We start from the raw sequence: 47,803 nt of genomic DNA, 5'->3' as shown, positions 1-47,803 counted from the left end.
ACTCCAACCCCGACATCGACGCTTCGGAAAAGTCACTCCCCGGACCCGCCACCGACCACCCTACGACCCCGGGCTTGACCTAGAGGGGTGCCAGAAGAGGGCGTCCATGGTCAGGGACCGCCGGAGTCCCCGGGAGCGATCGCACTCATAGGATGCCCGCATGTCCGTTGCCGGAGTGGTGCGCGAATGGAACGCCGAAGAGGGCTGGGGCGTGATCGACTCGGTCGAGACGCCTGGTGGGTGCTGGGCGCACTTCAGCCACGTCCAGGTCGTCGGCTACAAGGAGTTGCACGCGGGGCAGGCAGTGGAACTGACCTGGGAGACAGGGCCGCAGGACGGCTACTCGTTTCGTGCGGTGACCGTCACCCCACGATGACGTTTGTCGCCCGAGCACCCGCGCCTGGCGGCAGGTAAGTGCGCGGGGACTTCGGAGGATGCCGAGGCGTTCACGTCGGGATTTCGGAAGCCGTTCCGTATAGCAGATCCAGGGATCAGGGCAGGTGTCCACGCACCGCGATCCATACGGCGAGCTGATCCTTCTCAGGCCCGGACGGGAGGAGCTCGATCAGTCGGCTCAGATGCGCCGTCAGGTTCTTGTGCCTGCGTAGCAGGCCGATCTGCTCGACCGGCAATTCGCGCCAATTGATCGACATCGTCAGCGCGTCGGAGGGTTCGAGCGTCAACGCCGCAAGGGTGTCAGCGGCGATCTCCGTCGGCTTCACGGCTGGGTCAGCGTCGGGCCCGAGGTGCTCGGCAACCCAGGTGCGCAGGTGCAAGTCCTGGCTGATCTTTCGGGTTTGGCCCCACGCATCGTCGCTGCGCTGCCGGTCATTGGCCAGTAAGGCCAGCGCGGCCCATCGCCGACGATGATTCCTGGGTAGGTCAGACCGGTACGCCTGAGACTGGGCGACTTCCCGCACCGTCTCCAACACCGCCCCGCGGTGAACGGCAACGTAGACCTCGAGCTCTTCCACGGACCACCGGCTGAGCTCATGCGCCTGCTCGCCGGCCTCTGCGCCCTCGACCACGATGCTCCATCTCGCATGCTCAGTGCCGATGCGACGGTAGCGGCCCAGGCAAACTGGAAAGTAATCGGTCCTGATCGCCTGATCTCATCGCTGGCCCACCAGCCGAACGCGGCAGGAGTGCGCGGCGTTCCGCGCGACGGAATCACGCAGCTTGAAGTGGCTCAGCAAAAACTTGAAATGGCGGTCGCGCGCTCTACCGTCGATGTGGCGGTGGAGAGTAGACGCTGAAGCTGCCTTCTCCGCGCACCTGAGGCGTTGGGGGTCACGGTATGAATGTGCGGTGCTTCGGGCCGGGCACGTTGGCGTGGTGGATGAACGGTTTACACCCTGCCTACTGGCAGCAGGTGGTGGTGCAGCGGGTGTCACCCGACGGCCAGCAACTCGACATTTCGATGATCGACCGCCCGGACAAGGTGGTGATCGGGCGGGGCATATAACAGTGGACAGGCGGTGACCGGCCGCAGTACGGGCCGACATACCCATGCCCGGCGCAGCTCGTCATCTCAGGGTGGTTTGTGGCGTATCCGCTCAAGCGCCGACGTCGTCGCGTGATCCCCTGCGGGCCATGGCGAACGCTGAGCGGGTCGAGATCGCCGTCCCGGAGTACGTAATTCGGTTCAACACCGCCGCCTACCGCGAAGGCACCGACCTGCCGCTGGCCGACCTCGAAGACGTCCATCACCGAGACCGGTGAAGTCTGTGCTCGCCGGCCACTGTCCAGTCAAGATCAGCCAGGCGAGCCCGAGTGGACCGAGCGCCTTCCCGGTGAGGCCTACTGCGGCGACGAGCCAGCCGCGTTCAGGCACACGGGCGACCTCGAAGTACAGCAGCCCGTAGAGGCCGAGGACCATGCCGAGCGTCGCGAAGATCTGCGGGGTGTTCGACGGCGGAAGGCCGGTCAGCCGGAAGAACCGCTGCGGGTCGGCGACGGCGTACAGACCCCGGACGATGTTGTAGACGCCGGCTGCGGCGAATGTGATGCGGTGAAGCGGGCGGCGTCTCACGGGACGCGGCTCGCCGCGTGGCCCGGCCGCCACGGCCACCGCGCGAGCGGCCTCGGGAAGCCGGCGACGGCGTAGGCGTCCCGGATCGCGGAGACCAGCGTACCGACGGCGAGCGCCGTCAGCCCGATCCGCAGCCACAGAGGAACAGGCGGCGGGTACGCGATGAGCCCGGACGGCAGGTGCCACCAGTCGATCAGCACCGGAAGGAGGTTCGCCAGGATCGCGCCGTAGACGATCGCCATGATGGTGTGCGTCGTCCGCTCGCCGGGCAGGAGGCCGCCGAACGGCTTGCGGACCTGGTCCTCGACGATGAAGTCGGCGATCGTGATGCAGACCTCAATGACCAGCAGCAGCGCGAACGCTGCCGCCCAGGCTCCCCGCCAGGAGATCCATGGTAGGGTGCCGAACACGGCGACGTAGATGAAGCTGCGCCCGGCGTGCAGGACCAGTTCCGGGCGAAGGCCGGGCAGCTGCGCGGGGAGCTGCCCTCGGATCTCGTGGAAGTAGATCGTGTCGAAGGCGCCGAGCAGCCCGAGTGCCGCCAGCAGCCACAGGACCTCAGCCATCGCCGGCTTCCTCCTCGTGGACGTGTCCGCGGTAGGCCAGGAGCAGGCCGACCGACGGCACCCAGATCCGCGCGTCGACCTCGAACGTAGATCGGTCAGTGGGGCCGACGGTGGCCACGGCCGACGTGTGGGGTGCCAGGGCACGGGGCAGCGGGATCCGGACTGGGCCGATCCGCAGCGTGCCGCCGATCGGTGTGAATTCGAGGTGATCGAGCCGGACCGTCAGCCGCATCCGGATCTCGACTGGTCCCACTATTTCGGTCACGACGTCACCGGACCGCCGCTGTGTGCTGTCGAGGCGCCGACCACCGATGTCGCGAGCCCACAGCTCCCCACCGGTCGGCGAGCGCTCAATCCGGACGCGTAGCGGTACCTCGGTTCCGGTGGCGGGGAGTCGCAGTGCCGCCGCGAGCACACGCGCGGGCCAGCGTGCGCCACGGTGGACGTCGAGCGTCCCCGTGGCGGTGACCGGCCGATCTCCCAGATGGAAGCGCATGATCCACACGTCATGCCCGCTCATGGCCACTGACCCTACGGCCCGGCTCCGAAGGCACACCCGCACTGGCGAACGATCCGGCACCGATTGCAGCCCAACAGCGACCGGGCGTCGGCCTGGGAGCTGTGCGGATCGCCCAATTGGAACGGGAGATCCCGTCCTGACGAGCCGCTGGCGCCCTACGTGTTCTCCGGGTCGGCAGAAAGCGCCTGGCCGGGTCCGACGCTGATACTGAGCCGCTTCCGCTGAGTCGCGGATCAGGAGGCGTCCGGAATCGACCGGGATGCTGACGCCGGTGAAGTTGGACGCGAGGTCGGAGTTGAGCTAGAGCGCGGTGTTGGCGATGGCCTCCGGCGGGAGCCAGGTGCTGGCGCGCTGGATTCCGTTGCGTAGCCGTCGGCGATGAACTCTTCCTCGGTCCGAGCTTCCCGCCGGCGTCGACGACCACCGTGGTGCGTCGACCCCGCTGATACCGGCCGGGGAAGGCCCTTCATGGCGGGGTCACTTTCCGAAGCGCGGGCGGCTCGTCCGCGCCGAGCTACAGCTGATGACGGTGGCAGAGGGCGGGCGGCGGCTGCCGATTCCCCAGGCCGGAGTGCTGCGGCCACTCTGGGACATCGGTCTGCGAACATCCGCCGGCCACCCCGACCTGCGGGTGGCGCGAATCTGGGTGGAGAACGCCCGGGGACTGCTGCCCGGCGGTCGCGGACGGATCCGCTTGGCACCGCTGAGTCCGAGTGAGTGGCACGCTCTGCGTCCCGGTCAGCGACTCGCGATGCACGAAGGCACTCCACCAGTGGGAGTCGCCACGATCATCCAGATCTCCGCCTTCACCGAGTAACCGGCCGGAGCGGCTGGACACCCCGACCTCGCGGCATGAGCGCATTTGTGCCGGAACCCCGAGAGATCTGACCGGCCTGAATTAGCATCGCTGCCATGAGGAGCCGGAAGGTCCGGGCAGGGATAGTGCTGGCCTTGGTCGGTATTCTGACGGCCTGCGGAAACTCGGACCCAGGTCTGACGACAGCGACGACGTGCCGGCCTACATCAAGGAACTGAAATCCGTCCGGGACAAGGTATCTCGGGCAGCTTTCAGCGTCGACTTTCGTGGTGGAGTGGCGTGACTTCGACAAGGGCTACTGGTCGGGAACGCTGAACTCGAATGGCCAAGAATGGCAGTCGTCGAGCGAACTGAAGCTCCATGACGTGGTATATGCGCACCTGAAGTTCCTGCAGTCCGGTGGCGTGCGATACCACACGCAGAAGGGTCAGATCAATCTCACACAGTGGCATAGCTTTACCGGCAGTTACCTCGGCAACTACTTCTGGAAGCCGCCACCGGGGGACACTGTCGCCAAGCCCCTGAAACTACCCGAAGTCGATCCGCTGCAATACCTGGGCGTCGAGCAAGCGACCAATATCGCGCGCACCGACCTACCGGGCGGCGGTCACCGCTACATGCTGCGCAACGGCCAGTGGGTTCCCGAGGAGCCGCTCGGCCCGCGCCGAGAGACGGGATCTCTCGCCGGCCCGCTCACGGTAGATGTCGACGGCAGCGGGCGGCCGATCAAGTTGGACTTCCAGCCAATGGACAGCGAGTGGACCACGTACCGGGTGATCATGACAGTCCGCGACTTCGGTCGCGCTCTCACGATCACGCCCCCACCGGCCGATGAGGTCGTGCGGGGTGCGCCGTAGGCGCGAGATCGTCGATGTGAACGCATGATCAACTTGGATTTCGATGCAAGCGGGCCGCTTGATCGGTCTGGAGGTGCTGGACGCACGAGCGAAATTCGCGCCGGAGCTGGGTCGTAGGACGTGGCCTCGCGCGCGTTGGCTACTCGCCGCGGGCGGCGCGTTTCACCGCGTCGAGCGCGTCGGCCCGGAACCGGCGGGAGGACTCGGTGTGGGCGGCCAGCGCCTGCAGCTCGGTGCCCGCCCGGATCGCGGCGCGGGCGCCCCAGACGTCGAACGCGCGGTGCACCGAGCGTTTGTTGAGCTGGGTGAGGTCGCTGGGAATCCCGGCGATGCGGATCGCGACCGCCAGAACGGCTTCCTCGAGGTCCGCGGCCGGATACGCCCGGTTCGCGAACCCGATCCGCGCCGCCTCGACGCCGTCCACCGCGTCGCCGGTGAGCATCAGCTCCATCGCGCGCCGCAGCCCGAGCAGCACCGTGTGGTACTGCCAGTCCGGCGGGCTCGCGACCCGCACCACCGGGTAGCTGATCCGGGCGTCCTCGGCGACGTACACGAGGTCGCAGGCCGACGCCAGCTCGGTCGCGCCCGCGATCGCGTACCCGTGGATCTGTGCGATCACCGGCTTGGCGAGGTCCCAGACTCCGAACCAGTTGTCGTTGGCCTGGCGCGCCCACTGCCCGTCGCCCGGTGCGGCGTCGGCACCGTCCAGCAGCGACGTCGACAGGTCGTAACCGGACGAGAAGCACGGGCCGGCGCCGCGGACGATCGTCACCCGGACGTCCGGGTCCGCGTCGTGCGCGCGCAGCGCGCCGAGCAGCGCGGTCAGCAGTGCGGGGGAGAGCGCGTTGCGCTTCTCCGGCCGGTTGAGCGTCACCCGCCGGACGCCGTCGGCCGGCGCGTCCACGAGGAGAACATCGTTCATATCAGCTCCGCCATCAGCTCGAGTTCCGAAACGCCTCCGACGTCGACGATCACGCCGGTGACGCCGTCCGGCACGAACCCGGCGTTCCACCGCCGCCGGATCCGCGCCACCGACCCGAGCAGCGCGGACTGTTCCAGGTACTCCACCGGCACCGCCGCCTCGGCCTCGGCGCGGCGGCCGGCCCGCCACAGCTCGCCGATCCGGTCGGCGGCGTCGGCGAACCCGCGCCGGGCCATCGCGTCCCGGTGGTAGTTGTGGGACGCGCTGCCCATCCCGCCGACGTACATCGCGGTCAGCGGCCGCATCGCGTCGAGCGTGCCGCCGACGTCGTCGGTGATCCGCACGGTCGCGCCGGTGAAGACGTCGAAGCCCGGGCGGCGCATCGACGCCGGGACGCCGGACGGGCCGAGCCCCATCGGTAGCCAGCCGTCCGCCACCTCCGCGGCGAGTGCGGTGTTGCGCGGTCCGCCGGTGGCCAGCCAGAGCGGGATCGGCGCCGCCGGGTGGAGGATCGACCGCAGCGGCTTGCCCTGGCCGAGCGCTCCCGGTCCGGTGTAGGGGAGCTGGATCTCCGCGCCGTCGTGGCGCACCGGCTCGGCGCGGTCGAGCACCGCGCGGACGATCGTCACGTAGTCGCGCAGCCGGGCGTGCGGCCGCCCCCACGGCTGGCCGTACCAGCCCTCGACGATCTGCGGGCCGGACAGTCCGATGCCGAGGATCAGCCGCCCGCCGCCGGCCAGCGCGTCGATCGTCATCGCCTGCATGGCCAGCGTCGCCGGCGGCCGGGCGGCCAGCTGCACGACGGCCGTGCCGAGCGTGATCCGGCGGGTGTGCGCGGCCAGGTACGCCAGCGGGGTCAGCGCGTCCGCGCCGTACGCCTCGGCGGTCCACACCGAGTGGTAACCGAGCGCTTCGGCGCGGCGCACCAGGTCGAGCGGGACGTCCAACCGGGCGGCCCGGTACAGGTTGAGGCGCAGGCCCAGCTTCACGGCAGGATCCCCTCTCCGGGACCGGTGGCTCCGTACCGAGCGTCCGCCAGCTCGAGACCCGCGAGCAGTGCGTTCCGCAGGTCCCGCGGGTCGATGACGTCGTCGTACGCGAGGCTCGCCGCGCCGTTGAGCGATGCGGCGGCCTGCTCCCTGGCGAGCCGCGCCCGCTCGTCCGGATCGTCGATCGCGCTCGCGTCGGACGCCGCGGGCAGCGCCCCGAGCGTGATCGACGGGAACGCGAGCGTGACCGTCTGGCCGTCGAACGGGTTCATCGCCATCACCGACGAGCCGAAGCCGAACGCCTTGCGCAGCGTGACGTGCAACTTCGGGACGCGAAGCCGGTGCTGGACGGCGTAGAGGCGGGCGGCGTGTCGGAGGATCCCGCTGCGCTCGGCGCCGCTGCCCGCCAGCACACCGGGGTTGTCGGCGAGGAACACGCACGGCAGTCCGAACGCGCCGGCCACCTGCAGGAAGTGCGCGGCCTTGTCGGCGGCGTCGCTGTCGATCGTGCCCGCCCGCACGCTCGGGTCGTTCGCGACGATCGCCACGCTGCGCCCGCCGAGGAACGCCAGCGCGGTGACGATCGACGCACCGAACCCGGCCTGCACGACGAACAGGTCCCCGTCGTCGACGACCTCCTCCAGCACCGGTGTGATCGGGTACGGACGGCGCGGGTCCGGCGGGATCAGGCCGAGCACGTCGACGCGACGACGGCCGGTGTCGGCGCCGCGCCGCTCCGGCGGCGGTTCCCACGCGTTCGCGGGGAAGTGCGCCAGGTAGCGGCGGGCGCGCGCGATCGCGTCCCCATCGTCGTGGACGACGTCGTGCACGACGCCGCCGGTCGCCACCGCCACCGGAGGCCCACCGAGATCCTCCTTGGTGATCACCTCGCCGGTCGCCGACCGGACCAGCGGGGGCCCGGCGGCGAAGATCGACGCACTCTCGGTCATCACCACGTAGTCCGAGAGCGGCGCGAACAGCGCACCGTGCCCGGCCGACGCGCCGAGCACGAGGCAGACCAGCGGCACCCGCCCGGACAGGTCGACCATCCCGCCGAGGTCGCCGGGGCGCCGCCCGGGACGCCCGGCCTCGCTGACCCGGTGACCGGCCCCTTCCAGCAGCACCACCAGCGGCACGCGCTCCTGGGCGGCCAGCTGGCAGAGCCGGTACCGCTTGTCCGACGAGCTCGCGCCGATCGAGCCGCCGAGCACCGTAACGTCCTCGGCACCGGCCAGCACCGGGCGCCCGTCGACCCGGCCCCACCCGGCCACGAATCCGTCGGCGTTGACCGGCGGATCCTCGGCCGCGCCCATCAGCTGCCCCAGCTCGGTGAACGTGCCGGGGTCGAACAGTGCGGCGAGCCGGCCTCGGGCGTCCAGGCGGCCGCGTTCGGCCTGCCGGGCCAGCCGGGCCGGACCGCCCATGCCGGTCGCTGCGGCCTTCCGGCGCTCGATCTCCTCCAGCGCCGGGCCCCAGCCGTGCAACTCGTCCATCTAGTCGGCGATCTGCTTCTCGAGCTCCCGCTTCAACAGTTTTCCGGTCGCGCTGTAGGGCAACGCGTCGACGAACCGGACGTGCGCGGGCACCTTGTACGGCGCCAGCGTCTCGCCGGCCCAGGCCTGGATGTCGGCGACCGTGAGGTTCGGGGCCACGACGACGGCCATCACTTCCTGGCCGAGTTCGTCGTGCGGAACGCCGATGACCGCCGCGTCGAGCACGTCGGGGTGTTCGGAGAGGCGATTCTCGATCTCGATCGGGTAGATGTTCTCACCGCCCCGGATGATCATGTCCCGCAGCCGGCTCTCCAATTGGAGCATGCCGTCCACGACACGCCCGTAGTCGCCGGTGCGGTACCAGCCGTCGGCGTCGAGGACCGCGGCGGTGGCGTCCGGGTCGTTCCAGTAGCCGAGGAAGACGCTGGGGGTGCGGACGCGGATTTCTCCGATGCCGTCGTCTCCGACGTCGCCGAGCATGACCTCCGACGTCGGGGTCGCCAGGCCGATCGACTGCGGGTTGTCGACCATCCGCGCGCCCGCGATCGTGGTGCCCTGCCCGCAGGTCTCGCTCATCCCGAACCCCTGGGCCGGGCGGGCGCCCGGGATGACGCTCCCGAGCAGGACCGCGAGCTCGGTGGAGATCGGTGCCCCACCCATGCCGATCGTCCGTAACTGGCTGACGTCGTACCGCTGCGGGTCGGCGGCGACCATCCGCAGTAGCCGCAGCAGCTGGGTCGGAACGCCGGACCACTGGGTGACGCCGTAGCGGGTGGTCAGCTCGAGATGGACGTCCGGGTCCCAGCGGCCGCGCGGCGGGAACACCATCGCCATCCCGTTGAACGGCCCACCGGCCAGCAGCGGGGCGAGCCCGGAGATGTGGAAGAACGGGCTGACGACCAGCGCGACCGGCGGGCCGGGCGGCGGGTCGGTCTGTCCGGACAGGATCGCCTCGGTGTATCCGCGCAGTTGGCTGTCCTGGGCGAAGTTGACCAGCCCGCGGTGGGTGATCACCGCGCCCTTCGGCCGGCCGGTGGTGCCGCTGGTGAACAGGATCGAGACCGCGTCGTCCTCGGCCAGGTCCGGCGCGATCGGCGCGCCGGGCTTGTCCGCGTCGTGCGCGGCGAACAGCGCGGCGAACGTCACGGTAGGCACAGCCGGTAATTCCGTGTCACCGAGCCGCTCCAGCTGGCGGTCCTCACCGATCAGCAGTTTCGGTTCGGCCAGTTGGAGGCCGTGGCGCATCTCCGGCCCGGTCCACCAGCCGTTGAGGCTGACGCTGATCGCGCCCAGCCAGGCCACCGCCCAGAGCGTCACCGCGTATTCGAGGCTGTTGGGCCCGACCACCGCCACCCGGTCGCCGTGCCCGATGCCGTGCCGGTCGCGGAGCACCGCGGCGACCGCGGGGATCTCGCCGACGGTCTCCTTGTACGTGAGCCGGCGATCCGGAAAGACCAGGTAGGGCCGGTCGCCGTGCTGTTCGGCGGCAGCGAGCAGCAGGCCGGGCAGGTGCGGTGGGCGGCGTGCGAAGACGGTCAGCTCGACACCCCGGACGGATTCCCGGGTGAGTTCGAACGGGCTTCCCGGGCCGCAGAGGGCGGTGCGCATCTCGGACGGGAGGCGGTCGAGGTCGTTGGTCAGCATCGGTAGCCCTCCGGGGGAGCGTGGACGGCCTGAGGATTCTTTATTTTGTATAAAACGAGCGTCAGGAGTGTGCGGACTCCAAATACTCCGCGCGGAGCGCGCTCTTCTGCAGCTTGCCGGTCGGCAGCCGGGGCAGCGTCGCGCGGAAATCGACGCTGCGCGGCACCTTGAACCCGGCCAGGTGCTGCCGGACGTACGCGCGCAACTCCTCGGCCAGCTCGGCCGTCCCGTCGACGCCGGGCGCGGGCTCGACGACCGCGTGCACGAACTCGCCCATCTCCGGGTCGGGTAGCCCGATCACCGCGACGTCGCTGATCTTCGGGTGCAGCGCCAGGCACGACTCGATCTCGGCCGGGTAGATGTTCACGCCGCCGGAGATGATCGTGAAATTCTTCCGGTCGGTCAGGTACAGGTAGCCGTCCTCGTCGAGGTACCCGACGTCGCCGGTCGTCGTCCAGTTCGGGTAGGCGGGGTGCCTGCTCTCGGCGGTCTTCTCCGCCGCGCGGTGGTACTCGAACGGCGGGCCGTCCTGTCCGAAGTAGATCAGCCCCGGCTCGCCGGGCGGCAGTTCCCGGCCCTGCTCGTCGCAGATGTGCGGCTCCCCGAGGAGCGCCTTCCCGACCGACCCCGGGTGCGCCAGCCAGTCTTCCGGCCCGATGTAGGTCAGGCCCGCGCCCTCGGTGGCCGCGTAGTACTCGTGGACGATCGGCCCGAGCCAATCGAGCGTCTGCCGCTTGACGTCCGGCGGGCAGGGCGCCGCGGCGTGGATCACGTACCGGAGGCTGGACAGGTCGTAGGACCGCCGGACCTCCTCCGGCAGCTTGAGCAGCCGCACCAGCATCGTCGGCACCACCTGGACGTGTGTGACCCGGTAGCGCTCAATCACCCGCAGCAGCTCCTCGGCGTCGAACCGGGGCAGCTGCACGAGCGTGCCGCCCAGCTCGTGGACGCCGGCCGACCACTGCAGCCCGGCCGCGTGGTAGAGCGGCGCCGGGCACAGATACACGGTGTCGGGGCCCATGCCGAGCAGGAAGCCACCGAGCCGGGAGACGCCGGCCGCCTCCGGATCGGACACCTGCACGTCCCGCAACGCCCGGCGGATGCCCTTCGGTCGCCCGGTGGTGCCGGAGGAGTACAGCATCACCTGGCCGAGCGGCTGGTCGTGGGGCGGCGTGGCGTCGGAGGCGGCCAGCGCGTCGTCGTAGTTCGCGAAGCCCGGTGCCGTGCCGTCGATCATCAGCCGCACCGTGCAGCCCGGCACGGTCGCGACCGCCTCGGCCGCGGTCTGCGCCTGCTGCGCGGTCGTGACGAGCGCCCGCGCGCCGGAGTCGGCGATCAGGTACGCCGCCTCGGCCGGCGCGAGGTGCCAGTTCGCCGCGGTGAAGTACAGGCCGGACCGCATCGCGGCCCAGTAGACCTCGAAGAAGCGGAGATGGTTCTCGGCGAGCAGCGCGACTCCGTCGCCGCGCCGCAGACCGGCGGCGCGGAGGTGGGCAGCGAGCCGGATCGACCGGCGCTCCAGTTCCGCGTACGTGAGCGTCTGCCCGTCGGCCAGCACGACGGCCGGGTGATCCGGGCGAGTGGTCGCGTAGCTGCCTGGATAGACCATCGGACCTCCATGGGCCGGTGGATCGGCGCGAGCGCCTCGACAATATTGAAATCGAAGTCTATTTTCAAGGCATGTCGATCGGGGTGACCGAAGAGCAGCAGGAACTCAGCGCCGCGGTGCGCGGTTTCGCGGCCCGTCACGCGCCGGTGTCCGGTACTCGCGAGCTGTTCGCGGCGCTCGCCGCGGGGGAGCGGCCGGCGCACTGGGCCGCGCTGGTGGCGCAGGGCCTGCACGCCGTCCACCTGCCGGAGGAGAACGGTGGCCAGGGCGGCGGCCTCGCCGAGCTGGCCGTGGTGCTGGAAGAGACCGGCCGGGGACTGCTGCCGGGGCCGTTCGGCCCGACCGTGCTCACGTCCGCGGTGGTGTCCCGCGCCCCGGACGGCGCGGTCCGCACCGCGCTGCTGGACGCACTGGCCGGTGGGGTGACCGCCGCGCTGGTGCCGCCCGGCCTGACCGCCGAGGCCTCCGACGGCGGCTGGACGCTCAGCGGCCGCAGCGGCCCGGTGCTCGGACTGCTCGCCGCCGACGTGCTCGTCGTCGGTGCGGTGGCCGGTGACCGGACGGTGTGGCTGCGGATGGACCCGGCCGCCGACGGCGTGCGGCGCATCGTCGAGGAAGGCGTGGACCTCACTCGGGACGTCGGGCGGCTGGATCTGGACCGCACCGTGGTCCCGGCCGACGCCGAGCTGGTGGGCGTGGACGCCGACGCGGTGCGGTACCTGGTGACCGCGCTCAGCGCCGCCGAGGCGGCAGGCACGATGGCCTGGTGCGTCGCGGCGACCGTCGAGTACGCGCTGGTGCGGGAGCAGTTCGGGCGCCCGATCGGGTCGTTCCAGGCCGTCAAGCACAAGGCCGCGCGGCTGTTCGTCGCGTCCGAGCTCGCCGCGGCCGCGGCCTGGGACGCGGTCCGCAGCCTCGACCAGGCCGCCGACCAGCAGCGGCTCGCGGTCGGTGGCGCGGCCGTCGTGGCGCTCGGCCGGGCGGTGGACGCCGCGTGCGAAGCCGTGACGCTGTTCGGCGGTATCGGCTTCACCTGGGAGCACGACGTCCACCTGTACTGGCGCCGGGCGATGAGCCTGGCCGCGGTGACCGGGCCGACCGGCGTCTGGCAGGCGGAGCTCGGCGAGGCCGCGCTGACGTCCCGCCGGAGCAGCAGCGTCGCGGTGACCGGCGTGGACCCGGAGTTCCGCGCCCGCGTCGGAGCGGTCATCGACGCCGCGCTGGCCCACCCGGAGGACACCCACCGCGTGGGCGTCCACCACACCGGACCCCGCCGCACTCACCTCGCCGACGCGGGCCTGATCGCACCACACTGGCCCGCGCCCTACGGCTTGAACGCCACCCCGGTCCAGCAGCTGGTCATCGCCGAGGAGTTCGCCCGCCGCGACGTCACCCCGCCCTCGATCGTGATCGGCGACTGGGCGATGCCGACGATCCTCGCCCACGGCACCCCGGAGCAGGCCGAGCGGTTCGCCGCGCCGACGCTGCGCGGCGAGATCGTCTGGTGCCAGCTGTTCAGCGAACCCGGCGCCGGTTCGGACCTGGCCGGGCTGTCGACGAAGGCGGTGAAGGTCGACGGCGGCTGGCGGCTGGACGGGCAGAAGGTGTGGAACTCCGGCGCGCACCAGGCCGACTGGGGCATCTGCCTCGCCCGCACCGACCCCGACGTGCCCAAGCACAAGGGCATCAGCTACTTCCTCGTCGACATGCGCTCGCCGGGCGTCGACGTGCGGCCGCTGCGCCAGGCCACCGGCGCGTCGGAGTTCAACGAGGTGTTCCTCAACGGCGTCTTCGTGCCGGACGACTGCCTGGTCGGCGCACCCGGCGAGGGCTGGCGGCTGACGATCACGACGCTCGGCAACGAGCGGACGGCGATCAGCGCGACGATGGGCAGCGTCGACGAGGATCCGATCCGGGAGATCATCACGAAGAACCTCTACGGCGGCGCCAGGGCCGACGCGGTCCGGGCCCTCGGCCAGGTGCACGCCTACGGCAGTGCGGTCGCGGCGCTCAACCTCCGGGAGACGCTGCGGCGGCTCGCCGGGCAGCAGCCGGGCGCCGGCGCGAGCGTGGCCAAGGTGGCCTCCGCGCAACTGCACCGCGACGCCGCCGACGCCACGTTCGCACTGGTCGGCCCGGAGGCGGCGGTACGGGGTGGACCGGTGGACGTCGCCCGGCGCGAGCTGGGCACTCCGGCGCAGCTGATCGGTGGTGGCACGGTCGAAATCCAGCTGAACGTCATCGCTGAACGTGTCCTGCGCCTGCCACGTGGTTGATACCGGGCTGTCCAGTACGGTGCATCCGTAGAGTCGAGCAGAGGGCGAACGATGGCCGAGCAGACGCAGGGGACGACGAGCGGTCTCTCGGTGCAGGGGCTGCCCGCCTGGCAGCTCGCGCGCCGGGAGCGGATCGTCGAAGCCGGCCTGCACCTGCTGGAGAGCCAGGAGTACGACCGCATCCAGATCCGCGACGTCGCCCAGGAGGCAGGCGTCGCGCTCGGCACGCTCTACCGGTACTTCTCGTCCAAGGAGCACCTCTACGCGGCGGTGCTGCTGGAGTGGTCGGCGCTGGGCCGCACCGGCGAGCGCCGGGCGAAGCGGGGCAGCGCCGAACGTCACCTGCGGTCGCGGATCCGCGGGGTGATCACCGCGTTCGAGCGGCAGCCGCAGTTCTACAAGGTGCAGGTACTGCTGCAGAGCAGCACCGACCCGAACGCGAAGGCGCTGCTGAGCGAGTTCGCCGAGGCGGCACAGGTCAGCCTGGTCGAGGACTTCGCGGTCCTCGGCCCGGGGCGGGCCGAGGACGCCGCGACGATGATGTGGGCGATCATCCACTCGATGCTCACCCAGGCGATCCACCACGGCGTCGGGATGAGCGAGGTCTACCGGATCGCCGACGGTTTCATCGATCTGCTCGCCGACGACCTGCGCTAGGCGGCCTAGCACCCGGCGCCTTCGATGACCGGTTCGACGACGCGCTTCAGGTACGCCCGGAGGCGCGTTTCGTTCGACGTCCGTTTGGTGTCGTACATCAGTAGTGACAGCAACCACCGGACCAGCGTCTCGGTGATCTCGTCGAGATGCGGTTCCAGCCGCGGGTCGTAGTCGACGATCGGTTCGAGGATCGATCGGGTGAGCGCCAGTGACTCCTCGGTGAGCTTCTGGTCGACCGCCCACGGGTCGGTGCGGGCGTGGCTGATCGGGTAGAACGCCGGCTCCTTGCGGAACTCCCGGCGGGCGACGACCAGCGCCTCCACCGCGAACTCACCGGCGGTCCGGGCGCGGCGTCGCGCGGACGCCACGACCCGGCCCGCCACCGCGGCCCCGGACTTCTCCATCGCCGCGGAAACCAACGCGTCCCGGCTCGGGAAGTACGCGTAGACGGTCGGCCGGGAAACCCCGGCGCACGCCGCGACCGCGCTGATCGACGTCCGCTCCAGCCCGTACTGGCGAATGCACGTCAGCGTGGCGTCGACGATCGTGTCGCGCGCGGACATCCCCTCGGTCGCGCGCCCCGACCAGGGCGCGCGACGCGCTCCCTCAGAGCGATACACCGTGCGGCGTGGTCGGGCTGAACGCCACCGGCAGACCCTCGTACCCGCTGACGAACGTCGCCGGCCGCAGCGCGGGTTCGGTCTCCTCGGCCAGCCGCAGGTCCGGCAGCCGGTCGAGCAGCGCGGTGAAGATCGACTCCAGCTCCAGCCGGGCCAGCGAGGCACCCAGGCAGAAGTGCGACCCCACCCCGAACGCCAGGTGGTTGTTCGGGCTGCGGGTGAGGTCGAACCGGAACGGGTCGTCGAACACGTCCTCGTCGCGGTTCGCGGACGGGTAGAGCAGCAGGAGCTTCTGCCCTTTTTTCATCTGCTTGCCCCGGAACTCGAGATCACGAGTCACCGTGCGCGCCATGTTCCGGATCGGACTGACCCAGCGGAGCATCTCCTCGATCGCCGACGGCAGCAGGCTCCGGTCGGCCCGCAGGCGCTCCCACAGCGAGCGGTCGTGCAGCAGCTGGTACAGCCCGCCGGTGATCACGTGCCGCGTCGTCTCGTCGCCGCCGATCAGCAGCAGCAGCGAGTCGAAGTAGAGCGTCTGGTCGTCCAGCCGCTCGCCGTCGACCTCGGCGTTGACCAGCACGCCGATCAGGTCGTCGCCGCCGTTGGCCCGCCGGTCGGCGAGGACGCCGTTGAAGTAGTCCCCGTACTCGGCGGCCGCGGTCATCATCTTCTCGATCAGCACCGGGTCGTCGGCCTGTCCCTGCCCGCGCATCAGGTCGTCCGACCAGCGCAGCAGGTTGTCGTACTGGTCGGCCCGCACGCCCAGCTGGTCGCCGATGACGATCAGCGGCAGCCACGCCGCGATGTCCCAGACGAAGTCGCAGGAGCCGCGCTCGCAGACCCGGTCGATCAGCGCATGCGTGATCTGGTCGATCCGGGCCTTCTGGTCGGCGACCCGCCGCGGCGTGAAGCCCTTGCTGATCAGCTTCCGCCGCCGCAGGTGCACGGGGTCGTCCTGGTCGATCATCATCGGCGTCGCGTCCTGGTCGGGGCGGATGCCGCCGGCGCTGGAGAACAGCTCCGGGTGGACCGACACCTCCTTGACGTCGGCGTACCGGGTGATGCCCCAGACCTCGCCGTGCGGGTCCCAGTACACCGGGTCGTTCGCCCGCAGCCAGGTGAGCGCGGGGTGGGGGTCGGCGCCCCAGAAGGCGCCGACCGTCAGGCGGGGTTGGTCAACCGTGGTCAAGGTCGATCACCCCGCGGATGTTCCGCCCGGCGTGCATGTCCGCGTAGCCCTCGTTGATCTGGTCGAGGGTGTAGCGGCGGGTGATCATCTCGTCGAGCAGCAGCTGACCGGACTGGTAGAGCCGGAGCAGCGTCGGGATCTCCTTGCGGCCGTTCGAGGCGCCGAAGAGCGTCCCGCGGAGCTCCTTCTGCCAGATCGTCAGCTCGAACAGCGACATCGTGACCGTGGTGTCCTCCATCGGGGACACCGCCGTGATCACGACCCGGCCGCCCTTGGAGACCAGCGCCATCAGGCCCGCGACGTCGTCGCCCCTGGCGATCCCGACGGTGTAGATCGCGGCGTCGGCCATCATGCCGTCGGGGGTGATCTCCCGGAGCAGCTCGGTGGCCTCCGCGACGCTGGCGGCGGTGTGCGTGGCCCCGAAGATCTTGGCCTGCTCCCGCTTGAACTCGACCGGGTCGACCGCGATGATCTGCTCCGCGCCCGCGATGCGCGCGCCCTGCACCGCGGCGGCGCCGACACCGCCGATGCCGACCACGACGACGGTCTCGCCGGGCTGCACCTTCGCAGTGTTCACCGCCGAGCCGTACCCGGTCGTCACCCCGCAGCCGACCAGCGCCGCGACGTCCAGCGGAACGTCGTCGGGGATCTTCACCAGCGAGTGCTGGTTCATCACCGCGTACTGGCTGAACGTCGAGAGGAACACCATCGTGTAGACGTCCTGGCCGCGGGCGTGCAGCCGGGTGGTGCCGTCCAGGCCGACGCCGAGCATCAGCGTCCCGCCGACGTCGCAGAGGTTCGACCGGCCCTGCGCGCACCAGCGGCACTGCCCGCACGCGGGGATGAACATCGGCACCACGTGGTCGCCCGGCTTCAGCGACGTGACGCCCTCACCGACCTCCTCGACGATGCCCGCGCCCTCGTGGCCGCCGACGACCGGGAGCCCGGCGGGCATGTCCCCGGTGACCACGTGGTCGTCGGAGTGGCACATGCCGGTGTGGATCAGCTTGACGAGCACCTCGCCCGCCTTCGGCGGGTCGAGGTCGACCTCTTCCACGCTCCACGGCTGCTTGCGGTCCCACAGCACGGCAGCTCTGGTCTTCATCGACGCACGCTCCTCAGGACGCGGGGGTGTACCCGTAGGGAAGGTTCACGGACTGGTACTCGACGTACGCCGCGAGTCCCTCGGGGCCGAGTTCGCGGCCCAGGCCGGACTCCTTGAAGCCACCGAACGGCGCGCAGTTCTCGAGCATGAACGTGTTGACGTTGAACGTGCCGGTGCGGATCCGGCGTGCGATGCCCAGCCCGGCGTCCGCGTCGGCGGTCCACACCGAGCCCGACAGGCCGTAGCGGGAGTCGTTGGCGATCGCGACCGCGTCGTCGACGTCGCCGTAGGGGATCACCGACAGCACCGGGCCGAAGATCTCCTCCTGGGCGATCGTCATCTTGTTGTCGACGTCGGAGAAGACGGTCGGCTCGACGTACCAGCCGCGATCGAAGCCCTTCGGGCGTCCGCCGCCGAGCGCGACCGTGGCGCCTTCCTTCTTGCCCGCCGCGAGGAAGCCCTCGACCCGCTCGCGCTGGGTGGAGCTGACCAGCGGGCCGATCGTCGTCGCCTCGTCCAGCGGGTCACCGACGATCTGCGCCGCGACCTGCTCGACGACCGCGTCGACGACCTCGCGGTAGCGGTCCCGCGGTGCCAGGATCCGGGTCTGGGCGACGCACGCCTGGCCGTTGTTCATCAGCCCGACGTTGATGACCTGCGGCAGCGCGGTGGCCAGGTCGACGTCCGGAAGTAACACGGCGGCGGACTTACCGCCGAGCTCCAGCGTCACCCGGCGCAAATTCTCGCCGCACAGGCTCGCGATGCGGCGGCCGGCCGCGGTGCTGCCGGTGAAGCTGACCTTGTCGATGCCCGGGTGGGTCACCAGGTACTCGCCGACCGCGCGGTCGGCCGGAACGATGTTGACGACACCCGCCGGAATGCCTGCGGCCTCGATCGCCTCGCCGAGCAGCTGGGCGGAGATCGGGCTGGCCGGTGCCGGCTTGAGCACGACCGTGCAGCCGGCCGCCAGCGCCGGTGCGAGCTTGAGCATGCTGACGTAGATCGGCACGTTCCACGGCACGATCGCCGCGACCACACCGACCGGAGCGCGCCGCACGACCGTGGGGCCGAGCAGCCCGGCGCGGGTCTCCTCCCAGGCCGTCTCGCGGGCCAGGCCGGTGAAGAAGTCCAGCGCCATCGTCGCGGCGAGCACCTGGCCCATCCGGGAGAACCCGAGCGGCGAGCCCATCTCGGTGCTGATCGTGCGCGCGAAGTCCTCGGTGCGCTCGTTGATGATCGCCGAGAGCCTGGCCATCGCGTCGGCCCGCTCGTCGCCGGTGGTCCGCGACCACGGGCCTTCGTCGAAGGCCTTCCTGGCGGCGGCGACCGCGGCGTCGACGTCCGCCTTCGACGCTTCCGGCACGCGGCCGACGACTTCTTCGGACGCCGGGGAGACGACGTCGAATACCTGCTTCTCAGCCGGGGCGACCCACTCGCCCCCGATGTACAGCGTGTCGTACGTGAGCATGTGCGGCTCCTCGTTCAGACGGGAGTTCTCAATGGACTCGCCGGTCGGAACCGGCCCAGTACTGCTCGCGGAGTGCCTTCTTGTCGGCCTTGCCGACCGGGGTGAGCGGCAGGGACTCCGCGACGTCGACGGACTTCGGGGCGTGAATCGGGCCCTTGCGATCCCGGACCAGCGCGATCAAGGCCTCCGCGTCGATCTCCGCGCCCGGCCGCGGGACGACGACGGCCTTGACCGCCTCACCCCACTTGTCGTCCGGGACGCCGATCACCGCGGCCGCGGAGACGTCGGGGTGCGTGGTGAGCACGTCTTCGACCTCGCGCGGGAAGACGTTGAAACCGCCGGAGACGATCATGTCCTTCGTGCGGTCGACGATCGTCCAGTAGCCGTCCTCGTCCTCGCGGGCGACGTCGCCGGTGTGCAGCCAGCCGCCGCGGAACGCCTCGGCGGTCTCCTCCGGCAGCTTGTTGTACCCGTTCATCACCAGCGGGCCCTGGACGCAGATCTCGCCGGCCTCGCCGCGCGCCACCGGCTCGCAGTTCTCGTCGAGCAGCGCCGCGCGGACCCACGGCACCGGACGCCCGCAGGTGGCCAGCTTGTCCGGCGTGTGCTCCTCCTTGCGGAGCACGGTGACCGTCATGGGTGCCTCGTTCTGCCCGTAGAACTGGTAGAACACCGGGCCGAACCGGTCGATCGCCTGCTGTAACCGCGCCGGTGACGCCGCCGAGGCGCCGTAGAACACGGTCTCCAGGCTGGACGTGTCGGCGGTCGCCAGATCGGGGTGGTCGAGGATCGCGTAGAGCATCGCCGGCACGATCATCGTCGAGGTGATCTTGTGCTCGGCCACGGCGGCGATCCACCCACCGGGCGTGAAGCCGGGCAGCACGACGAACGAGCCGCCCTTCAACAGGACCGGCAGCGTGAACGCCGCGGCGGCGTGCGACAGCGGCGCCGCGACCAGGAACCGGACCTCGTCGGGGAACTGCCACTCGGCCATCTGGATCCGGGTCAGCTCCGCACCGCCCCGGTACGTGCCGAGCACACCCTTCGGGCGGCCGGTGGTGCCGCCGGTGAACGACATCGACGAGATCGACTCGGGATCGACCTGCGGGGCCACCAGCGGTTCCGGCGCGAACCGCGCAGCTAGCGCCGGGAGGTCCTCGGCGAGGTCGGACGGGCCGAGCGCGAGCAGCCGCTCGAGTCCCGGCGCCTTCTGTTTCAGCGCCGCGACGTGCTCCTCCAGCGCCGGATCGAAGACCAGCGTGTGGATCTCCGCGTTGTCCAGCACGTACGCGTGGTCGTCGAGCGAGCCCAGCGGGTGCAGCGGCGTGCCGCGGGAGCCCGCCAGCATGCCCGCACCGGTCGCGAACAGGACCTCGGGCCGGTTGCGGGCCAGAATGGACACCCCGTCGCCGGGGCCGAGCCCGATCGACCGGTAGGCCTGGGTCCAGCGGCTGACCGCTTCGCGGTAGCCGCGGTAGGTGATGGTCTCGCCGTCGACCAGCACCGCCGGCCGGTCGTCGTATCGGTTGAGCGCGGTGACCAGGAGGTCCGGCATCAGGGGCGGGGAATGCAACGACGTTGTCGACATGGTCGCCTCGTACCGTCGAGGCCGGGACGTGGCCCGGCCAGTGGCCGATGAGCTACTCGAGAAATGTGGGCGCGTTCGGCGTCACGAAAAGTGGGGGTTCGGCGGGGTACCACGCCGAATCGTGAACCGGAGTTTACACATCTTTCATGGTGTGACAAGGCCAACAAGTGGGTAGAACACGTTCTCATGAGGAGTTCTTCAGAACTTTGAACCTCGATTCACTGCCTGCCGTACGGTAGGCCCATGACCAAAGTTCTGGACGGCGTCCGGGTCCTGGAAGTGGCGGCCTGGACGTTCGTACCCGCCGCCGGCGCGGTGCTGGCCGACTGGGGCGCGGACGTCATCAAGGTCGAGCAACCCGGCTCCGGCGATCCGCAGCGTGGCCTGGTCACCTCGGCGTTGATGGGCGGCGACGCCGCGAACGTCAACTACCTGATCGAGCAGCCGAACCGGAACAAGCGCAGCCTCACGATCAACCTCAAGACGCCCGGTGGGCGTGACCTGCTGCTGGCGCTGGCCGCCCGGTCCGACGTCTTCCTCACGAACTGGCTGGAGCCCGCCCGGCGCAAGCTGAACATCGACGTCGACGACATCCGCGCGGTCAACCCGTCGATCGTCTACGTGCGGGGCAGCTCGCACGGGCCGGAGGGGCCGGACAGCCACAAGGGCTCGTTCGACAGCGCGGCGGTCTGGTCGCGGTCCGGCGTGGCCAGCGTGATCACGCCGCCCGGCGACTACCCGGTGGTCCAGCCCGCCGCCTACAACGACCTGGCCGGTGGTCAGACCATCGCCGGCGGCATCGCTGCGGCGCTGCTGCACCGTGAACGCACCGGTCAGGGCGCCGTCGTGGACGTCTCGCTGCTCGGGCTCGGCATGTGGCTGATGTCCGCGGAGATCATCAGCGCCCGCGCCTACAACATCACCTCGCCGGTGCCGCGCAACGCCCGCGGTAAGACGCCGAATCCGCTGGTGGCCAACTACCAGACCCGCGACGGGCGGTACCTGCAGCTGATGATGTTGCAGTCCGACCGGTACTGGCCGGAGTTCTGCCGCACGGTCGGGCGGCCCGAGTGGGTCGAGCAGTATCCGGACGCGACCGCGCGCTACCTGCAGCGCCGCGAGGTGATCGCGCTGCTCGACGAGTTGTTCGCCGCGCGTGACCTGGCCGAATGGCGCACGATCCTGGGCCCGATGGAGGGCGCGTGGGCGCCGGTGCAGACCCCGTACGAGGTGGCCGAGGACCCGCAGGCCACCGCGAACGCGTACGCGCAGACCGTCCGCAAGGGAGACCTGGAGTTCCCGCTGATCACCAACCCGGTGCAGTTCGACGGCGAAGCCCCCGAACTACGCCCGGCGCCGGAGGCGGGGCAGCACACTGAGGAGATCCTGCTCGAGCTCGGTTACAACTGGGACGACATCGCCGAGCTGTCGGAGAAGGGCGCGATCTGACCATGCCGCTGCCTCTCGTCACCCCCGAGAACGAGTTCTACTGGACGGCTGGCGCGGACGGTGTGCTGCGGATGCGGCACTGCCGTTCGTGCGACGCGCTGATCCACCCGCCGCGGCCCGCGTGCCACCGCTGCCGGTCCTCCGCGCTGGACACCGTCGAGCTGTCCGGGCGCGGGCAGATCGTCGGCGTGACGGTCAACCACCAGCAGTGGGGAATCGACCCGCCGGAGCCGTACACGCTCGCCGCGGTCGCGCTCGACGACGACTACCGGGTCCGGATCACCGGAAGGGTGCACGGCGACGGCGCGGTCATCGGGGCGCCGGTGACCGTGGAGTTCGCGCAGGCCAAGGACGTCTGGATCCCGCAGTTCCGGGTGGCCGGCGAGCCGAGTGACCTCCCGCCGCTGGAAGAGGACCCCGCGGTCGTGCGGTCGACGGCCCGGCCGCCGGTCTCCGCCGACCGGTACGAGGAGAAGTCCGCGGTCACCGGGATCGGCATGAGCCGGATCGGTCGGCGGCTGATGGCCGACCCGCTGGCCCTGACCGTCGAGGCCTGCCGCGCGGCCGTCGAGGACGCCGGCCTGACGTTCGACGACATCGACGGGCTGGCGACCTACCCGGGCGGCACGGTGCCCGGCGGCTTCTCCGAGGGCGGCCTGACGCTGGTCGAGGAGACGCTGCGGCTGCGCCCGGTCTGGTACAACGGCGGCGGTGAGGTGCCGGGGCCCGGTGGCTCCGTGGTCGCGGCGATGCTCGCGGTCGCCGCCGGGTTGTGCCGCCACGTGCTCGTGTATCGCACGGTCTGGCAGGCCACGCATACGGAGTTGCTGCGCTCCGGGCGCCTGCGGTTCGGTGGTGGTGGGCGGGTGGGGCCGCCGATGGACTTCATGCTTCCGGTCGGGGCGACGTCCGCGGCGCACCCGCTGGCGATCACCGCGTCGCACTACATGCACCGGTACGGCGTCGAGCGGGAGACGCTCGGCTGGATCGCGCTCAACCAGCGAGCCAACGCCGCGCGGAACCCGACCGCGATCTACCGCACGCCGATGACGATGGACGACTATCTCGGCGCGCGGCTGGTCACGACGCCGTTCGGGCTCTACGACTGCGACGTGCCGTGTGACGCGTCGATCGCCGTCGTGATCTCGCGCGCCGACGTGGCCGCCGACCTGCGGCAGCCACCGGTGCGGTTCGCCGCGGTCGGCACCCAGATCACCGAACGCGTCGCCTGGGACCAGAGCACGCTCACCCACGAGCCGCAGGTGCTCGGCTCGGCGGCGCACCTGTGGAGCCGCACCGACCTGCGCCCCGCGGACGTCGACGTCGCCGAGCTCTACGACGGGTTCACGTTCAACTGCCTGTCCTGGCTGGAGGGTCTCGGATTCTGCGGGATCGGCGAGGCGGCCGGCTTCGTGGAGGGCGGCAAGCGGATCGCACTCGACGGCGAGCTGCCGCTCAACACCCACGGCGGGCAGCTCTCGCACGGCCGGACGCACGGCTTCGGGCTGCTGCACGAGGCCGTCACCCAGTTGCGCGGTCACGGTGGCGACCGGCAGGTGCCGGGTGCGGAGGTAGCCGTGGTCTCCAGCGGCGGCCTCACACCGTCGTCCTGCATGTTGCTGGTGAAGGAGCGCTGATGAACGCGGGAAGTCGATGGGTCAGCACGACCGGACCGACCGAGGTGCTGATCGTCCGTCCGCCGTCCGGGCAGGTGGAGCTGCGGTGCGGTGGTGAGCTGATGGCCCCTTCGGGCTCTGTGGCGCGCGAGGGGGTGGCCCACGGCGGGGAGCCACTGCTCCTCGGCAAGCGGTACACCGACGCGGCGAGCGGGCTGCAACTGCTCTGCACCAAACCCGGTCCCGGCCCGGTCGAGGTCGACGGTCGGCCGGTCGAACGCCTCGACGCCAAGCCGCTGCCGGCGTCCGACTAAGTCTCGCTACGAGGGAACATGGCTCTTCCCAAGGACGCGAAGATCATCTCGGTCGACGACCACGTCATCGAACATCCCCGGGTTTTCCTCGACCGGTTACCGGCCAAGTGGCAGGACGAGGCACCGCGGATCGAGAAGCTGCCGGACGGCAACGACACCTGGATCTACGAGGGCAGGCAGTCGGGCAACTTCGCGCTGAACGCGGTCGCCGGGAAGCATCCGCGCGAGTTCGGCATGGACCCGCGCAGCTACGACGACATGTTGCCGGGCTGTTACGACATCGCGCAGCGCATCAAGGACATGGACATCGAGGGTGTCTGGGCGCAGATGTGCTTCCCGAACTTCGGTGGGTTCGCCGGCAGCACGTTCCAGATCGCGAAGGACAAGGAGCTGGCGGCGGCCTGCATCACCGCCTACAACGACTTCATTCTGGACGAGTGGTGCGCGTATGCGCCCGACCGGCAGATCCCGCTGGTGATGGTGCCGTTCTGGGACATCGACGCGTCGGTGAAGGAGATCGAGCGCACCGCAGCCAAGGGCGCCCGGTCGGTGACGTTCCTGGAAGCACCGCACAAGGTCGGTCTGCCGAGCTACCACACCGACCACTGGGACCGAATCTTCCGCGTCTGCGAGGAGGCTGAGCTGCCGCTCTCGATGCATTTCGGGTCCGGTGGCATGCCGAAGGGGCTGGCCAAGGACGGCGACTTCTTCATCGGGATCGCGCTGTTCGGCATCAACTCGATGATGGCCACCGTCGACCTGTTGGTCTCGGACGTGTTCTACAAGTTCCCCGGCCTCAAGATCGCGCTGTCCGAGGGTGGCATCGGCTGGATCCCGTACATCCTGGAGCGCACCGACTACTCGTGGGGCCGCCACAAGTACTGGACCGGCGTGAACCCGGACAAGCGGCCGTCGGAGCTGTTCCGCGAGCACATCTACGGCTGTTTCATCGCCGACGACGCCGGGATCGCGTTGCGGGGATCGATCGGCATCGACAACATCATGTTTGAGAGCGACTACCCGCACTCGGACTGCAACTGGCCGCACACCCGGAAGCTGCTGGAGGATGCTCTGGCCGACGTGCCGGACGACGAGGCTCGGAAGATCGTCGAGACCAACGCCAGGACCCTCTACCGCTTCCCGGGGTGATTCGATGGAGAACACCGATGTCGCGCTGCTGATCTTCCGCGTCGTGATCGGCGGCACGCTCGTACTGCACGGGCTCAACCACTGGCGCGGCGGCGGGAAGATCGCCGGCACCGCGAGCTGGTTCGAGAGCCTCGGCCTGCGGCCCGGCCGGGTGCACGCCTGGTCGAGCGTGCTGGTCGAGATCGGTGCGGGCATCGCGCTCGCGATCGGGCTGTTCACGCCGCTGGCGGCCGGCGCGCTGATCGGTGTGATGGTCGTGGCCGGCGTGATCGAGCACCGGTCGCACGGCTTCTTCGTGTTCCGCAACGGCTACGAGTACGTGCTGATGATCGCGGTGATCTGCGTCGGGCTGTCGGTCAGTGGGCCCGGCGAGATCTCCGCCGACGCCGAACTCGGACTGCCGCTGTGGGACGGCGTCGTCGGCTCGTTGATCGCGGTCGTGATCGGCGTCGGCGGAGCGGTAGGGCTGCTGGCGTTCGCGTGGCGTCCGGACGCGCCGGCCCGGACGCCGGTCAGCTCAGACGTCGCCGAGTAGGCACTCTTCGGCGAACGCGAGGACGCCGAGGTGGTAGCCGCGGGCGGCGTGGGACAGGCTCATGTTGTGCGGCGCCCCGGGCTGGACGTTCGTCACCACCCGGGGCGCGGCGGAGAACACCGCCGCCAGCTCGGCGAGTGCTTCCGGCGTGTGGTCCCAAATCCGGTCCTCCGCGCCGACCGTCAGCCGGACCGGGACGCCGACCTTCGCGGCGAACGCGGGCAGCTCGCGCCGCCACACCTCGGCGTCCGCGGGCTCCGGGCGGATCACGTCGCCGCGCCGCCCGCCGGTGTCCTTGCCGCCGGGCGGGTAGAGCGTGTCGGGTCCCCAGACCAGGTCCCGTACCGAGAGCCCGCGGACGTCGCGGGGCCCGTCACCGTCGGCGGGGGAGAGGTCGATCTCCACGTGCCGGAGCCCGTTGCCGCACATCTCCCAGCCGATCACGCCGGGTACGCCGTCGACGACCAGCCGGGAGGCCTGCGCGGCTCCGGCCGAGTGGGAGACGACGACGACCCGGTCGCCGCCGTAGCGGCTGACCGCCTGTGCGACCGCGTCCCGGTACAGCGCGGCCCGGTCGCTGCGGGAGAGGTCCGCGGTGTGGCCCGCGGACGCGCCGTAGCCCGGCCGGTCGAGCGCGATCACCGTGTGCCCCAGGTGGGTGGCGAGCGTCAGCAGCGACTGGTCGGGATGGGCCGCGCCGTGGAAGTAGCGTGCCCTGGCCACCGCGCCGTGCACGGCGACGATCGTCGACCGCGGTTCGGGAACGACCGCCACCAGGCCGGACAGCGGAACCTGTCCGACCTGGACGGTCACGGATTCGTTCAAAGCCGCTCCTTCTGAATTCTGAGTCACTACAGTGAACCGCAATTCAGAGTGAATCGGGAAGGACTGCGTCGATGACGACGTCCAAACACGTGGGCACCCGCCCCGAGATCGCGCTCGACGTGCACGGGCGGGCGTTCCGGGACGCGAACTACGCCATCTACGACGACCTGCGGGCACGGACCCCGGTCGCCTGGTCGACCGAGAACGGCGGCTTCTGGGTCCTCACCGACTACGAGTCCACGTTCGACGCCACCCGCGACGACGACCTGTTCACCTCGACGCCCGGCACGAACATTCCGTTCACCGGCCAGGAGACCGGCGCCGGGCTGGCCGCGATCCTTCCGCCGATCCACACCGATCCGCCGCTGACCGGGGCGATGCGGTCGCTGACCACCCGCTTCCTGTCGCCGGCCCGGGCCGAGGCGATGCTGCCGGAGATCCGCGCGATCGCCGACGAGCTGATCGACGAGTTCATCGAGTCCGGCGAGGCCGACCTGGTCGGGCAGCTCACGACGCCACTACCGGCCCGGGTGATCCTGCGCCTGCTCGGGTGGGCCGAGGAGCCGTGGCCCGAGTGGGTGACGGTCATCCACACGTTCATCCACGGCGACGAGTACGGGATGACGCGCGACGAGGCCACCGAGCGCGTCACGAACCTGATCTTCGGCGAGCTGGGCAGGCGCGAGGAGCTCGGCGCTCCCGCCGACGACATGGTCGGCTGCATCCTCAACGGTCAGGTGGAGGGCCGTCCGCTGAGCGTCGAGGAGCAGTTCGGCTACCTGCTGCTCCTGCTGTTCGGCGGCATGGACACCACCAGCGGGCTGACCGGCAACTCGCTGCTGCGGATGATCGAGCAGCCGTCGCTCAAGCAGCAGCTGCTCGACCGCCCGGAGCTGATCCGCTCGGCGACCGAGGAGTTCCTGCGGCACGGCACACCCACCCAGGGCCTGGCCCGCACGGTGAGCCGCGACACCGACTGGCGTGGCGTCCGGCTGGCCAAGGGGGACCGGGCGCTGCTGCTCTGGGCCGCGGCCAACCGCGACCCGGAGGCGTTCGAGAACCCGGCGGAGATCAACCTCGAACGCGCACCCAACCGGCACATGGCGTTCGGCGTCGGGCAGCACCGCTGCCTCGGCTCCAACCACGCCCGGGTGATGTTCCGGGTGATGGTCGAGCAGATCCTGGCGCGGCTGCCCGACTTCACGCTCGCCGGTGAACCCGTGCGGTACGGCGACGCGGCCGCGGTCTACGCGCTGAAGGAGCTTCCCGTGCGGTTCACGCCGGGACCACGAGTGGGGGTGCCGGTATGAGCATGCTGATCGACGGTGAGCTGGTCGGAGCCTCGGACGGTGGTGCGTTCGAGAACGTCAACCCGGCCACCGAAGAAGTGCTGGGCGTCGCTCCCGACGGCACCGCTGACGACGCCGTTCGTGCACTCGACGCTGCGAGCCGGGCGTTCGACACCACCTCCTGGTCCACCGACCCCGATTTTCGCCGCCGGTGTCTCGTCCAACTGCAGGACGCGCTGCGCAAGCAGGCGGACCGGATCCGCGATCTGGTGATCGCGGAGTCCGGGACCCCGGACTTCACGACCCGGATCACCCAGCTCGACGGCCCGATCGACTACCTCTCGCACTACATCGACCTGCTGGAGCACTACCCGTTCGAGCGCGAGCTGCCGGTCAAGGACATCTTCGGCAGCCCGACCCGGCGCACGGTGCGGCGCGAGGCGGCCGGGGTCGTCACCGCGATCACGCCCTGGAACTACCCCGTCTACCTCAATCTCGCGAAGGCGTCCGCCGCGCTCGCGGCCGGGTGCACGGTGGTGCTGAAGCCCGCGCCGGAGACGCCGTGGAGCGCGACCGAACTGGGCCGGGTGGTCGCTGAGCACACCGATATCCCGCCGGGAGTGTTCAACGTGCTGACGACGTCGTCCGTCGAGGTCGCCGAGCTGCTCACGTCGCATCCGGCGGTCGACCACGTGACGTTCACCGGATCGACGGCGACCGGGCGCCGGGTGATGGCCGCCGCCGCCCCGACGATCAAGCGGGTGACGCTGGAGCTCGGCGGCAAGTCCGCGGCGATCGTGCTGGACGACGCCGACCTGGCCGCCGCCGTGGGGTCGGTGGTGTTCGGCGTCTGCGTGCACGCGGGCCAGGGCTGCGTGCTGCTGACCCGGCTGCTGGTGCCACAGTCCCGGCTGGCCGAGGCCGAGGAGCTCGCGGTCGCCACGCTGGCCGGCATTCCGTGGGGTGACCCGCGGGACCCGTCGAACATCATGGGGCCGGTGATCAGCGCCCGGCAGCGCGACCGGGTGCTCTCGTACTACGACCTGGGACGCGCGGAGGCGCGGCTGCTGGCCGGTGGTGGGGCCCCGCCGGGCCGCGGGTACTTCGTCGAGCCGACGCTGTTCAGCGACGTCGACCCGGCCTCGCGTCTGGCGCAGGAAGAAGTCTTCGGACCGGTGCTCGCGATCATCCCCTACTCCTCGGAGGAGGAGGCGATCGCGATCGCCGACGGGACTCCGTACGGGCTGAGCGCGGGCGTCTTCAGCGCCGACGAGGAGCGCGCGATGCGGGTGGCGCGGCGGCTGCGCACCGGGACGGTCGGCGTCAACGGCGCGCAGTGGTTCGACCCGGAGTCGCCGTTCGGCGGTTACAAGCAGAGCGGCGTCGGACGCGAGTGGGGCACCGAGGGCCTCGAAGACTTCCTCGAGATCAAAACCATCGCCAGGCCTTGAAAGGAGCATTCATGGGGCGCGTTGAAGGCAAGGTCGCCTTCGTCACCGGCGCGGCACGCGGACAGGGCCGCAGCCACGCGGTGCGGCTGGCCGAGGAAGGCGCGGACATCATCGCGATCGACCTCTGCAAGAACATCGACACGGTCGACTACCCGCTGTCGACGCCGGAGGACCTGAAGGAGACCGCTCGCCAGGTCGAGGCGCTGGACCGCCGGATCGTGGCCAGGGAGGTCGACACCCGGGACCCGGTGGCACTGCGGGCCGCGCTCGAGGCCGGGGTCGCCGAGCTGGGGCACCTCGACGTCGTCGTCGCCAACGCCGGGATCGCGCCGATGTCCGGGCGGCCGAAGCTGCAGGCCTGGTCGGACGTCATCGACGTGAACCTGATCGGTGCGATCAACACGATCCAGGCCGCGCTGCCCCACCTGGGCAAGGGTGCGTCGATCATCGCGACCGGGTCGATCGCCGCAATGATCTCGAACGAGACCGCGGGGAACCCGGGCGGCGACCCGGGCGGCACCGGCTACATGTGGGCGAAGCGGACGTTAGCCAGCTACATCCACGAGCTGGGCCGGACCGTGATCCCCGCCCGGATCCGGGTGAACGCGGTCCACCCGACGAACACCAACACGAACATGCTGCACAGCCGCCCGATGTACCGCGCGTTCCGCCCGGACAAGGAGAACCCGACCCGCGAGGAGGCCGAGGAGGTCTTCCCGACGATGCAGGGCTTCAACGTGCCCTACGTCGAGCCGGGGGACATCTCCGCGATGGTGGTCTTCCTGGCGTCCGACGAGTCCCGGTACGTCACCGGCATGCAGATGCGGGTGGACGCCGGCGCCTACCTCAAGCTCTACGACTGGCACGTCTGATGCGGGTCGGGGCCACGACGGCCGTGGCGGACCCGATGGCAGACTGAAACCGTGCACGAACCGACATCGGCGGCTCTCAGCCCTCGCGAGCTGCGCAAGCAGCAGCGAGTGGCGACGAGCCGGGAGCAGATCCTGGACACCGCCGAGGAGCTGTTCGGCAACCACGGCTACCGCGCCACCAGCCTGCAGCAGGTGGCCGAGCGGTGCGAGTTCTCGGTCGGTGCGCTCTATCAGTTCTTCAGCGGCAAAGAAGAGCTGCTCCGCGGTGTGATGGAGCGGCGCGGCCTGGTGCAACTCGCCGAGATGCGCCGGGCCGCCGAGGGCGGCGACCTGCTCGCGCTCGTCGACACGATCGTCGCGTTCCACCGCCGGTACCCGGCTTTCGGCCGGCTGTCGGCGCGCGTCTACTCCGCCGGTTCGGACGCCCCGGCGGGGTACCACCTGTTCGAAGCGAACTACCGCACCGCGATGGATCTCTACGCATCGGTGATCGTCTCCGGGCAGCAGCGCGGGGTGATCCGCGCGGGCAACCCCCAGGCGCTGGCGCGGCTGCTGTCCAGCATGGTCACCGCGTACCACCGCGTCGACCCGGAGCTGGTCGGCTCCGGCCCGACGCTGACCGAGCCGGAGTTCCGGCAGATCGTCGCCCGGGCGTTCGCCGCATGACCAGCCCACGGGAGCTGCGGCGGCAACAGCGGGTAGCGACCAGCCGGGAGCAGATCCTGGACACCGCTGAGGAGCTGTTCGGCAGCCAGGGCTACCGGGCGACCAGCCTCCAGCGGGTCGCCGAGCGGTGCGAGTTCTCGGTCGGTGCGCTGTACCAGTTCTTCAGCGGCAAGGAAGAGCTCCTGCAGGCGGTGATGTACCGCCGCGGGAACGACCTCTTCGCCGCGATGCGCGGCGCGATCAGCCCGGACGAGACCGGCGTCGCGAACCTGGTGGCCGTCGTCGAGGCGATCAGCGCGTTCTTCGAACGCTTCCCTTCCTACGGTCAGCTGACGATCCGCCTCGCGTCGCCGGGGGAGGACGCGCCGAAGGACCTGAGCCCGGCGGGCGAGGGCTTCGCCGGTGCGCTCGCGCTCTTCGCCGACGTGCTGCGCAGCGGGCAGCGGTCGGGGGACGTGCGGCCCGGCGATCCGGCGGCGCTGGCCGAGCTGGCGTCCAACATGATGACCGCGTACCTCCGCGACCGCGGATCGGAGGGCCTGACGTCCGGAGAGTTCCGGGAGATCCTCTCCCGGGCGTTCTCGGCTGTCGGATAAGCGCAGGCGCGTCGAACGCCGTCCCGGGGCGGACCATGCTCGATCGATGGCGCGGGTCTTCGTCTCGCACGCCGGCCCGGATCTCGAGTCGGCCGAACGCATCGCGCGCTGGCTCGTCGACGACGGGCACGACGTCTTCCTCGACCGGGACGCCCAGCGTGGTCTCGTGCTGGGCGAGAACTGGCAGCAGCGGTTGCACGAGCGGCTCCGCGGAGCGGACGCCGTCGTCTGCCTCCTCACCCCGGAGTACGCGGCGTCGGTCTGGTGCGCGGCCGAGCTGGCCGTCGCGCTGTCTCGGGGGAGCAGGGTCCTGCCGCTGCGTCTCACGTCGGGAAGCACCCACCCGCTCCTCCCCGACGACATCCAGTACAGCGACCTCTCCACCCCGGACGCCGCCCGGGAGCACCTGCGCGAGGCGTTGCTCCGGCTGGACGCCGCCGGTGGCGCCGGATGGCCCGACGACCGGAGCCCGTACCCGGGGTTGCGTCCGTTCGACGCCGGGGAGAACCGGGTGTTCTTCGGCCGGAATCGTGAGGTCGCCGAGCTGGCGGGCCTCCTGCGCTCGCCGGCCGAGCCGGACCTGATCGTCGTGCTCGGGCCGTCCGGCTGCGGGAAGTCCTCGCTGGTGCGCGCCGGGCTGGTGCCGCTGATCGCGGCGGAGCCGGGCTGGTGGACGCTCCCGGCCGTGCTGCCCGGCGCGGATCCGGTCGGCGCTCTCGCACGCGAACTGGCCGGCGCCGGGCGGCAGTGCGGGCTGGAGTGGACGGTCAGTGGGGTTCGGGAGCGGCTCGTCGGCGACGGGCTGCGCGCGGTGGCGGACGACCTGCTGGTCGCCGCGCCGGGCGGCTGGGAGCGCCGCCGGTTGTTGCTCGTGCTGGACCAGCTGGAGGAAGTCGTCACGCTGGCCGACGCTCCGGCCCGCGCCGGGCTGGCCGACCTGCTGTCTGCGCCCGGGCCGGTGCGCACCGTGGCCACGCTCCGGCCGGAGTTCCTCGATCAGGTCCTCGCCGGACCCGAGCTGAGCGGCCTGCCGATGCGGCCGTTCCCGCTACGACCGCTGCGGCGCGAGATGTTGCCGGTGGTGGTGGAGGAACCCGCGCGGCTGGCGGGCCTCGAGCCGGAGCCCGCGCTGGTGGACCGGATCGTCGCGGACGCCGGGTCGGGGGACGCCCTTCCGCTGCTCGCCTACAGCCTCGAGCAGCTGAGCGAGGGCGTCGGCCGGGGCGGGCGGCTGACGCTGCAGCGTTACGAGGAGATGGGTGGCGTCCGAGGCGCGCTGGCCCAGCAGGCCGACGCCGCACTGGCCGACGCCGCGTCCACCGGACGGCATCGCGACCAGGTGATGGGCACGTTGCTGCGGCTGGTCACCGTCGACGAGCAGGGCAGGCCCGCGCGGTGGCGGGTGGCCAGGGACGAGCTGAGCGTCGCCGAACAACGTGACGCGGACGCGTTCGTGCGGCGTCGGCTGCTGATCACCGATACTGAGAACGGAACCGTCGTCGTCGGAGTTGCCCACGAGGCCTTCCTGACCGCGTGGCCGCCGCTGGCCGACGCGATCGCCGCCGACACCGCCGCGCTGCGGGCCCGGCGGGCCGTGGAGCAGGCCGCGGCGCGGTGGGACGAGTCGGCCCGGCCGCGGCGCCTGCTGTGGGAGCGGAACCAGCTCGGCTCGGCGGTCAGCGATCTGCGGGACCGGTCCTCGCTCAGCCCGCGAGGTGCGGCGTTCTTGCGGAGCAGCGTGCGGTTCGAGCGGCGGCGGCGATTCCGCGCGACGTCGATCCTGGCCGGTCTGCTGGTCCTCGCGGTGATCGGTGGCCTCGTCGCCGTAGTACAGCGTCAGACCGCGCAGGAGCAGCAGCGCGCAGCGACCGGCAGGCAGTTGCTCGCGCAGGCCGCGAGCCTGCGCGCCCGGGATCCGTTCACCGCGATTCAGCTGTTCACCGCCGCCTACCGGATCCATCCCAGCGACGAGACTCGCTCCGGCCTGGCCAGCGCAGTGGTCGGCAACCACTTCGTGGCCCGGCTTCGCCTCGACGGTTCGTCGATCGACGACGTGGCGTATGCGCCGGACGGCTCGACGATGGCGACGGCCTCGCGGGGACAGGGGATCACGCTCTGGGACACGAGGGTCGAGACGCAGCCCCGGCCGGTCAGCCGACCTGGTGGGATCGATCCTCTGGCCCGGGTCGGGTCGCTGGCCTACACACCCGACGGCCGGACACTCGTGGCGGGCGACCGCTACGGCCTGGTCGGACTCTGGGACGTCGGGAATCCGAGGGCGCCGCGCCTACGGCAGCGGCTGGTGGCAGCCGTGGGCGGGTGGATCAGCGCTCTCGTGATCGACGGCAGCGGGCAGTACCTGGCCGTGGGTACGAGCCGCCGTACTGTCGTAATCTGGGACATCCGGGACCCGGACGCGCCGCGTGCCCTCGGGAGCCCACTCCTCCTGGAGAGCCGTGCGCGCTCGCTCGCGCTGAAGGGCGAGCAGATGGCAGTCGGAACCGAGGGTGGGCAGACCCTGGTGTTCGTGATGGACGTACCAGGGTCCCCGCGCCACGTTGCCACCATCCAGGGGGCAGGCGACGGCCTCGTGACCGCAGTGCGCTTCACGGGCTCCGCACTGGTCACCGGGGAGGAGAGCGGGGACGTCGCCGTCTTTGACCTGTCCCGGCCCGCGGTTCCCCGCCGCGTCGCTACGCGCCGGCTGGGGAGCGCCGTGAACGCGGTCGACGTCGGTGACACGTCCCCCTTCGACCTGGCGATCGCCACCGGCGGCCGCACGGTCGTCGTCTGGAACACGCTCGGCAATACGCTCACCGATGCCACCGACCCGTTCTTCGGAGGGCACACCGACAGGGTGCACGCCGTGGCGTTCCGGCCCGGCGGCGATACGCTCGTCTCGGGGAGCGAAGACGGTACGGCGATAGTCTGGAGCCTCGCCGGGGCCGGCGCGCCCTCGGCGATCTCCTCGGTCGAGGACCACGACGGTCCGGTGGTGGATCTGGCGACGAGCGACGACCACCGGCTCGTCGCCAGCCTCGGCAGTGACGGCACGGTCATGCTGTGGAGCCTCGCCGATGCGCGGCGTCCGAAGCGCCGAGGAACTCCGCTCCGGATCGGCGAGCCGGCGAACACGGTCGCCTTGAGCCCCGACGGCAGACGGCTCGCGGTGGGCAGCACCGCCGGAAACTTCTGGCTGTGGGACGTCACCGATCCGGCCATGCCCAGGGCGGTCCCGGGGACGACGGACGTCGGGCAGGTGGTCCTCGACCTGGCGTTCTCGCGCGACGGCCGGGTGGTGACCGTGGGGACCGAACGTGGCCCGACGCGCTGGGACGTCACGGATCCACGCGCGGTCCGGCGGCTCGAGCCCCCGTTGGGCGGGCATCCGGCGTACGCCGTCGCGTTCAGTTCGCGCGGCGTGCTCGCCGCCGCGGACGTTACCGGTGAGGTGAGGCTCTGGGACCCGCGCCGGAAAGTGCGAAACACTACGGCGTACAAACTCAGCGGGTACAGCGACGGTATTCGGTCGATGGCGTTCGCCCCCGACGGTGACACGCTGGCAACGGGCGGGAACGACGGCACACTGATGCTCTGGGACGTGCACGACGCGACTGCTCCTCGACCGTTGATCGCCGGGGTTCCTGCGCACGCCGGTGCCGTCCGTAGCCTGGCCTTTTCGCCGGACGGCTCGACACTGGCCAGCACTGGGATGGACTCCACGACGTCGCTGTGGGACCTGACCGACCGCTCAGCGCCGCACCGGCTAGGGCAGCAGTTTCTCGGCGGCGAGGACAGCGTGGTCTTCGGCCCGAACGGCGACATCCTCGCCGCTGCTTCCGCAGACGGCTCGATCGAGTTGTGGGACCTCGCCGCGATGAATCGGCTCCGGCGCGATCCGGCGCGGGCGGCCTGCAACCTCACCGGAGGCCTGAACCGGGAGCAGTGGGCACGTTTCGTGCCCGACCTGGACTACGTCGACACCTGCCCGCGCTAGCGGCTGGTGAACGCCCAGATCAGGACGCCGACGCCGATCAGGATGAACGTACCGCCGCCGGACAGCGCACCGGCCATGGTCGATTCGTAGGACAGCTCGCCCGGGTGATCGAGGTAGACGTCCTGCGGGTGCTCCGGGTCGTACCGCACCGGCATGTCGTCGCCGACCTCGAAGTCCGGCGCAGCGACCGTCGGCTTGACCTCCGTGCGGACGCGCCGCCTCCGCTGGGTGCGAAACTCGATGCGATAGTTGTATCCGGCCTCGCGCTGCCATTCTTTCTCGAGGACCTCGGCCGTCGCCGTCTCGAACTGGGTCGCGGCATCGACCCGCAGTGAGGCCTGGAACCAGGCCACGCCCACGATGGTCAAACCGAACAGGATCGAGAGGACGCAGACGAAGACGATGACGGCCATGGCCGGGACCGTAGGGCGCGGATCGGACACCGGGCCGGTCCACGTCGGATACTCGACGTTCCGGTCGGGATGGCAGGCTGGTCGCTGATGAACACTCGAGTGGGTACGGTGCTGAGCTGGGCCGGCCTCGGTGTCGTCTGCGTGGTGGCGTCGCTCGGTCTGTACGGCGCGCTGCACCTGCTGCCGCCGTCAGCACAATTGGACTGGAGCCGTCGCACGATCAGCCACTACGCGCTGTTGTCGAACGGCTGGCTGTTCGACCTGGCGACGCTGCTGCTGGCCGCCGGGTCGCTCGCGGTGCTGGTCGCGCTCCGTCAGGCCGGGGCGGTGGGCCGGAACGCGACGCTAGCGTTGCTGCTCTGGGTCGTCGGGTTGGTCGGCGTCGTCTGGTTCGAGAAGCACAACTGGTCGACGGGTCCGTCGGTCAGCGGCGACGTCCACCGCGCCGCGAGCCTGCTCGCGTTCCTCAGCCTTCCCACCGCTGCCCTGCTGGCCGCGGCTCCCCGCCGACGAGAACGCGGCGCGCGGCTGGTGGCGCTCGGCGGTTGGGTGTCACTGCTGTGCTTCTCGCCGATTCTCTGGGCGCTACTGTCCGAGCCCTGGACCGGTGTGCGATGGTGGCGTGCGATTCCGCTGGGTGGCGTGGAGCGTCTGCTGGGGCTCGCCGAGGTAGCGACGGTGCTGATCCTGGCGTGGTGGGCGGTGCGGACGTCAGCCGGTCGGCTACGTCAGACGCGGGGTTCTGGGTAGCGTTCGAAGGTTTGACGCGCACCGCAGGGGCTCCGCGCCGTGCGACGAACACGGGGGACGCCACCGGTCAGGGGCGGCGGCGAGGTCGGCGACCACCAGGCCTGCAAGTACGCGGTGTAGTAGCGGCAGACGTGGATCAATGGAGGTACACGCCTCGCCGGGCGCGCTGGCGCAGCACCGGAAGAGGTTCACGAATGTCGCCCTCTGCCATTCGGGCGGGCCGATGACCTCGATCTGACCCTCGGCCTCGACTTAACCCTCGGCCTTAGCATCGGCCTCGACCTTGGCATCGACCTCGGCGTCGGATCGGCAGAGGGCCGGGGCCAGGCCGGTCCCTGGCCGACCGGAGGTCGAGCCGCGGCGGTCTGACCGCTTCGTGGAATGCGCCCGCGCGGCTTCCATACTCGCGGTCGTCCGCCCGATTGGGGGACGCCATCGCTCAGCGCTGCGAGCCACCAGCGCGGGCAACCCGGACCTACTCCGGGCCGGAGGATTCGCAGTTGCGGGTTTCTGGCGCACGCGCGAAGCTCCCGGTCCGGCGAGCCTCGCCACGTGTCCGTGTCAGCGGTCTTCGAATTCGCGGCCGGCTGCACGCCAGTGGCCGGAACGTTCAGAGCAGTGATCCCCGCTTGTGGACAGCGGTTTTCTGTCGGTGGGCGCCGATAGAATCTCGCACATGAGTTCGATGGTCGAGTGTGTGGCGGTGTTGCGGGAGTTGGCCGGGGAAGACCTCGGCGGGCTCCCCGATTCCGCGCAGCTGGGCCGGGTGGAGGGCTGGGAAGAGATCGTGCGGGTGGCCCAGGCCGGCCTCGCCGAGGCCGTCGGTGCGGTGCACCGCCGGGGTGCGGTGGCCTACAACGGTGCCCCGTCGACGAAGGCCTGGCTGCAGGGCTCGTTGAGAATGACCTCGGGTGAGGCCAGCGCTCTGGTCGATACCGCGCGCCGGTTACCGGTTCTGCCGCGTTTCGCCGGCGCCCTGTCCGCCGGGGTGGTCTCGTTCGGGCATGTGAAGGTCGCGGCGTGGCTGGCCCGGAAGGTCGACGCGGTGGATCCGGATTTGGTGCCTACGGCTGAGGAGATGTTGTTCGAGAACGCCCACCGGCTCAGCTGCTCAGAGTTGCGGCAGATCGCCAAACGCATCCTCGAGCACCTGCTCCCGGCGAAGGAGCATCCGCCGGAACCCGAACGCGCGGTGTATCTGGGTCAGACCTACGACGACATCTGGGACCTCAAAGGCTCCCTCTCGCCCGAATGCGGAGCGATGCTGCAGACCTACTTCGCGACGCTGCCGAAGCCTGATCCCGAAGACATGCGGTCGGCGGCCGAACGCCGCCACGACGCGCTGCGGGACCTCATCCGGCACATCCTGGATACCGGCGAGCTTCCGACCACCGCCGGTGAACAACCCCACCTCACCGTCCTCGTCCACGCGAGCGACCTGCGCCGCACCCCGGCCGGCCGCACCGTCCTGGCCGACACCCCGGTTTCCGCCCCGGACACTCCGCTGCCCGAGATCCTGGTCCGGCCGGACGACGAGTGGCCCCTCGACGCTGACGGGGAGCAGGAGTGGGTCACCGACTGGGATTGGGACGTGGTCGCCGACTGGCTCGCCGACCCCCAGCACCAGCCCGAACCCGCGGGCCCCACCGGCAACCACCCCGACAACGGACCAAGCGGCTTCGACACGCGCCCCGGCGGCTCGGGTAACGGTGACCTCGGCCGCTCCAGCAGTGGCTCCGGCGGCGACCCGGGAACCGGATCCGGCGGCTCGGGTGGTGGCTCCGGTCGTAGTCCCCGGGTCTGGGTTCCCGGTAGCCGGTGGGTCCCCGGACCCGGCGACGGAGGCCGCACCGACTTCGGCGACACCCTCCCCCTCGAAGCCATCGACCGCATCGCCTGCGACGCCGCGATCAACCGCATCGTCCTCGGACCCGACGACGTCCCCATCGCCGTCGGACGCCGCACCCGCCTCGTCCCACCCACCATGCGCCGAGGCCTGGTCGTAAGGGACCAAGGCTGCCGATTCCACTACTGCACCCGCCCACCCCACTGGACCCAAGCCCACCACATCATCCCCTGGACCCACGGCGGACCAACCGACATGAACAACCTCATCCTCCTGTGCGGCTTCCATCACCACCGCGTCCACGACGAAGGCTGGACCCTCCAACTCGACGGACAAGAACTCACCATCCGCCGACCCGACGGCACCATCCTCGACCCACCCGACTAGCGACCCCAACAGCCAAAACAGCCGGGCGCCACCCCCGCCGCCCGGCGCTCAGGCATGCCGGGACGCCGGATGCCGGGATGCCCACCGAGCCGCCGCGCCCACCGAGCCGCCGACGCGCCGAGCCCGCCGAGCACGCCGAGCTGCCGACGCGCCGAGCCCGCCGCGCACGCCGAGCCCGCCGGGCTGCACTGGGGTCCTCAAGCCAGCCGGGCCGCGCTGGCCGAGTCGCACGGGCGCCCCTGTCGGCGTACTGGTGACGTGCCCAGGTAGGTACACACGGACGTGCTCAGCTCGCCGTACCGCGGGGAGAGGTGGTGCTTACTGGCCGCGTTGGCGAGGTCCCCACCAGGGCAGGATCGGTGGGAGGTCGGCTAGCGGCTGGGCGGGCCGCTTCGGCGGCGATGATTCGCCGTCGTCTTCGTCCCAGCGTCGTCCGTACTGATCGGGTAGGTCGCCCCAGCCGAAGTACGGCAGCGGAATGGGTGGGACGGCGCCGATGTGGTCGAGTGGGTCGATCTTCGTGGCGGCGACGGTGCACAGGTGGGCCCAGTCGTCGCCGAAGTCGAACAGGTAGGCGAACTGTTCGCCGAGTGTGAGTCGGCTCAGCTTCGTCCGGGCGCTGTCCAGGCTGCCCTCGGGCTCGTCGCCGTCCCAGAGATCGAGCGTGGTGATCTCGGTGCTGTCGGCGAGGGTGAACATGTGCATGTGGGCCAGGTCCCAGCGGGCGAACGCGGTGTCGATCGCATCGGCGAGCTGCTCGAAAGTGTGCGACCTGGCCGCTGCGAAGATCCGGCCGGGACGCGGCCACGGCTCTACCCCGCGGCCGGAGACCAGCTCCACGCGGATCGACAACCAGGTGCGGGCCACCGGCTCTCGCCCTTTCCGATCAACCGTCGACGGCGGCCGACAGCCTACCGTCAGTCACGTAGTCCGGCGGTCCGCGCGTCGCCCCGCGGGACACGTTCACTGTCCCGGCTGGACACCCTCCAGGCATACACCGACAGCCCCGAGCCGGGCCGTGCTGGCCGGGTGGTGCTGGCCGTGCTGCCGAGCCGCGCTGGCCAGGCGGTGTTGGCCGGGCTGTGCTGGCCGTGCTGCCGAGCCGTGCTGGCCGGGCGGTGTTGGCCGGGCCGAGCTGGCCGGGCTGTGCTGGCCGTGCTGCCGAGCCGTGCTGGCCGGGCGGTGCTGGCCGGGCGGTGTTTGCCGGGCCGAGCTGGCCGTGCTGGTCGGGCCGTGTTGGCCGAGCTGGCCGGGGCCGCACTGGCGTCGCCGGATTGCATGTGGCTCAGCGCGGGGCAGAGGCGATCAGCCCGGGAGCGATGTGTCGGCGCTCCTGGAGTCCGGCCGTCGGCGCAGCCGGCCGCATAGTCGAGGAGCGCTGATAACGACGCGCGAGACCCGCAGCTACAAGACCGGCGATCTTCGCAGGTCACTGACGAGTTGACGGAGCCCGCCGGACTCTTACGGCGGGCTCCACCGCGAATGGCGACCAGGTTAGTCGCCGCACACCGCGCCAGAGTCAACGTTGCCGACTGTCGGCCCGCCGCTGCCCGGATCGGCGTTCGCGATAGACGCGGGACCTACCAGCGCTACCGCCGTCAGAGGGAGCACTACACATCGAGTAATCCATCGGTCTTTGGTCATCGTCCCCCACAGCGCGATGCGGTCGATAACCGGTCGATCTACCCTTAACGAGCAGGTAGGTCCTCGGCCGAGGAGGCGCGGCTACTGCGACACATCGTCGGCACGCGGATCCGGTGCAACCACGCAGGCCCTGTTCGGGCGCTCTCTGTCGGACAAGGACCTCGGCCTCAACCCATCGTCACGGTCATGAGGCCGACGAGGAGGAGCATCGCCACGAACGCACCACCGACCATGAGAGCGAGCTGGAGGCCGCTGTACTTCGTCGGTCCCGCGTTCCGGCGTCCGTCGAATCCGTCGTCGAGGTCGGACCCGGGCTTGTACGGGTAGGGGTGCGGTGTCGGACCGAAGCCCGGCTGCTGGTGGTCGGGGGTGGAAGGCTCGTGCTCGTCGCGGCCGTGCGGTTCGGTCATGGCCGCACGCTAAGGGGCCGCATCGGCGCGCGCAGGGGATGTGTCGGCTGCGCGACCGGGCACCGCCGCCGGCGGATTGGCGAGTATGACCTTGCTGGCCACGCGCGAGGCCGTGTCGTCGCCGGGTGCATAGGCGTGTGCTCGGGTGACGGTGCCAGCCGAGGGCTGGTGTCTACTTTGGCGGGTCGACCTGGCCCGCCTTCATCGCTTCGGTGAAGTCATTCCATGCGTCGATCGGGAAGGCGAGCGCCGCTCCGTCCGAAGCCTGTCGGGAGTCCCGCACCCTGACCTCATCGCCGGTGAAGGCCATTTCGACGCGGTTGTCGAGTCGGGGGATGACTGACGACCGATACGGCTCGGTCAGAACGCGCGGTAGTCGCGGGAGGAGAAGCGCGCTGACCGCTGCCCTGGGGACCGCGCCGTCACGCTTCGCCATGTTCGGCCCTCACGGCTTGCCCGGCCCTGATGCTCGTCTCTGACGATGCGCTGCGGGCAGATCGGAGTCCATACCTGACTGTTTCGGGGCCGGCGGCTGCGCCCAGGTGCTGCGCCTCCGATATCGAACGCGGTCTCCTGTGGACGGCACCTATGCCGCCGTCCGGGTCCAGGCTCCGGACCCTGCGCCGAGCTGAGGGCAGCCCCTCAGCGGGCGGCTGCGGCGGCGTAGCGGCGCGACAGGTCCGCGAACGCTGCCCTGAGTTCGGGCGGGCCGACGACCTCGACGTCGGCGTCGAACCGCCCGAGGGCCGCGGCCAGGCCGGTCCATGACCACGACCCGAGGACGAGCCGGCAGCGGTCCGGTCCGAGATCCTCGACGACGCCGTCGCCGGCGAAGCGGGAGACTTCGGCGGCGGGTTTGGCGAGTACGACCTCGCCGACGCACGGCCAGCCGTTCGGTTCGCCGGTGCCGTCGCGGACGTCTGACCCGCGGAAACGGGCGGTCACGAACGCGGCCACGTCACCGCCGGGTACGTCCCGCGGTGCGAATCGGGGGCCGGTGGGCGTGCGGGGGGTGATGCGGTCGGCGCGGAACGTGCGCCAGTCTGCTCGGTCGAGGTCCCAGGCGACGAGGTACCAGCGGCCTCGGCGGGCGACGAGGTGATGCGGCTCCGCCCGGCGCGGCGCCCCGGTTGCGGCACCCAACGTCTGCGCGCCCGACCGCAGCGCGGCCCGCGGTGGTGCGCCCTGGGGCTGCGCCCCGTTCGCGGCTTGCGACGGCGCCCCCTCGGACGCGTAGTCGAAACGCAGTACCTCGCCCGCGCGGATCGCGGCGCTCAACGCCAACAGCACCCCGCTGTCGGCCTGCGGCGCTCCGCTCCACGCGACCGGTGTGACCTGGAGCGCGTCGATGCGGTGCCGGAGCCGAGCAGGCATGACCTGCCGGATCGTGCTCAGCGCCCGGGCGGCGTCGTCTTCGATGCCGGCTCCGGCGGTCACGGCGAGACGTAGCGCGACCGCGACCGCCACGGCTTGGTCGTCGTCGAACAGCAGGGGCGGTAGTTGCGACCCCGCGTCGAGCCGGTAACCGCCGTCCGGGCCCTTGATCGCGCGGATCGGGTAGCCGAGCTCGCGTAGCCGGTCGACGTCCCGGCGGACGGTCCGCGGGCTGACGTCCAACCGCTCGGCGAGCAGCTGGCCGGGCCAGTCGCGCCGGGCCTGCAGGAGCGAGAGCAGCGCGAGCAGTCGCGCGGACGTGTGATGCACGACATCAGATTCTGCCTGCAGTAGCGGACACAAGCTGGCCTCTTCTCTCGCGAGAGTCGCTACCGACACACCGCAACGACGAAGGAGCCGGCCATGGCCGTGACCACCACCACCCACCTCAACTTCCGTGGCGACGCCCGCGCGGCGCTGGAGTTCTACCAGTCGGTCTTCGGCGGCGAGATCGCGCTGGTCAGCTACGCCGACGCCCACGCCGCGCAGGACCCCGCCGAAGCCGACCAGATCATGTGGGGCCAGGTCCAGGGCGAGGCCGGCTTCCACGTCATGGCCTACGACGTTCCGGGCCGGATGCCGTGGGAGCCGGGCCGGAACGCGTTCTTCGTGTCGGTCCGCGGCACGTCGACCGAGGAGATCCGCGGCTATTGGAAGGGGCTCTCCGAGGGTGCCACGATCGTCCAGGACCTCGGTCCGGCCGGATGGGCTTCCCTCTACGGGATGCTCACCGACCGGTTCGGTGTCGTCTGGGTGCTCGACGTCCTCGCCTGAGAACCCGCCACGACCGGCACCGGCCGGCCCCGGTACTGGCTGGCCCCGGTACTGGCTGGCCCCGGTACTGGCTGGCGCCGGTACTGGCTGGCGCCGGTACTGGCTGGCGCCGGTACTGGCTGGCGCCGGTACTGGCTGGCGCCGGTACTGGCTGGCGCCGGTACTGGCTGGCGCCGGTACTGGCTGGCGCCGGTACTGGCTGGCGCCGGTACTGGCTGGCGCCGGTACTGGCTGGCCCCGGCCGGCCCCGGCGCCGGCCGGTCGAGCCCGGCCAGGAACGGGCCCCGGTGCCGGTCACCGCGGTATCAGGCCAGCGGTCCGAAGAACGCCCGCAGGTCCGCTGCCACGTCCGCCGGTGCCTCCATCGCCGGGAAGTGCCCGCCGTGCGCGTGTTCGGTCCAGTGCGTGCCCTCGGGCACCGGGAGCAGCCGGCGCACGGTCTCGTCGGCGCCGAACACCGCGAAACCCTGCGGCACGGTCGCCGCCCCACCCCAGTCCGACGAGTGTGCCTGGTCGTAGAGGGTGTGCGCGGCGGTGACGCCGGACGCGGTGAACCAGTACAGGCTGACCGTAGTGAGTAACTGGTCGACGTCGATCGGCAGCCGGGTCCACTCGTCGAACTTCTCCGCGATCCACGCGAGCTGGAAGAGCGGCGAATCGGTCAAACCGTACCCTATCGTCCGCGGCCGGGAGTTCTGGATCGCCAGGTAACCGGAGCCGTCCCGGCGGAAGGCGTCCATACGCTCGAGGATCAACCGGTCGACCGGGTCGTCCGGGTTGAGGCGGTCGGCCATCCCGGGCAGGAACGTGGCGGTGTTCGCCGCGGTCAGCGGATCGGTCACCACGTGGACGCCGATCACGTGCTCACCGTCGGCGGCGGCCACCGCTCCGGACACCCCGGCGCCGATGTCGCCGCCGTGCACGCCGTACCGCTGGTAACCCAGGCGGCGCATCAGCTCGATCCAGGCCGCCGCGGTCCGGGACAGTGTCCACCCGGGACCGGACAGCGGTGTCGAGAACGCGTACCCCGGCAGCGAGGGCACGACCAGGTGGAAGTCGGGGGAGAGCTCCTCGATCAGGCCGAGGAACTCCGCCGCGGAGCTCGGGAAGCCGTGCGTCAGGATCAGCGGCGTGGCGTCCGGGCGCGCGGACCGGACGTGCAGGAAATGGATGCGCTGACCGTCGATCTCGGTCGTGAACTGCGGGTACCGGTTGAGCCGCGCCTCGGCTGCCCGCCAGTCGAACTTCGTCCGCCAGTACTCGGCCAGCTCTCGGAGCCGGTCCGCGGTGATCCCGCGGTCCCCGCCCGCCGGCTCGCCCGGCCCCGCCGGCCCAGCCAGCTCGGCCGGCCCAGCCAGCTCGGCCGGCCCAGCCAGCGCGGCCGGCCCAGCCGAGAACTCGGCCGGCCCAGCCGAGAACTCCGCCGGCCAGCGCGCGCCGGCCAGCCGCAGCTGCAGGTTCTCGAGGTCGGAGTCCGCAACCGCGATCCGGAACGGTCGGATGTCCTCGCCCATTAGTGCCTCCCTTGTCCGACGTTGGTGACCCCACGCTAGGAACAATTGCGGCACGCTTCGTTCCGCGATTCGCGGAAGAATGGCGGAATGCTGGAAACCTCCGGACGCCTGCTGCGGTTGCTGTCGTTGCTCCAGAGCCGCCGCGACTGGACCGCCGCCGACCTCGCGACCCGGCTGGACGTCACCACCCGGACGATCCGCAAGGACGTGGAGCGCCTGCGCGCCCTCGGGTACCCGGTCGACGCCCGGCCCGGCGTCGCCGGGGGATACCGGCTGGGCAGCGGGGGCAGCCTGCCACCGCTGCTGCTCGACGAGGACGAGGTCGTGGCGGTCGTCGTCGGGCTGCGCACCGCGGCGGGCGGGTCGGTGGCCGGGATCGAGGAGATCTCGGTGCGGGCGCTGACCAAGGTGCAGCAGATGCTGCCGCCGCGGCTCCGCCACCGAGCCGCCGCGTTCCGCGAGTACGCACTACCGGTGCCGGGCGTGGGCCCGGCAATCGACCCGGGTGTGCTGACCACGATCGCGGGCTCCTGCCGGGACCACGAGCGGCTGCGGTTCGACTACCGGGCCCACGACGGCACCGAATCCCGGCGTGACGTCGAGCCGTATCGCCTCGTCCACGACCGTCGTCGCTGGTACCTGTTCGCCTGGGACACCGACCGGACCGACTGGCGGACGTTCCGGGCCGACCGGATCACGCCACGCACCCCCGGCGGCCCGCGCTTTCCGCCGCGCGAGTTGCCTCCGGACGACGAGATCGCCGCCCGGGTGACCCGGGGCGTCGGCGCGGCGCCGTGGCACTACCGGGCCCGCGTCGTCGTCCACGCCGATGCGGACTACGTCCGCCAACGCATCCCGGTGCCGGTCGACGTGCGCCCGATCGGTCCCGGCCGGTGCGAGTTCACGCCGGGCTCGGACGACCCGCGGATGCTCGCCCACTACCTCGGCCTGCTCGACGCCGACTTCACGGTCGTCGACGGCCCCGAACTGATCGACGCGCTGGCGCAGCTGGCCGCCCGCTACCGCCGGGCGATCGAACCGGATCAGGGACGACCGCGCAGCGAGCCGTAGTGCATGCGCCACAACGCCGGACCGAACGAGCGGAAGACCTGCGCGCGCACCGCCTCCGGGATCGCCCGCAGGCTGTCGCGCCGGTTCGTGGTCTTCCGCACGTGGTCCACTCGCGGCCGGCGACGTCGCTCGTGCTGGGCCAGCGCCTCGGCGATCGTCCGGGACCGCGCGAGCGAATCGGCCAGCACCAGCGCGTCCTCGACCGCCATCGCCGACCCCTGCGCCATGTTCGGCCCGGTGGCGTGCGCGGCGTCGCCGATCAGCACGGTCAGGCCGTTCGACCAGCGGTCCAGGTGGACCTCCTCCACCGACGCCCGGTGCGCCGGGCCCGCGGTCGCCACCAGCGGCGCCGGCAGCGGAACGACGCCGTCGCTGTAGCAGTACACCCGGTCGCCGCCGATCGGGATCGTGAGCAACGCCGCCCGGCCGTGCACCGTCAGCGACCAGACCGGCTCGGGATCCGGCACCGTCGCCACGAACCGCACGGCGATCTGGCCGAGCGGCCGCAGCCCCGCGTCGCCGAACGCCAGGCGGCGCACCGTCGAGTGCACGCCGTCCGCGCCGATCACCAGGTCGTACGTATCGGACGAGCGGTCGTCGAACTCGACCAGCACCCCGTCGTCGGTGTCCACCAGCGAGATCGGCGCGCGGTCGTAGACGATCGGCACGTTCTTGGCCGCGGCCAGCAGCACCTCGTGCAGGTCGACCCGGTGCACCGCCACGCACGGCGCGACGCCGCCCCAGAGGTCGTCGTTGTCGATCTCCATCAGCACCCGGCCACGCCGGTCGGAGATCCGCTGCCGGGCCACCGTGATGCCGCGTGCGGTCACCTGCGGTGCGACCCCGAGGTCGTCGAGCGCCCGCATCGCGTTGCCGGGCAGGAAGATCCCGGTGCCGTCGACGCTCGGTTTGGCTTCGCGCTCGACCACCCGCACGTCGGCGCCCCAGTCGTGCAGCGTCCGTGCGGCGGCCAGCCCCGCGGTCCCCGCGCCGACGATCAGTATCTTGACTCCGTCACCATGCATGGCCGGGACGGTAGGAAGACACCCTTCCCGGATCCTTATCGAGCGCTTCCGCCCGCCCCGCGTCCCAGGCGCGGATGAACGCGTCAGCGGTCAGCGCGGCCTGCGCCCGGGCCAGCAGCACGTCCCGCACCCGCCGCACGAACGGCATCAGCGCGGTGCCGATCGTCCCGCGCAACGCCTCGGCGACGCCGAGCAGGAACGCCACCCGCTCGTGCTCGCCGCGGTCCGCGGCGAGCACGGCCACGAGGAACAACCCCAGCGAGCGTCCCCACCGATGATCAACTTCCGTGAATCCGCGGACGCCTGCCTCGAGCATTTTTTCGCCGGCCGCCCGTTCGCCGAGGCGCCAGGCGGTGAAGCCGCGGATGACCAGCGTGCCGGACAGGCCCTCGGGGTCGCCGATCACGCGCAGCGGCGCCTCCGCGGCCTCGCCCCACGCGCGGGCGGCTGCCATGTCCCCGTGGGCGATCGCCACGCACGCGAGGTAGATCTGCGCGAAGCCCTCCGGCCACGGCGCCTCGGCCGCGCGGGCGATGTCGATCGCGTCCTCCAGTACCTCCTCGGCCTTGTCGAGCCGGTCGGCGTAGATCGCGGTGAGTCCGGCGGTCGTCAGCGCCCGCGCCAAGCCGGCCTTGTCGTCGGCTGCGCGGCTGAGCGAGGCCGCCTCCGCGGCGGCCTCGGCGGCCCGGTCCAGGTCACCCTGGAGAACGGCCAGACCGGCGACGCTGTCCAGCGCGCGGGCGCGGACGATCGGCGGCACGTCGCCGGGCATCGTGAGCACCTGGTCGAGCGTGTCCCGGCCCTCGCGGTAGTGGCCGTGCTGGTCCCAGAGCGGGTAGAGCGAGCCGGCGAGCCGGATCGCGGTCCCGGTGTCGCCGCGAGCGAGCGACCAGTCCAGCGCCGCGCGGAGGTTGCCGTGTTCGGTCTCCAGGCGGCGGATCAGCGCGGACTGCTCGGCGCCGTGCAGCGCACGGCGGATCGAGCGAACCATCCGTAACAGGTACGCGGCGTGCCGGTCGCGGACCTCATCCGCGATTCCGCTCGCGTCGAGCCGTTCCAGGCCGAAGACGCGAAGCGTCTCCGGGAGCTGATAGCGGCGGTCGCCGACCGTGACCAGGGACTTGTCGACGAGGTCGGTGAGCAGGCTCACCGTGGACGGTTCGCCGGCCACGGCCTGGGCCGCCTCGATCGTGAACCCGCCGACGAACACCGCGAGCTGCTCGAACAGCGTCCGCTGTGGCGTGTCGAGCAGCTGGTAGCTCCAGTCCACGGTGGCCCGGAGCGTCTGGTGGCGCGCGGACGCCGCCGGGCTGCCCCGGGTCAGCAGCGCGAACCGGTCGTCGAGCCGGGCCGCGACCTCCGGCAGGTCGATCGCGGTGGTGACCGCGGCCGCCAGCTCCAGCGCGAGCGGCAACCCGTCGAGC

At 71.1% G+C, this 47,803-nt stretch carries 45 protein-coding genes (1 of these 45 running past the window's edge); 23 read left to right on the top strand and 22 right to left on the bottom strand.

Annotation, left to right across the window (positions count from 1 at the left end):
• Positions 1–160: 160 nt before the first annotated feature.
• Positions 161–376, top strand: coding sequence for a cold shock domain-containing protein (locus BUB75_RS35830; RefSeq protein ID WP_073263751.1), 216 nt, complete (start codon positions 161–163; stop codon positions 374–376).
• A 115-nt stretch (positions 377–491) separates the two neighbouring features.
• Here the strand turns inward: BUB75_RS35830 and BUB75_RS35825 are convergent, their stop codons facing one another.
• A complete protein-coding gene (locus BUB75_RS35825; protein ID WP_073263749.1) occupies positions 492–1,028 on the bottom strand; it encodes a hypothetical protein in 537 nt (178 codons plus the stop codon).
• A gap of 15 nt (positions 1,029–1,043) precedes the next feature.
• Here BUB75_RS35825 and BUB75_RS45775 point away from each other — a divergent pair, with 15 nt between their 5' ends.
• The 3 genes from BUB75_RS45775 (at position 1,044) to BUB75_RS48280 (ending at position 1,722) form a co-directional block, all read left to right on the top strand.
• Positions 1,044–1,256 carry a hypothetical protein gene (locus BUB75_RS45775; RefSeq protein WP_143175631.1) on the top strand — a complete coding sequence of 71 codons (213 nt, stop codon included), beginning with the start codon at positions 1,044–1,046 and terminating at the stop codon, positions 1,254–1,256.
• A gap of 83 nt (positions 1,257–1,339) precedes the next feature.
• Positions 1,340–1,465 (top strand): hypothetical protein, encoded by a 126-nt coding sequence (locus BUB75_RS48285; RefSeq protein ID WP_281248425.1) that lies wholly within the window; start codon positions 1,340–1,342, stop codon positions 1,463–1,465.
• Between the two features lie 128 nt (positions 1,466–1,593).
• Positions 1,594–1,722: a hypothetical protein gene (locus BUB75_RS48280; protein ID WP_281248424.1), complete on the top strand. Its 129-nt coding sequence runs from the start codon at positions 1,594–1,596 to the stop codon at positions 1,720–1,722.
• Between the two features lie 306 nt (positions 1,723–2,028).
• Here the strand turns inward: BUB75_RS48280 and BUB75_RS35820 are convergent, their stop codons facing one another.
• A complete protein-coding gene (locus tag BUB75_RS35820; RefSeq protein ID WP_073263747.1) occupies positions 2,029–2,598 on the bottom strand; it encodes a hypothetical protein in 570 nt (189 codons plus the stop codon).
• Positions 2,591–3,118, bottom strand: coding sequence for a DUF4166 domain-containing protein (locus tag BUB75_RS35815; protein ID WP_073263745.1), 528 nt, complete (start codon positions 3,116–3,118; stop codon positions 2,591–2,593). Before BUB75_RS35815 ends, BUB75_RS35820 begins: the two co-directional genes overlap by 8 nt.
• 523 nt (positions 3,119–3,641) lie before the next feature.
• On the opposite strand from BUB75_RS35815, the gene BUB75_RS35810 reads away from it, so the two are divergent.
• Positions 3,642–3,935 (top strand): hypothetical protein, encoded by a 294-nt coding sequence (locus tag BUB75_RS35810; protein ID WP_073263743.1) that lies wholly within the window; start codon positions 3,642–3,644, stop codon positions 3,933–3,935.
• A gap of 269 nt (positions 3,936–4,204) precedes the next feature.
• Positions 4,205–4,792, top strand: a complete 588-nt coding sequence (locus BUB75_RS35805; RefSeq protein ID WP_073263741.1) for a hypothetical protein — start codon at positions 4,205–4,207, stop codon at positions 4,790–4,792.
• A gap of 139 nt (positions 4,793–4,931) precedes the next feature.
• Here BUB75_RS35805 and BUB75_RS35800 read toward each other — a convergent pair whose 3' ends face one another.
• The 5 genes from BUB75_RS35800 to BUB75_RS35780 form a co-directional block, all read right to left on the bottom strand.
• Entirely contained in the window at positions 4,932–5,714 is a 783-nt protein-coding gene (locus tag BUB75_RS35800; RefSeq protein WP_073263739.1) for an enoyl-CoA hydratase-related protein, read from the bottom strand.
• A complete protein-coding gene (locus BUB75_RS35795; protein WP_073263737.1) occupies positions 5,711–6,703 on the bottom strand; it encodes an LLM class flavin-dependent oxidoreductase in 993 nt (330 codons plus the stop codon). Before BUB75_RS35795 ends, BUB75_RS35800 begins: the two co-directional genes overlap by 4 nt.
• Positions 6,700–8,196 carry an acyl-CoA carboxylase subunit beta gene (locus BUB75_RS35790; RefSeq protein WP_073263735.1) on the bottom strand — a complete coding sequence of 499 codons (1,497 nt, stop codon included), beginning with the start codon at positions 8,194–8,196 and terminating at the stop codon, positions 6,700–6,702. Before BUB75_RS35790 ends, BUB75_RS35795 begins: the two co-directional genes overlap by 4 nt.
• Positions 8,197–9,840, bottom strand: a complete 1,644-nt coding sequence (locus BUB75_RS35785; RefSeq protein WP_073263733.1) for a class I adenylate-forming enzyme family protein — start codon at positions 9,838–9,840, stop codon at positions 8,197–8,199.
• 61 nt (positions 9,841–9,901) lie between these two features.
• Positions 9,902–11,449, bottom strand: coding sequence for an acyl-CoA synthetase (locus BUB75_RS35780; RefSeq protein WP_073263731.1), 1,548 nt, complete (start codon positions 11,447–11,449; stop codon positions 9,902–9,904).
• A gap of 71 nt (positions 11,450–11,520) precedes the next feature.
• Between BUB75_RS35780 and BUB75_RS35775 the strand changes: the two genes are divergently transcribed.
• Positions 11,521–13,725, top strand: coding sequence for an acyl-CoA dehydrogenase family protein (locus BUB75_RS35775; protein ID WP_073263730.1), 2,205 nt, complete (start codon positions 11,521–11,523; stop codon positions 13,723–13,725).
• 51 nt (positions 13,726–13,776) lie between these two features.
• On the top strand, positions 13,777–14,382 hold the full coding sequence (locus tag BUB75_RS35770) for a TetR/AcrR family transcriptional regulator (RefSeq protein WP_073263728.1): 606 nt from the start codon (positions 13,777–13,779) through the stop codon (positions 14,380–14,382).
• A gap of 5 nt (positions 14,383–14,387) precedes the next feature.
• Here BUB75_RS35770 and BUB75_RS35765 read toward each other — a convergent pair whose 3' ends face one another.
• From BUB75_RS35765 to BUB75_RS35745, 5 genes are read right to left on the bottom strand one after another with little or no spacing between them, the layout of a single operon-like run.
• Positions 14,388–14,945 carry a TetR/AcrR family transcriptional regulator gene (locus tag BUB75_RS35765; protein WP_084742121.1) on the bottom strand — a complete coding sequence of 186 codons (558 nt, stop codon included), beginning with the start codon at positions 14,943–14,945 and terminating at the stop codon, positions 14,388–14,390.
• Between the two features lie 43 nt (positions 14,946–14,988).
• Positions 14,989–16,191 (bottom strand): cytochrome P450, encoded by a 1,203-nt coding sequence (locus BUB75_RS35760; RefSeq protein WP_073263724.1) that lies wholly within the window; start codon positions 16,189–16,191, stop codon positions 14,989–14,991.
• Positions 16,178–17,296 (bottom strand): NDMA-dependent alcohol dehydrogenase, encoded by a 1,119-nt coding sequence (locus BUB75_RS35755; RefSeq protein WP_073263722.1) that lies wholly within the window; start codon positions 17,294–17,296, stop codon positions 16,178–16,180. Before BUB75_RS35755 ends, BUB75_RS35760 begins: the two co-directional genes overlap by 14 nt.
• Positions 17,297–17,309: 13 nt before the next feature.
• Positions 17,310–18,764 carry an aldehyde dehydrogenase gene (locus BUB75_RS35750; protein WP_073263720.1) on the bottom strand — a complete coding sequence of 485 codons (1,455 nt, stop codon included), beginning with the start codon at positions 18,762–18,764 and terminating at the stop codon, positions 17,310–17,312.
• Between the two features lie 28 nt (positions 18,765–18,792).
• Positions 18,793–20,319, bottom strand: coding sequence for an AMP-binding protein (locus tag BUB75_RS35745; RefSeq protein ID WP_218617970.1), 1,527 nt, complete (start codon positions 20,317–20,319; stop codon positions 18,793–18,795).
• Positions 20,320–20,595: 276 nt separating this feature from the next.
• Between BUB75_RS35745 and BUB75_RS35740 the strand changes: the two genes are divergently transcribed.
• Genes BUB75_RS35740 through BUB75_RS35720 form a run of 5 tightly spaced genes read left to right on the top strand, consistent with a single transcriptional unit; the run spans position 20,596 to position 25,415 of the window.
• Positions 20,596–21,801 (top strand): CaiB/BaiF CoA transferase family protein, encoded by a 1,206-nt coding sequence (locus tag BUB75_RS35740; protein WP_073263716.1) that lies wholly within the window; start codon positions 20,596–20,598, stop codon positions 21,799–21,801.
• A gap of 2 nt (positions 21,802–21,803) precedes the next feature.
• Positions 21,804–23,438 carry a thiolase C-terminal domain-containing protein gene (locus BUB75_RS35735; RefSeq protein WP_073263713.1) on the top strand — a complete coding sequence of 545 codons (1,635 nt, stop codon included), beginning with the start codon at positions 21,804–21,806 and terminating at the stop codon, positions 23,436–23,438.
• Positions 23,438–23,731, top strand: coding sequence for a hypothetical protein (locus BUB75_RS35730; protein ID WP_073263711.1), 294 nt, complete (start codon positions 23,438–23,440; stop codon positions 23,729–23,731). Before BUB75_RS35735 ends, BUB75_RS35730 begins: the two co-directional genes overlap by 1 nt.
• A gap of 18 nt (positions 23,732–23,749) precedes the next feature.
• On the top strand, positions 23,750–24,880 hold the full coding sequence (locus BUB75_RS35725) for an amidohydrolase family protein (RefSeq protein WP_073263709.1): 1,131 nt from the start codon (positions 23,750–23,752) through the stop codon (positions 24,878–24,880).
• Between the two features lie 4 nt (positions 24,881–24,884).
• Complete coding sequence (locus tag BUB75_RS35720; RefSeq protein WP_073263707.1) at positions 24,885–25,415, top strand: DoxX family protein; 531 nt, start codon at positions 24,885–24,887, stop codon at positions 25,413–25,415.
• Here BUB75_RS35720 and BUB75_RS35715 read toward each other — a convergent pair.
• Complete coding sequence (locus tag BUB75_RS35715) at positions 25,398–26,240, bottom strand: alpha/beta hydrolase (RefSeq protein WP_073263705.1); 843 nt, start codon at positions 26,238–26,240, stop codon at positions 25,398–25,400. The two genes, BUB75_RS35720 and BUB75_RS35715, sit on opposite strands and share 18 nt — an antisense overlap.
• A gap of 71 nt (positions 26,241–26,311) precedes the next feature.
• Here BUB75_RS35715 and BUB75_RS35710 point away from each other — a divergent pair, with 71 nt between their 5' ends.
• Genes BUB75_RS35710 through BUB75_RS35685 form a run of 6 tightly spaced genes read left to right on the top strand, consistent with a single transcriptional unit; the run spans position 26,312 to position 35,111 of the window.
• Positions 26,312–27,550 (top strand): cytochrome P450, encoded by a 1,239-nt coding sequence (locus BUB75_RS35710; protein ID WP_073263703.1) that lies wholly within the window; start codon positions 26,312–26,314, stop codon positions 27,548–27,550.
• Positions 27,547–28,980 carry an aldehyde dehydrogenase family protein gene (locus BUB75_RS35705; RefSeq protein ID WP_073263701.1) on the top strand — a complete coding sequence of 478 codons (1,434 nt, stop codon included), beginning with the start codon at positions 27,547–27,549 and terminating at the stop codon, positions 28,978–28,980. The genes BUB75_RS35710 and BUB75_RS35705 overlap by 4 nt, the downstream gene beginning before the upstream one ends.
• A gap of 11 nt (positions 28,981–28,991) precedes the next feature.
• Entirely contained in the window at positions 28,992–29,852 is an 861-nt protein-coding gene (locus tag BUB75_RS35700; protein WP_073263699.1) for a mycofactocin-coupled SDR family oxidoreductase, read from the top strand.
• Positions 29,853–29,903: 51 nt separating this feature from the next.
• Entirely contained in the window at positions 29,904–30,518 is a 615-nt protein-coding gene (locus BUB75_RS35695; RefSeq protein ID WP_073263697.1) for a TetR/AcrR family transcriptional regulator, read from the top strand.
• Positions 30,515–31,114 (top strand): TetR/AcrR family transcriptional regulator, encoded by a 600-nt coding sequence (locus BUB75_RS35690; RefSeq protein ID WP_073263695.1) that lies wholly within the window; start codon positions 30,515–30,517, stop codon positions 31,112–31,114. Before BUB75_RS35695 ends, BUB75_RS35690 begins: the two co-directional genes overlap by 4 nt.
• Before the next feature lie 46 nt (positions 31,115–31,160).
• Positions 31,161–35,111 (top strand): nSTAND1 domain-containing NTPase, encoded by a 3,951-nt coding sequence (locus tag BUB75_RS35685; protein WP_073263693.1) that lies wholly within the window; start codon positions 31,161–31,163, stop codon positions 35,109–35,111.
• On the opposite strand, the gene BUB75_RS35680 is transcribed toward BUB75_RS35685, so the two are convergent.
• A complete protein-coding gene (locus BUB75_RS35680) occupies positions 35,108–35,524 on the bottom strand; it encodes a DUF3592 domain-containing protein (RefSeq protein WP_073263691.1) in 417 nt (138 codons plus the stop codon). The two genes, BUB75_RS35685 and BUB75_RS35680, sit on opposite strands and share 4 nt — an antisense overlap.
• 87 nt (positions 35,525–35,611) lie before the next feature.
• Between BUB75_RS35680 and BUB75_RS35675 the strand changes: the two genes are divergently transcribed.
• The gene (locus BUB75_RS35675; RefSeq protein WP_073263779.1) at positions 35,612–36,274 is read left to right on the top strand and encodes a DUF998 domain-containing protein; all 663 of its coding nucleotides are present in this window, start codon (positions 35,612–35,614) and stop codon (positions 36,272–36,274) included.
• 676 nt (positions 36,275–36,950) lie between these two features.
• Complete coding sequence (locus tag BUB75_RS47360) at positions 36,951–38,507, top strand: HNH endonuclease (protein ID WP_084742118.1); 1,557 nt, start codon at positions 36,951–36,953, stop codon at positions 38,505–38,507.
• A gap of 318 nt (positions 38,508–38,825) precedes the next feature.
• Here BUB75_RS47360 and BUB75_RS35665 read toward each other — a convergent pair whose 3' ends face one another.
• The 4 genes from BUB75_RS35665 to BUB75_RS35650 form a co-directional block, all read right to left on the bottom strand.
• The gene (locus BUB75_RS35665) at positions 38,826–39,374 is read right to left on the bottom strand and encodes an IS1096 element passenger TnpR family protein (protein WP_073263687.1); all 549 of its coding nucleotides are present in this window, start codon (positions 39,372–39,374) and stop codon (positions 38,826–38,828) included.
• A gap of 944 nt (positions 39,375–40,318) precedes the next feature.
• On the bottom strand, positions 40,319–40,561 hold the full coding sequence (locus BUB75_RS35660) for a hypothetical protein (RefSeq protein WP_073263685.1): 243 nt from the start codon (positions 40,559–40,561) through the stop codon (positions 40,319–40,321).
• 172 nt (positions 40,562–40,733) lie between these two features.
• The gene (locus tag BUB75_RS44590) at positions 40,734–40,997 is read right to left on the bottom strand and encodes a DUF397 domain-containing protein (RefSeq protein WP_084742117.1); all 264 of its coding nucleotides are present in this window, start codon (positions 40,995–40,997) and stop codon (positions 40,734–40,736) included.
• 206 nt (positions 40,998–41,203) lie between these two features.
• Positions 41,204–42,265, bottom strand: coding sequence for a helix-turn-helix transcriptional regulator (locus BUB75_RS35650; protein ID WP_143175630.1), 1,062 nt, complete (start codon positions 42,263–42,265; stop codon positions 41,204–41,206).
• A 93-nt stretch (positions 42,266–42,358) separates the two neighbouring features.
• Between BUB75_RS35650 and BUB75_RS35645 the strand changes: the two genes are divergently transcribed.
• Entirely contained in the window at positions 42,359–42,769 is a 411-nt protein-coding gene (locus BUB75_RS35645) for a VOC family protein (RefSeq protein ID WP_073263683.1), read from the top strand.
• 305 nt (positions 42,770–43,074) lie between these two features.
• On the opposite strand, the gene BUB75_RS35640 is transcribed toward BUB75_RS35645, so the two are convergent.
• On the bottom strand, positions 43,075–44,283 hold the full coding sequence (locus BUB75_RS35640; protein WP_073263681.1) for an epoxide hydrolase family protein: 1,209 nt from the start codon (positions 44,281–44,283) through the stop codon (positions 43,075–43,077).
• Positions 44,284–44,370: 87 nt separating this feature from the next.
• On the opposite strand from BUB75_RS35640, the gene BUB75_RS35635 reads away from it, so the two are divergent.
• Complete coding sequence (locus BUB75_RS35635; protein ID WP_073263679.1) at positions 44,371–45,354, top strand: helix-turn-helix transcriptional regulator; 984 nt, start codon at positions 44,371–44,373, stop codon at positions 45,352–45,354.
• On the opposite strand, the gene BUB75_RS35630 is transcribed toward BUB75_RS35635, so the two are convergent.
• Together BUB75_RS35630 and BUB75_RS35625 are read right to left on the bottom strand one after the other, a co-directional pair.
• Positions 45,327–46,379, bottom strand: a complete 1,053-nt coding sequence (locus BUB75_RS35630) for an FAD-dependent monooxygenase (RefSeq protein ID WP_073263677.1) — start codon at positions 46,377–46,379, stop codon at positions 45,327–45,329. The two genes, BUB75_RS35635 and BUB75_RS35630, sit on opposite strands and share 28 nt — an antisense overlap.
• Positions 46,369–47,803, bottom strand: the 3' portion of a protein-coding gene (locus BUB75_RS35625) for an ATP-binding protein (RefSeq protein WP_073263675.1). Its footprint extends 1,310 nt past the window's final position; 1,435 of the gene's 2,745 nt are visible here — the last part of the coding sequence; its start codon lies beyond the right edge, outside the window; the stop codon is at positions 46,369–46,371. Before BUB75_RS35625 ends, BUB75_RS35630 begins: the two co-directional genes overlap by 11 nt.

This window comes from Cryptosporangium aurantiacum, assembly GCF_900143005.1.
GTDB classification, from domain to species: Bacteria; Actinomycetota; Actinomycetes; order Mycobacteriales; family Cryptosporangiaceae; genus Cryptosporangium; species Cryptosporangium aurantiacum.
The sequence above is the reverse complement of the archived record's forward strand: the minus strand, read 5'-3'. Positions and strand labels throughout refer to the sequence as shown.

Coding starts and splice junctions, on each gene's coding strand:
- BUB75_RS35780 (WP_073263731.1), bottom strand. CDS start 11,449: ATGGTCTATCCAGGCAGCTACGCGACCACTCGCCCGGATCACCCGGCC.
- BUB75_RS35770 (WP_073263728.1), top strand. CDS start 13,777: ATGGCCGAGCAGACGCAGGGGACGACGAGCGGTCTCTCGGTGCAGGGG.
- BUB75_RS35685 (WP_073263693.1), top strand. CDS start 31,161: ATGGCGCGGGTCTTCGTCTCGCACGCCGGCCCGGATCTCGAGTCGGCC.
- BUB75_RS35690 (WP_073263695.1), top strand. CDS start 30,515: ATGACCAGCCCACGGGAGCTGCGGCGGCAACAGCGGGTAGCGACCAGC.
- BUB75_RS35635 (WP_073263679.1), top strand. CDS start 44,371: ATGCTGGAAACCTCCGGACGCCTGCTGCGGTTGCTGTCGTTGCTCCAG.
- BUB75_RS48280 (WP_281248424.1), top strand. CDS start 1,594: ATGGCGAACGCTGAGCGGGTCGAGATCGCCGTCCCGGAGTACGTAATT.
- BUB75_RS35725 (WP_073263709.1), top strand. CDS start 23,750: ATGGCTCTTCCCAAGGACGCGAAGATCATCTCGGTCGACGACCACGTC.
- BUB75_RS35775 (WP_073263730.1), top strand. CDS start 11,521: ATGTCGATCGGGGTGACCGAAGAGCAGCAGGAACTCAGCGCCGCGGTG.
- BUB75_RS35640 (WP_073263681.1), bottom strand. CDS start 44,283: ATGGGCGAGGACATCCGACCGTTCCGGATCGCGGTTGCGGACTCCGAC.
- BUB75_RS35820 (WP_073263747.1), bottom strand. CDS start 2,598: ATGGCTGAGGTCCTGTGGCTGCTGGCGGCACTCGGGCTGCTCGGCGCC.
- BUB75_RS35630 (WP_073263677.1), bottom strand. CDS start 46,379: ATGCATGGTGACGGAGTCAAGATACTGATCGTCGGCGCGGGGACCGCG.
- BUB75_RS35810 (WP_073263743.1), top strand. CDS start 3,642: ATGACGGTGGCAGAGGGCGGGCGGCGGCTGCCGATTCCCCAGGCCGGA.
- BUB75_RS47360 (WP_084742118.1), top strand. CDS start 36,951: ATGAGTTCGATGGTCGAGTGTGTGGCGGTGTTGCGGGAGTTGGCCGGG.
- BUB75_RS35680 (WP_073263691.1), bottom strand. CDS start 35,524: ATGGCCGTCATCGTCTTCGTCTGCGTCCTCTCGATCCTGTTCGGTTTG.
- BUB75_RS35755 (WP_073263722.1), bottom strand. CDS start 17,296: ATGAAGACCAGAGCTGCCGTGCTGTGGGACCGCAAGCAGCCGTGGAGC.
- BUB75_RS35830 (WP_073263751.1), top strand. CDS start 161: ATGTCCGTTGCCGGAGTGGTGCGCGAATGGAACGCCGAAGAGGGCTGG.
- BUB75_RS45775 (WP_143175631.1), top strand. CDS start 1,044: ATGCTCAGTGCCGATGCGACGGTAGCGGCCCAGGCAAACTGGAAAGTA.
- BUB75_RS35730 (WP_073263711.1), top strand. CDS start 23,438: ATGAACGCGGGAAGTCGATGGGTCAGCACGACCGGACCGACCGAGGTG.
- BUB75_RS35660 (WP_073263685.1), bottom strand. CDS start 40,561: ATGACCGAACCGCACGGCCGCGACGAGCACGAGCCTTCCACCCCCGAC.
- BUB75_RS35710 (WP_073263703.1), top strand. CDS start 26,312: ATGACGACGTCCAAACACGTGGGCACCCGCCCCGAGATCGCGCTCGAC.
- BUB75_RS35800 (WP_073263739.1), bottom strand. CDS start 5,714: ATGAACGATGTTCTCCTCGTGGACGCGCCGGCCGACGGCGTCCGGCGG.
- BUB75_RS35700 (WP_073263699.1), top strand. CDS start 28,992: ATGGGGCGCGTTGAAGGCAAGGTCGCCTTCGTCACCGGCGCGGCACGC.
- BUB75_RS35735 (WP_073263713.1), top strand. CDS start 21,804: ATGCCGCTGCCTCTCGTCACCCCCGAGAACGAGTTCTACTGGACGGCT.
- BUB75_RS35675 (WP_073263779.1), top strand. CDS start 35,612: ATGAACACTCGAGTGGGTACGGTGCTGAGCTGGGCCGGCCTCGGTGTC.
- BUB75_RS35790 (WP_073263735.1), bottom strand. CDS start 8,196: ATGGACGAGTTGCACGGCTGGGGCCCGGCGCTGGAGGAGATCGAGCGC.
- BUB75_RS44590 (WP_084742117.1), bottom strand. CDS start 40,997: ATGGCGAAGCGTGACGGCGCGGTCCCCAGGGCAGCGGTCAGCGCGCTT.
- BUB75_RS35815 (WP_073263745.1), bottom strand. CDS start 3,118: ATGAGCGGGCATGACGTGTGGATCATGCGCTTCCATCTGGGAGATCGG.
- BUB75_RS35765 (WP_084742121.1), bottom strand. CDS start 14,945: ATGTCCGCGCGCGACACGATCGTCGACGCCACGCTGACGTGCATTCGC.
- BUB75_RS48285 (WP_281248425.1), top strand. CDS start 1,340: ATGAACGGTTTACACCCTGCCTACTGGCAGCAGGTGGTGGTGCAGCGG.
- BUB75_RS35645 (WP_073263683.1), top strand. CDS start 42,359: ATGGCCGTGACCACCACCACCCACCTCAACTTCCGTGGCGACGCCCGC.
- BUB75_RS35740 (WP_073263716.1), top strand. CDS start 20,596: ATGACCAAAGTTCTGGACGGCGTCCGGGTCCTGGAAGTGGCGGCCTGG.
- BUB75_RS35750 (WP_073263720.1), bottom strand. CDS start 18,764: ATGCTCACGTACGACACGCTGTACATCGGGGGCGAGTGGGTCGCCCCG.
- BUB75_RS35745 (WP_218617970.1), bottom strand. CDS start 20,319: ATGCCGGACCTCCTGGTCACCGCGCTCAACCGATACGACGACCGGCCG.
- BUB75_RS35720 (WP_073263707.1), top strand. CDS start 24,885: ATGGAGAACACCGATGTCGCGCTGCTGATCTTCCGCGTCGTGATCGGC.
- BUB75_RS35705 (WP_073263701.1), top strand. CDS start 27,547: ATGAGCATGCTGATCGACGGTGAGCTGGTCGGAGCCTCGGACGGTGGT.
- BUB75_RS35785 (WP_073263733.1), bottom strand. CDS start 9,840: ATGCTGACCAACGACCTCGACCGCCTCCCGTCCGAGATGCGCACCGCC.